Source organism: Dyella sp. OK004 (assembly GCF_900114495.1).
In the GTDB taxonomy this organism is placed as follows: domain Bacteria; phylum Pseudomonadota; class Gammaproteobacteria; order Xanthomonadales; family Rhodanobacteraceae; genus Dyella_D.
Genome location: NZ_FOZI01000001.1, coordinates 1,061,338 through 1,119,008, shown reverse-complemented (window position 1 = coordinate 1,119,008; position 57,671 = coordinate 1,061,338). Strand labels below are relative to the sequence as shown.

Genomic DNA, 57,671 nt, shown 5'->3' with positions numbered 1-57,671 from the left:
CGGCAGCATCACACCGGATTCGACCAGCGCACGCAGATGGATCGGCGTGGTCACCAGAACACGTGGACCGGGCATCTGGGCCAGCGCGGCCGCGATATCGGCGGGGAAGAACGGACGCCCCGCATGCACGCCCACGTCGCTGAGTAAGGGCAGCAGCACCGAGGTTTCCATGCCGTACATATGCTGCGGCGGCACCGTGGCCACCACATCAAAATGACCGCCGACCACAGCGCGCAAGGCGCGCAGGTTGCCGGCATTGCTGGCGTGGAAGCTGCGCCAGGTCTTCGGATACGACTTGGGCACACCGGTGGAGCCGGAGGTATAGCCAATCGCCACCACATGATCCGCGGAGATCAGAGGCACCACGAACAGATCGCCCTGTGTCGGCGCGGCATCCAGTGCAGGCATGCGGTGATAGCCGGGCGGCGCCGGATCCAGCACCTGCTCGCCTACCGCATAGCTGCCGTGATAGCCGGCCATCACGTCGTCCACCGCCTGCGGCGCGCGCGACGACGGCAGCAGGTTGGCCTGGCCGCGCAGCACGATGGCGCAAAAGGCGACCAGGAAGGCATAACGGTCTTCGCACAGATTCACCGCGGCCGAGCCGCTGGGCAGCACCGCCGCCACCTGCTGCACATGCGCCAGGAACTGCGCCGCGCTGACTGGCTGGCCGTCATGCCAGGCCACGGTGCGCGCGGGATTGCCGGCGGCAAGCAGCGGCAGGCCGGTCGCGGCAAGATCGTGGCGGTAGCTGTCGTAGACGATGGCCAAGCAATGTCTCCCTGTAGTCCGATGCGGCAAATCATGCCTCGTCGAGCCGGCCCCTACAGGCCGGCAACGCTGGGTACGAATGAAAACCCAGGCGAGGATTCCCCCATCCTCGCGATGACCGCTGAATCACTCCCCACTGGCGCCAGAGGCGTGCAGAGCGCGTTCATGGTGGCCGGCAAACCGGCACGGGTCAGGAGCGGATGATAGCGCCGGTCAGGGCGTCGCGTATCGCCGTGGGGCGTTCCAGGCCACCCAGTGGCGCGTCCAGCACACCGTCCAGGGCTTCGCCGAAGTAGGTCGTCACCGTTGCTGCCGAACGTGCCGGCGGCGACCCGTGCGGGTTGGCGCTGGTGGATACCAGGGCACAACCGAAGGCTTGGCATAGCGCCGCGGCCGGCGGATGCGCCGTCACACGCAGCGCGATGCCGGCGTGTGCACCAGCCACCCAAGCCGGCACGGCGGCCGAACGGGGAAAGATCCAGGTATTTGGGCCGGGCCAGCTGGCCTGCACTTGCGCCAGCACATCGGCCGGCACGGCGGCCAGATCGATGTAGCGCTCGACCTGGGCGAAATCGGCGGCGATCAGCAGTACGCCCTGCGTAGGTGGTCGCTGCTTCAGCGCAAACAGTCGCTCGAAGGCCTGCTGGTTATGCGGGTCGCAACCCAGGCCATAGACCGCTTCGGTGGGGTAGGCCAACACGCCGCCGCCGCGCAGGAGCGCGGCGGCGTCATCGAGCTGGGTGAGGGTGAACGACCGTGCCACCTCAGGCGTCGGCTTTCTTGGCCGTGGTCTTCTTGGCGGCGGCTTTCTTGGTAGCCGTTTTTTTCGCTGCCGTTTTCTTGGTGGCGGTCTTCTTCGCCGCGGCCTTCTTGGCAGGCGCTTTCTTCGCGGCCGCTGTCTTGGCCGCGGGCGCAGCCTTCTTGGCAGCGGCCTTTTTTGCTGCCGTCTTCTTGAACGCCCCGCGCCCCTTCTTGACCGGGGCAGCGGCGAGCAATTCGAGGCACTGTGCCTCGGTCAGCTCCTTCGGCTCCTGGTCCTTCGGAATACGCGCGTTCTTCTCGCCATCGGTGATGTACGGTCCGAAACGGCCGTTGAGTACCTGCACGCCGTTACCAAAGTCCTGGATGATGCGGTTGGCCAGCATCTCCAGCTTCTCCTGCACGATCTGCACGGCGCGCGGCAGCTCGATGGTGTAGGGATCGTCCTCGGGCTTGAGCGAGGCGTAGGTGCTGCCCTGCTTCACGAATGGGCCGAAGCGACCCACACCCACACTCACCTCATCGCCGTTCTCGGCCTGGCCGAGCTTGCGCGGCAGCTTGAACAGCTCCAGCGCATCTTCCAGCGTGATGGTGTGCATGCTCTGACCAGTGCGCAGCGAGGCGAATTGCAGCTTCTCGTCCTGATCCTTGTCGCCGATCTGCGCATACGGCCCATAGCGGCCCAGGCGCACGGAGACTGGCTTACCGGACTTCGGATCCGTACCCAGTTCGCGCGCACCGGTGGCTTCGCTCCGGTCGACGGTCTCAGTTTTCTCGTCCACCTGCTGCTTGAACGGCAACCAGAAGCGCTCCATCAGCGGCACCCAAGCTTCCTCGCCACGGCTCACGGCGTCCAGCTCGTCCTCGAGCTTGGCGGTGAAGTCGTAGTCGACGTAACGCGTGAAATGCTGGGCTAGAAACTTGCCCACCGCACGACCGATGTCCGTCGGCTTGAAGCGGCGGCTATCGAGCAGTACATATTCGCGGTTCAACAGCACCTGGATGATGCTGGCGTAGGTCGACGGACGGCCAATGCCGTGTTCTTCCAGCGCCTTCACCAAGCTGGCTTCGGAATAGCGCGGCGGCGGCTCGGTGAAGTGCTGGTCGGCGACGATGTCGTGCAACGCCACCTGCTCGCCCACTGCCAGTCGCGGCAGGCGACGGCCTTCGTCCTCGTCTTCGGCGCTCTTCTGGTCGCGGCCTTCCTCGTACACCGCCAGGAAACCGGGATCGACCACCGTCGTACCGGTCGAACGGAACGCCGCATGGCCGCCGGCCACCTGCTGGAGATCGAAATCCACCGACACCGTATTGAGCGTGGCGTGCATCATCTGGCAGGCCACCGTGCGCTTCCAGATCAACTCGTACAGCTTGCGCTGCTCCTCGTTGAGGAAGCCGGCAACTTCGCGCGGCGTGAGCATGGCCGAGGTCGGGCGTATGGCTTCATGCGCTTCCTGCGCGTTCTTGGACTTGGACTTGTAGACCTGCGCATGATCCGGCAGCGCCTTGGCACCATAGTCGCGTGCGATCAACTGGCGCATTTCCGCAACGGCATCTTCCGACAGCGCCACCGAGTCGGTACGCATATAGGTGATCAGACCGACATTGCCCTCGCTGCCGAGCGAGACGCCCTCGTACAGACCCTGCGCGATCTTCATCGTGCGGCTGGTGGAGAAGCCCAGCTTGCGCGCGGCTTCCTGCTGCAAGGTGGAGGTGGTGAACGGCGGCGCCGGACGGCGCTTGCGTTCCTTGCTACCCACTTCGCTGACGGTAAGGTGGCCGTGCGCGGCCTCCTTCAACGCTGCGCGGGCAGCTAGGGCATCGGCCTCGTTGGTGAGGTCGAACTGCTCGAATTTCTTGCCGTGGAGTTTGGTCAATCGGGCGCTGAAATCACCATCCGGGTGACGGAGAGCCGCCTCAATGGTCCAATACTCGCGCGCGGTGAAGGCTTCTATCTCTTCCTCGCGCTCGACGATCATGCGCAACGCCGGGCTCTGCACACGGCCGGCGGACAGGCCGCGCTGCACCTTGCGCCACAGCACCGGCGACAGGTTGAAACCCACCAGGTAGTCCAGGGCGCGGCGCGCCTGCTGGGCGTCGACCAGGTCGTGCGACAACTGCCGCGGCTGGGCCACAGCGGCCTTGATCGCTTTTGGGGTGATCTCGGAGAACACCACGCGATGCAGCTGCTTGCCGGCAGTCAGCCCGCGCTCCTTGAGGATCTCGCTGATGTGCCAGCTGATCGCCTCGCCCTCGCGATCCAAGTCGGTCGCGAGATAGATGTCGTCGGCCAACTTTGCCGCCTTGGCGATGGCGTCGACGTGTTTCTCGTTGCGGTCGATCACCTCGTAGGCCATGGCGAAACCATGCTCGGTGTCGACGGCGCCCTCCTTCGGCTTGAGGTCGCGCACGTGACCGTAGGAGGCCAGGACCTGAAAGTCCTTGCCGAGGTATTTGTTGATCGTCTTGGCCTTGGCCGGCGACTCAACGATAAGCAGGTTTTTTGCCATGAAGCAGGGTTTCCAGAAGCTAATGGCCCGCCACGTGGGGCGGGCCTTCCTATATCTAGTTAAAGGCATGCCCCGCCAGCGCCGTCAAGCTGGACCTCGTGAAAACGAGGTGCAGAGCGACTTTGCGGGGCCAGTCCAGCGGAGTCAGTCGGGGTGGGACAGCCGTTGATAGCGGCCGCCGGGAAGACCTTCGACCACGCCTTCCAGTTCAAGCATGAGCAACATCGATGACAAAGCCGGGGCTGGCAGACCGGTACGTTCAGCCAGCTCGTCCAGCGAAGCCGGATCATGACCCAGCGCCGCCAGCAGCTGCCGATACTCCGGATCACCGCTCCAACCAGGTGCCTGGCCTGGTGACCGGCCGGATGGCGCCTCTTCCATGTTCAGGCGGCTGGCTAGCTCGACACCCAGCGCCTGCGCTTGTGGCGCCAGTAGCTCGATCATCTCACTCGCGCTTTCCACCAGCCGCGCACCATCGCGGATCAACCGATGGCAGCCACGGGCGAGCGGATTATGAATGGAGCCGGGCAGGGCGAAAACCTCCCGCCCCTGTTCCCCGGCCAGCCGGGCGGTAATCAGCGACCCGGACTGCAGGCCGGCCTCCACCACCAGGGTGCCCAGCGACAGGCCCGCCAGCAGGCGATTGCGACGGGGAAAGTGGTCGGCGCGCGCCGGTGTACCAAGCGGAAACTCGCTGACCAGGGCGCCATGTTCGGCGATACGCCGCGCCAGCGCATGGTGTTTGCGTGGATAGACACGATCCGCACCGGTACCGATCACCGCGACCGTCGGTCGCCCCAGCTCCAGCGCTGCTTCGTGCGCGGCCCCGTCGACCCCGTCTGCCATGCCGCTGGTGATGGTGAAACCAGCAAGCGCCAGTTCGCGCGCGAAGGCCCGAGCATGGCCCAACCCGGCCGCCGTGGCGCTGCGCGCGCCGACGATCGCTACCTGCGGATGCAGCAGCAGGCTTGGATCGCCGGATACAAACAAGGCCGCCGGCGGCTGGGGGATGGCTTCCAGCAGCGACGGAAAATCCAGCTCGTTACAACGCAACAGCCGATGGCCCGGCTCGTTCAGCCAGGCCAGATCGGATTGCAGCAATGCTTCGTCCGGTTGTTCCAGCCAGGCACGCGCCTCGTTATCCATGGACCCGTGGTGGCGCTGCAGGTGGCTCAGCACCGCCTCGATTCGTCCGCCATGGGCGACCAGACCCTCGCGCAGGCGCCCTGGGCCAAGTCCCGGCACACGCAGCAGGATCAGCCAGGCGCGCAGTTCTTCCTGTTCACTCATTCGGGCAGTCTAAGCGGAGCCCGTAAACAAGAACGGCGCGGATCATCCGCGCCGTTCTGTCAGGCGATGCCGATACGTTATTCGGGCAAGGCCAGGCGATCGCCCTTGTGCACCGGACGCAGGCCATCCATCACCAGGCCGTAGCTGACGCGATCAAAGGTGCGGAACACCATTACGTGACCGATGAACTCATCCGGCAGCGTTACGCGCTTGCCGACGCCGCGGTTCCAGCTGTTGCTGGCGACGTCATCGTGGATGTTCTCGCCCGGCTGGAAGATCGAGTAAGTCTGACCGTTCTCCGCGCCGTCCTTCGCACCGATGGAGAGCGCCACGACCTGACGCGGACCGACCGCATCCATGGCATCGGCGAAGGCGATCACGCGAGCGTTATCCGCCACCGTCTTCGGCGCATGGGGGTAGTAGTAAGCGTCGTACGGCTTATCGTCGATCGGCATGACGCGATCGCCCTTGCGGATCTCCTGCGTGGAGTCGAGCAGCAGCAGGGTCGAAGGATCGCCGGTGCGCAGGGTCTCGGCCGTGCCGATCACCGCCACTTCCACACCAAGGTCGTTGCCGCGGCCGTAATGGCCGTCGTTGCGGAACTCTTCCTTCCACGGGCCGTTGACCATCGACACATCGCTATCGATATCGTGACCGACGATCCCATTGCTCGGATCGCTGTGGTCGTCTTCCTTGAAGCCGCGGAACACGTGGCTGGGGCGCACGATGGCCCAGCGCTGTCCCGGCTCGCCCTTGAGGTTGCGCACGTAGATGTTCTGGCCGACCGCACCGCGCAGACGCGCCTCCTCGAAGCCGACCACATACGGTGAGTCGTTGACCTCGTTGGAGTTCATCACGCGCAGATCCTTGAGGAACATGCGCAGCTCGGATAGCGGAATGGCGGGAATCGCCTCACCCTCGGCACGCACGCGCGGCTGCAAGCCGAGACGCGGACCGTTGATAAAGGAAAGATTGAGCACGTCACCCGGATAAATCAGATGCGGATTCTGCACCTGCGGGTTGGCCTGCCAAATCTCCGGCCACAGCCAGGGTTTGGACAGGAAGCGCGCGGAAATTCCCCACAAGGTATCGCCTTTGCGCACGGTATACGTGTCGGGATGATCCGCACGTAATTGGGCTCCAGCAGCGTACACGGCAACAGTGACCAGCATGCCGGCCAGCAGCCCGATGGACTTTCTGATCATAAACGGGATTCCCCCATCCCCCGATGCTCGGGCGAGTGTAACCGAAGGTTTCACGCCTGCAACCAGAGCCAGTTGGCAAATTCGCCTGCCAGACACGGGCTTGCCGACGTACAATAAGGCTCATTCTAGATCGCGCCCGGGCTTGGTTTTCACCGATTCGCCCGCAATTTCGGCGCCAAGGTAAAAGCTGATGTCGACCCTGACCATTATTGAGTTCCCCGATCCCCGCCTGCGTACCAAGGCCGAACCCGTGCGCGTGTTCGACGCCGAACTGAAGCAGTTCGTGGCCGACATGTTCGAGACCATGTACGCCGCCAACGGCGTCGGCCTCGCCGCCACCCAGGTCAACGTGCATCAGCGCGTGCTGGTGGCGGACATGAGCGACGAGCGCAACCAGCCGCTGGCTCTGATCAATGCCGAGATCCTCGAGAAGGACGGCGCCCAGGTGTATCAGGAAGGCTGCCTGTCCTTCCCCGGCATCTATGCCGACGTGACCCGCGCGTTGAAGGTGAAGGTCAAGGCGAATGACGTCGACGGCAATGAGATCGTGGTCGAAGCCGAAGGCCCGCTGGCCGTGTGTATCCAGCATGAGATGGATCACCTCGCCGGCAAGGTGTTCGTCGATTACCTGTCGCCGCTCAAGCGTTCTCTGCTGCTCAAGCGCATGGAGAAACAGCGCAAGCAGGCGGCCAGCGCTTGAGCGCCGCCGCCCTCCGGGTGGTCTTCGCCGGCACGCCTGAATTTTCCGTTCCCTGCCTCGAAGCTTGCCGTGCCAGCGGCGTCGAAGTGGTGGCCGTCTACACCCAGCCTGATCGCCCGGCCGGTCGCGGCCGCAAGCTCACGCCTAGCCCGGTGAAGCAGGCTGCCGCCGCGGCGGGAATCCCGGTCGAGCAACCCGAATCGTTGAAGAGCCAGGAAGCACGCGACACGCTCGCCGCGTACCGCGCTGACCTGATGGTGGTGGTGGCTTACGGCCTGATCCTGCCGCGCAAGGTGCTGGCGTTGCCGCGCCTGGGCTGCTGGAACGTGCATGCCAGCCTGTTGCCACGCTGGCGCGGCGCCGCGCCGATCCAGCGCGCCATTCTTGCCGGTGACGCCGAGAGTGGCGTCGACCTGATGCAGATGGAGGCGGGCCTCGATACCGGCCCGGTGCTGCTGGAGCGGCGCACGCCGATCGGCCGCGACGACACCGGCGGTTCGCTACACGACCGCCTGTCCGCACTCGGTGCCGACGTACTCGCTGAAGGCTTGCGCCGCGTCATGGCTGGCGAAACCCTCGCCGCTACGCCGCAACCCGAAGCCGGCGTCATCTACGCCCACAAGCTGGACAAAGCTGAGGCGAAGCTCGATTTCCATCGCCCCGCCATCGAACTGGAACGCCAGGTGCGCGCCTTCGATCCCTGGCCGGTCGCCGAAGGCGACATTGCCGGCGAGTCGCTGCGCATCTGGGCCGCGCAGGCCGTAGCGCGCGAACATCACGCGGCTCCCGGCAGCGTGCTTTCGACGGGTCGGGATGGTATCGAGATCGCCTGCGGTGAAGGCAGCCTGCGCGTGACCTCGCTGCAGCGGGCCGGTGGCAAGCGCATCGGCGCCACCGACTATCTCAACGCGCGGCCCGACCTGCGCACCGCACGATGACCGATACCCGCGCACTCGCCGCGCAGGCGCTGGCAGAAGTGGCTTTGCGTGGCGCCTCGCTGCGCGACGCGATGGAGCGCTACGCGCCCAAACTGCAGGACTCACGCGATCGCGCCCTGCTGATGGCCCTGCTCAGCGATGGCGCGCGCTGGTGGCTGCGCTTCGACGCTGCCCTCGACCGTCTGCTGGAAAAACCGCTGCGCCAAAAGGAGCCCGCCATCCACGCCTTGCTGGTACTGGGCCTGGTGCAGCTGGAGATCTTGCAGCTGCCTGAGTACGCCGCCGTCGCCGCCACCGTGCAAGCGACGCGCGCACTGCAACGCCCGCGCATGGCTGGACTGGTCAATGCAATCCTGCGTCGCTGGCAGCGCGAGCGCGCGGAACTGCTTGTCGCGCTCGACGCCAAACCCCAGACGCGCCACGCCCATCCCGCCTGGCTGGCAAAGACGATCGCCCGCGACTGGCCGGAACACGCCGACGCCATCATGGCCGCCGACAATCGCGAACCGCCCCTGATGTTGCGCGCCAACGCCCGCCGCACTCAACGCGATGCGCTGATCGAACGCCTGCAAGCGGATGGCTATAGCGCCGAGGCGCACCCCTGGCTCGCCGACGGCATCGTGCTGCCGCACAGTGCCGACGTTACCCGCATGCCGGGTTTCGCCGAGGGCCTGTTCGCCGTGCAGGATGGGGCCGCGCAGGTCGCCGCCGACCTGGCCGATGTACACGATGGCCAGCGCGTGCTGGATGCTTGCGCCGCACCCGGCGGCAAGGCCTGCCACCTGCTGGAGCGCGCCGATATCGCGCTCACTGCGCTGGAATTCGACGCTGGCCGCGCCACGCGCATACGGCAGAACCTGGAGCGCCTGGGCCTTCGCGCGGACGTAGTGATCGGCGATGCGGGCGAACCTGCCAACTGGTGGGACGGCCAAGCCTTCGATCGCATCCTGATCGACGCGCCATGTTCGGCCACCGGCGTACTGCGCCGCCGCCCGGACGTGCGCCTGCACCGCCGCGACAGCGACATCCCGGCAATGGCCGCGCAACAGCAACGCATCCTCGATGCGCTATGGCCCCTGCTGGCGCCGGGCGGGAAGCTGGTCTACATCACCTGCTCGCTGCTGCGGGCGGAGAACGAGGCCATCGTCGAGGCGTTTCTGGCCGGGCAGGCAGATGCCGAAGCCGTCGCATTCACCTTACTGGCCGGGCACCCCGCCAAGCCTGGTTGGCAGATTCTTCCCGGGGATGGCGATCTCGACGGCATGTACTATGCCGTGCTCGGCAAGCGCTGATCGCGCTGCTCAGCACCGGGTAAGCCCACCGGTTTAGAACATCGATCCTGCTGCCACGCGGCACTGCCGCCGGAAAATACGCATGTCCGTCGCCACCCCAGCCACCTCCCAGGAACGCCGCTATTTCTGGCTGCTGCTGATCTTCGCCATCGTGGTGATCGGCGCCGGAATCGGCCTGCGCGACCCGTGGCCCTCGGACGAACCACGCTTCACGCTGGCCGCCAAGCACATGGTGGAAAGCGGCGATTGGCTGTTCCCGCATCGCGGCAGCGAACTGTATTCGGACAAGCCGCCCATGCTGATGTGGACGGAAGCGGCCAGCTACGTCATCACCGGCAGCTGGCGCGTGGCTTTTCTGTTGCCCTCGCTGCTCGCCGCGCTTGGCACCTTACTGCTGGTGTACGACCTCGGCCGGCGCCTGTGGAACCGGCAAGCCGGCCTTTACGCCGCCGCGGCGCTGTTACTTAGTTTCCAGTTCGTCTACCAGGTGAAGCGGGCGCAGATCGATCCCTTGGTGCTGTTCTACATCACAGCGGCCAACTGGGGCCTCCTAGTGCATTTGCTGAAAGGACCGAACTGGCGCGCGTACTGGTTCGGCTGCTTCTGCGCCGGCCTGGGCGTGATCACCAAGGGCGTTGGCATCATCAGTCTGCTCATGCTGTTGCCTTACCTGGTGGCATGGCGCTGGCAATGGGAAGGCGTCTCGCGCATGGGTGCCGGTGCGTGGTGGCGCTGGCCGCTGGGACTGGTGGCGCTGCTCGCGGCCATCGCACTGTGGCTGCTGCCGATGCTGCTGGGCGTCAAGGCGCACGGCAACGATCCCGCCTATACCGCCTACCTCAACGACATCCTGTTTCGCCAGACCGCGCAGCGTTACAGCAATGCCTGGCACCATATTCATTCACCGCTGTACTACATCCCGATCATGATGTTCAGCTGGCTCCCGCTTTCGCTGATCTACCCGGGGGTGATACCGCGCTGGTGGCGGCAGCTGAAAGCGAAAGACGCACGGCAGCTCTTGCTGCTGGGCTGGCTGGTGCTGGTGCTGCTGTTCTTCAGCGCATCGCCCGGCAAGCGCGATGTGTACATCCTGCCGATGTTGCCGATGATGGCGCTGGCTGCCGCACCGTTCCTCGGCGAGCTTCTGCAAACCCGCTGGCTGCGCAGCCTGGGCTTGTTGTTCATCGGGGTGCTGGGCGCGGCGCTGCTGTCACTGGGCGCGTACGCACTGATCGCTCATCCGGCCTTCGCCGCCAATCTGGCCGCCACTCGCGGCTTTGACGAAGGGGAACATTCGCTGTGGTGGATGTGCATCACCATGGGCGCCGCGCAACTCGTCCTGATCGTCGTCATGCGCCTGCGCCATGCCGCATGGGCTGTGGCAGGTGGCATGGCAGCCATCTGGCTTGTCTGGAGCCTATGGGCCTATCCCTTGCTCAACGACTCCAGCTCCTCTGCAGGCTTGATGCGTGAAGTGCGCGCGCACGTTCCTGCGCATGACGAGCTCGGCATGATCGCCTGGAAAGAGCAAAACCTGCTGATGCTGGAACGCCCCGCCACCGACTTCGGCTTCAGCGTGCCCTCGCATGAGCAATACGCAGCGGCGATAAAGTGGCAGTCGCAATCACCGGCCACGCGCTGGCTATTCGCTGTGGATACAGCGATCGGTAATTGCGTGGATCATGCCAAGGCAGTCAGTCTTGGCAGCGCCAATCGTCGCGAATGGTGGCTGTTCAAGGCGGATGCCGTGGTGCCGGGTTGCGTGCCGAGTGAAGACGTGGAACCCGCCACTCCCGGCACGGTCGACTGAGCAGGCCAACCCTACCGATACTGTTTTCATCCACGCGTAACGACATGCATACACGTAGCATCAACCTGATCGTGCGCAGCAATGGCGCCGGCCTCACCCGCGACATGGAGCTGTTGGCCGGCATCCTGCGTGGTGCCGGCTACGACATCACCCTGACCCAGCTCGGCCATCGCGCCCGGCTCAGCAACCGCATGCGGCGATTGCATGCGCGCGTGCGCCGCCTGTGGCGTGGATGGATGCGCGGCGTGCTCAACGCGCGCTATGACATCAACATCATGATCGAACATGTGCGGCCGGAACTGTTTCGGCATGCGCATCACAACGTGCTTATCCCCAACCCCGAATGGTTTCATGCGGAGTGGCTGCCGGAGCTGCCACATTTCGATCGCGTCTTTGTCAAAACCCGTCATGCCGAACGGATTTTCGGCGAACTGCAGTGCAAGACCACCTACATCGGCTTTACCAGTGAGGACTGTCGCGTCACTGGCATAGCGCGCCAACCCGGCTTCTTTCATGGCCCGGGGCGCAGCGGAAACAAGGGTACGCTTCCGCTGATCGAACTTTGGTCCAAACATCCGGAATGGCCCACGCTCACTGTGGTGTGGCGGCGCAAGCGCGTACAGATTCCGGAATTGCCGTCCAATGTGCGGTTGATCCGTCACTACATGAAAGAGCAGGAACTGCGCCACCTGCAGAACGCGCACGCATTCCATCTCTGCCCATCGCAAACGGAAGGCTACGGCCATTCGCTGGTGGAGAGCCTGAGTCTTGGTGCGGTCACCGTTACGGTAAACGGCGAGCCGATGAACGAACTGATCACCGCCGAACGTGGCGTACTGGTTACGGCACATGTCGCGGGAAAGCAGGAACTGGCGACGCTGTACGACTTCGATACAGACGCCATGCAAGCCGCCGTAGAGCGCTGCCTGACCATGCCTGACAGTGAGCAGGCCAAACTGGGGCAGGCGGCGCGCGCCTGGTATGAAAATAACCAGCAAGCTTTCCCGCGTAGATTGCTGGATGCGATCAACGGCTTGAGCGGCATGGCAACCCATGAAAAGTCCTGACCGCCACAAGAAACTCAAGATCAACCTGGTCGCACGCGACAACGGCTTCGGCTTGTCGCGCGATATCACGCTATTGAAAAATGCACTCGAAGCGAACGATTGCGAGGTGCATGTCACTGCGCTCGGCGAGCCCGACGAGAGGCGCCGCTGGAAACTCGGCAAGACCTGGCCCGCCCTGCGCAGCCGGCTCGCGCTTGCCGCCTCTCGTCCGTTTCGACAACCCGCTTTCGATATCAGCATCATGTTCGAGCACCTCTGGCCCGAACACTTCCATCTTGCTCGTACCAATGTCGCCCTGCCCAACCCCGAGTGGTTCGATAAGCGCGACCTTCGTCACCTTGGCCGCATCGACCATGTCTGGGTCAAGACCCATCATGCGAAACAGATTTACGACGGCCTGGGCTGCGCCACATCACTGGTGGGTTTCGACAGCGATGACGCATGGCAGAGCGGCCTGCCCAAGCAGCAAAGTTTCTTTCACCTTGCTGGTGGCAGCCAGATCAAAGGTACTGACCGCCTGATCGCTTTATGGGGTCGTCACCCCGAGTGGCCGCTGCTGGTCGTACTGCAGCACCCGTCGCGTGCAGGAACGGCGCCTTCGGCGGCAAACATTCAACTTCGAGCGGAGCATCTGTCTCAATCCCATGCTGCCGATGCGCTGGAGTTGCGCCGTTTGCAGAATACGCATCGATTCCATATTTGCACCTCGGAAATCGATGCATGGGGCCATTACGCTATCGAGGCTCTCAGTGTCGGAGCCGTGGTGTTCGCCACAAACGCCCCGCCCATGAATGAATTGATCGATGCGTCGCGCGGGCTGCTAGTGGACGCTCATGTGGCGGGCGATATGGGCCTGACCAAGACCTGGCACTTCGACGAAGAAGCCATGGAGCGGATGGTCGCCAACGCATTGAGCATGGGCGATGCCGAATGCAGCGCCCTGGGTCACCGGGCGCGTGACTGGTTCCTCAAAAACAAGGCCGGTTTCGCCAGCCGCATTGGTAAAGCGCTGAGCGAAATCGGGCGCTGAGTCTCACCGGCAACCACACCGTGGTGCCAAAACTTGCATCCACTTAGGTAGATCCATGTCCCATCCGCCGCGTCGCTCTCTCGACATCCACAGCCTGCGCCGCCGCGTTGCGCGTCGGTTGATGCGCCTGCTATTCGGAAAACCGGTCCAGCAGAGCAATGAGCCGCTGCCCCTGACTGGCATTCATCGGATCCTGATCTGCCACATCAGCCACACGCTGGGTAACGCTTTGTTGCTGACGCCGCTGATCCAGGAGCTGGAGGCCACTTATCCCGGCGCGGAGATCGATATCGCCACGCGTAGCGGCGTGGGACAAGCCATCTATGGCAGCTACTTTGGCGTCAGCCGTATTTTTCGGCTGCCCGCCCATGGCGTCGGTCATCCGCTACAGCTCCTGCGCGAGCTACGCGGCTTGCGCAAGGCCCACTACGACCTGGTCATTGATCCCGATCCGCAGTCCCAGACCGGCCGCCTGTATCTGCTGATGGCCAAGGGCCGATGGAAACTCGGCTTTGACAGCCCAAAGAAAAGCGGCAATGTGACCCATGCCGTCCCGATCGATCTTGCACCGGAAAGCAAGGGCAAGCGCCCGGTGTTCCTGTTGCGCAGTGCGCTTGGCAAGACCGCCGACAACACCTGGCCGATTCCCGACATTCGCTTGAGTCCTAGCGAACGGGCGCAAGGACGCGAGGTGCTGCTTCGCTTGTTGGCACCCTATCAAGCGAAGCACGAGAAGAAAGGCGTTATAGGTGTCTTTGCCAACGCTACCGGCGACAAACTGCTTGGTACCGATTGGTGGTCCCCGTTCCTTGAAACACTGGAGTCGGTGGGCAGCGACTATCACATCGTGGAAATCGTGCCGATGTTCGGCCGCTCCATGCTCGGTTCGCGCTACCCGACCTATTTCTCGACCGATCTGCGCAAACTCGCCAGCGTGCTTTCCGCCTTGACCGCATATACCAGTGCAGACTGCGGCATCATGCATCTGGCCTGCGCTTCGGACGTGCCGACCATGGGCATCTTTACCCGAACGAGTGCCAACGAATGGGGCCCCTATGGCGCACGCAACCGCACTATCTATGCCTACGAGCGAGCCCCGTCGGATGTCGCCCTCGAAATCCTGAGCACCCTGACCAACGCAGAATCTTCTCGTCCGGCTTAAATCAGCGCCAGCTGCACCTGGTCACGACTTGACCAGGTGCAGCTCGGCCAGATGGCGGTCGATACCTTGCTCGCAACGTGTGATGCGCTCCACCACCGTGGCCCGGAAGAAGCGGTTGTTCGGCAGACTCATGTCGTCGACATCGGGCTGGGCACGCGAAGGATGATCGAGATGCGCGGCCAACGCAGCCCACTTGAGCTGACGGCGGCGCACGCCGGCATTGCCCAGACGGGCGGCGAGCTCGCGATCTTCCGCGCCATAGCCTTCCATCCGCTCGTCAAAGCCGTTGACGCGCACCAGGTCGTCGCGCCAGAAACTCATATTGCAGCTCATCACGCGGCCACCATTGCGTGCGCGCGATTTCCAGCGCGCCAGCAACAAAGAATGGAACGCATACAAGCGCTTGATCCCGTCGAACACATGGAAGTCGACATCGGCCCAGGGCGCGAACACCGGCTTCCCCCCGGCCAGCAAACGCTCGGTTTCTCGCGGGTGCGTCTTGAAACGCCCCCCCTGCAGGAAATAGCCACGCTCGGCCAACGCCAGGTGATCGGCCACGAATTCCGGATGCAACACCATGTCGCCATCGATCAGGATGATGTAATCGCCGCGGCTGGCTGCCATGCCGCGGTTGCGGCAGCGTGCGGCACGAAAGCCGAGATCTTCCTGCCAGACATGGCGCAGCGGCACGGGGAAGTCTTTTGCCGCGCGCTCGATCAAGGCGCGCGTGTCTTCCTTGGAGCCGTCGTCGGCCACGATGATCTCGTCGGGCAGGCGACGTTGCGCAGCGATGCTCGTCAGCACCCTGGCCAGCGCCTCGGGCCAGTTGAAGGTCAGCACCACCAGCGACACCATCCGAGGTGAGCCCGCGCCCGGCGCGACCGAATTGGGCCGATCACGGATACGCCACGCCAAGCCCATGCTCATCGCCAGCGGAAGCCAGCCGAGCAGCCATTCCACGTCCGGACGACGCAGCAACTGCGGCGCATCGAACTGCCAGGCGACGCTGGAGTAAACCCACAGTGCCAGCAGAGCGCGACCGATGGCCACGTGGCGATAGCGCCAGGCTCGCCAGCCCACCACCAGCCATAGCGCCGCCCACAGCAATAGGCCAGGCAGGCCCAGCAGGATCGCCAGGTGACTAAAGACGTTGTGACTGTGTTCCCACGTCTGGTCGCCTACCTGGATGGTGTAGTGGCTGCCCATGCCAAGACCGATCCAAGGATGTTGGCGGAATAGGTCGAACGCCTGCTCGAGAATCTGCGGCCGGTACGAAAGACCGCGCTCCTCCATGTACTGCCAGCCGCCGAGGACGATGATCACCACGGCGAGCGCCAGGATCACCCCGGCTCGCCGGCGAATATGCCGGTGGGTAGCCGCGAGCAGCATGAAGGCCTGGGTCACGATCAGCGCCAGCCACGTGGCGCGACTGAAAGTAAGCACCACAAACAGCAATAGCACGACGACAGCCAGCGTCTGCAAGATGCGCTGCCAGCGGATGCTCACCGTGAGCTGGGTCATCCACACCACGGCTGCGCCGAAAGCGAACGCGGCCAGGTTCGGGTTGTTCAAGGTACCGAAGGCCATCAGGCGATCCATGGACTGCCAGATCACCGAACGCAGCGGAAACACCGCCATGCTGACCAGGGCAGCGCCCCCCAGTCCGAGTCCTGCCCAGAACAGCAAGCGGCGGAACCGCCGCGGCTCGGCGGCCAGCAGACTCGCCCATACCCCCACGAACACCAGAACGTAGACCACGACGATGGCCGCGTCGCCAAGCTTGCCGTTGGTTGCCCATGCCACCGAGAGCGTCGACCAGGCCATAAAGGCAAGCAACAGCACACCTTCCCAGGTATGCAGAAAACCCCGCACCAATGCGCGCCCACACTTCCACACCAGGTAGAGCGAAGGCAGGGCAAACAGAACCAGCAGGCTGTCGTGATACGGCTTGCCCGGATTCCAGACCTTGTGTCCGGTGGGGCTGGCGGCCAGACCTACCAGCAGCCACCACATGCCAAGCAACAGCCAACCACGGAACCACGATGGCAGCGTCGCCCAAGCCTGGCGGAAATTCACCGCCCGTCCAGGTGCCAGCTCGCCCCGGCCCGCTGCCTCATTCAAACTTTCAATCCGCATAGTTGGTCGGGAACGTTCCAATACCGCCAAAGTGATACAACCCTGACCGCCTCGCCTTTGGGGATCGGTACAGCTGGCGCGGCAGAATACCTGTTACACGTAGTTCCGTGCGCGAAACGGACCGTGGTTTGTACGGATGGTTTTGCCACCCTTTAACCGGCCTGTACGGCACGGCTTCGGATCATGCCGCGGCGTTGGTGAATCCAGCGCCACGGCGCGGGCAAGCCCATGGCCATCGGCTAGAATCCCTTGCATGCAGACCCTACCGATCACCCTCGTCGTGATGACCTACAACGAGGCGAAAAGCATTGCCCGCTGCCTCGACAGCGCGCCCTTCGCTGCCGAGAAGCTGGTGATCGACAGCGGTAGCACCGACGACACCGTGGCGATCGCTCAGGCCCATGGCGCGCGGGTGGTGCACCAGGATTGGCTCGGCTTTGGGCCACAGCGGAATTTCGCCACCACCCAGGCCAGCCACCCATGGCTGCTTGCCCTGGATGCTGACGAATACCTGACTCCCGCCCTAGCTACCGAGCTGCAGCAAAAACTGCCGGCACTGATGACCAGCGACGTCTGCGCCGCCTACCTGCGCCGGGCCACCATTTATATGGGTGCGCCCATGCGCTGGTACCTGCCCTCCATGGGCGAGAAGATGGCCCGGTTGTACCACCGCGACCGCGCACGCTGGACCGATGCGCGGGTACACGAGTCACTGCGCTTCGACGGGCCATCGATCACGCTGGACGCCCGCTTCAACCACGAAAACAATCCCAGCCTGCCGGAGAAGCAGCTGAAGGTTCTGCGCTACGCCGAACTGAAATGCCGCGACTGGCTGGAAAAAGACAAACCGGTGCGCATGTGGCAGACGCCGTTTGTGTTCCCGTTGGCCTTTATCAAGGACTACGTGTTCCGGCTCGGCTTCCTGGATGGCTGGCGCGGCTATGCCATCGCGCAGACTGCCGCCTCGTACGCCGTCTACAAACGCATGCGCTACTACGAAATGCGCCACAACCCAGCCTCGCGCGAGAGCGCGGCCAACGCCCTGCACCGTCACGGACTCGATCGCTGACCCATGAGCAAAAAGCACTACCTCCTGTACGGCTCCGAACGCTATGCGTTGGCCATCCTGCGCCCGTTGCAGGAAGCGATCCGTGCGCGTGGCGATGAAGCCGCATGGTTCTTCGACGGCCCAGGCGCCGAAGATCTAGCGGAGGGCGAGCGCCTGCTCACCGTCGGAGAAGTGCGCAAATGGAAACCGCGCGCGGTGATCACCTCGAGCAACGCCTTACCGCATTTCTTCCCCGGTGTGAAAGTGGAAACCTTCCACGGTTTCGACGCCGGCAAGCCGCGGCATATCTATATCCGCGGCTTCTTCGACCTGTACTGCACCACCGGGCCACGCGACACCGCCAAGTTCCAGGCCATCTCCGACAAGCTGGGCCACTTCGCGGTGGCCGAAACCGGCTGGCCCAAGCTCGACCCTTTTATGAAGGAAATCGCCGGCCCGCTGCCGCCCGTGCGCGAAACACCAGTGATCCTTTACCACTCCACCTTCTCGCCCTCGTGGAGTGCAGCTGAAACGCTGTACGAGGAAGTGAAGCGGCTGTCGCGTGACGGCCGCTGGCGCTGGATCGTCACCTTCCATCCCAAGATGAGCCCGGAGACGACAGCCAAGTTCAAGGCGCTGCAGAACGAGCACCTGCGCTTCGCCGAGAACGACAACATCCTGGAGCTGTTCCCGCAGGTGGACATGATGTGTTCGGACACCTCGTCTGCGCTCAACGAGTTCCTGCTCACCGGCAAGCCGGTGGTCACCTTCAAGAACCGCCGTCCAGGACCGCAGCTGATCGATATCGACGACCCGGCCCAGTTCGAGCCGGCGATCCAGCGCGCCCTTTCGCGGCCACCTGAGCTGATGCAGGCGATCCGCGAGTACGCCGACACCATCCACCCGTACCGCGACGGCCATTCCAGCGAGCGCGTGCTGGATGCGGTAGAAACCTTTATCGCCGCCGGCGGACGCAACCGCCGCCGCAAGCCGCTCAACCTGTGGCGCAAGCTCAAATTGCGTCGCCGTATCGGCTACTGGGGTCCGGCCTGAACTTAGCTGGCAGCGGCCGCGGTCTCTCGCGCCGAGCCAGTAAGCGTTGAGCAAGGTCCGCCCGGATTAGAATCTCCCCCATCTTTGAGAAAGAAGCCCGCCAGTGCCCTCCAGCGCCTACAGCCGTTCCGAACATCTGCGATCCCTGTGGCCATGGCTCCCGCTGTGGACCGTAGTCGCTCTGCTGGCGATCTTTTCGCACGGCCCGATGCCGCTGTATTCCACCCGCACCCTCGCCGTGGCCTGGGAAATGTGGAACCACGGCCACTGGCTGGTGCCGCACATCAACGGGCAGCCCTATAGCGAGAAAGTGCCACTGCTGTTCTGGCTGATTCACGCCGGCTGGTTCGTGTTTGGCGTCAACGACGTCTGGCCGCGCGTGCTCGAAGTGATCCTCGGCGGCACCCAGCTGGTGCTGCTTGCCACGCTGGCGCGCCGGTTGTTCCCCAACCGCCCGTGGGTGGCCAAGGGCGCGCCCTGGATGCTGCTGGCGCTCGGCTACGCCTTCCTGTTTGGCACCCAGATCATGTACGAGGTGCTGCTGGCTGTATGGGTGCTGGCGGCGCTGCTGTGCCTCACGCCAAAAGCGGAGCGCGAGGAGCCGCGCTGGCTGTGGTTCGGCCTGTGCATCGGCGCCGGCCTGATGACCAAGGGTCCGGTGATGTTCCTGCACATCGCCTTCCCCTGGCTGCTCGGCCCGCTATGGAGCGACTGGGCGAATCGCAACCGCGCCCGCTGGTACGGTCGCGGCGTACTGGCCATGTTGTTGGGCGGGGCCGTTCTTCTGGCCTGGGCATTGCCGGCGGGTTTCAGTGGCGGTGAGGCATATCGCCAGCGCCTGTTCTTCACCCAGACCGCCGGCCGCGTAGTGGACGCGTTCGACCACGCCCGCCCGTTCTGGTGGTACCTACCGATGATCCCGGCGCTGCTGTTCCCGTTCAGCGGTTGGCCGCGCGCATGGGCCGCACTCATCACCCTGCGGCGCCCGCTCGAACCGGGCCTGCGCTTCTGCCTGTGCTGGCTGCTGCCGATCCTGGTGGCGTTCTCGCTGATCAGCGGCAAGCAGCTGTATTACCCGCTACCTGAGTTTGCTGGCGCCACGCTGCTGCTGGCCGGCGCCATCGCGGTGCTGCGCGAAAAACGCCCCGCGCTCGCGGACAACCCATGGCTGGGCACCTGGCCGCTGGGTATTGGCGGCATCTTGTTCGGTGTGCTGCTGTTCCTGCTGCCCGTGCTGGTCAGCCACGACATGATGCATGGCGAGTATGTGGACAACAGCTCGCATTACAGCCGCTTCTTCAGCGTGGTGTTTATCGTGCTCGGCGCCTTCCTGCTGCTGCGCGGTCGTGGCGAGATGCGCCGGCTGGCGATCGCCGGCCTGGTCGGCACGTTTACCCTCAATACGCTGTTCACCCTCACCATGTGGCAGAACTTCGACCTGCGCCCGTCTGCACACCTGCTGGGTGCCGCGGATGCAGAGGGCAGGGCGATCGGCTACCTGGGCAACTACGAAGGCCAGTTCCATTTCGAAGGCCGGCTGACCCGTCCGATCGAGCGTCTGTCTGAAGGCGACTCGCTGCAGGCTTTCGCGCGCGAGCATCCCGACGGCCTGATCGTCGCCCGCCCCGAAAAGCTTGAGGCGACCGACCTGCGCTACCCGCTGCTGGTACAACCGTTCCGTTCCAGCTGGGTGGTGATCTGGCCGGCCACATCCCTGGCCGAACTGCGCGCCGGCCATATTCCGCCGGAACCGCCGCACCCGACCCGCGTGCATCAGGTCGACGACTGGCGCTTCCGCTCGCTGCAATGAACGCGACGCTGATCGCCAGTCTACGTGCCCAATGTGGCGGGCCACGCGATGGCGCCCTGCTGCGCTTTTCCCTGGGCAATGCCTTGCTGGGCACCGGCGACGCGGCCGCCGCCGCCGAGGAGCTGCGCCGCGCCGTAGCTTTCGATCCCGGCTATTCCGCCGCGTGGAAGCTGCTGGGCAAAGCCTGCCTGGCGATGGATGACCGCGATGGCGCTACCGCAGCGTGGCGCCAGGGTATCGAGGCCGCCCAGCAGCGCGGCGACAAGCAGGCGGAAAAGGAAATGGCGGTCTTCCTGCGCCGTCTGGAGAAGCCGTAGGAGCGCTATCAGTCGTACGGGCTTGGCCGATCGCCCGCCGTATAGCGCTTGTAGTGCCACTGATACTGCGCCAACGCCTGCTCCACGCAGGCCTCCACGCCCTGATTCAACGCCGTGCACGCCACGCGCTGGTCGGCATCGGCGAGGCCTTCGGGCGCCGGCAGCAGATGGATGCGATAGCCCTCGCCTTGCGGCAAACGTTCGGCGAATGCGAACAGCACCGTCGCCCCCGTTCGCGCCGCCAGCCGCGGCAGCAGCACCATCGTCAGGGCATCGCGGCCAAAGAACGGCGCGAACTGGCCTTCGCCTTCGCGTGGCTTCTGGTCCGGCAGGATGCCCACCGTGCCACCCGCACCCAACCGCTTGAACAGCGTGCGCACGCCTGCGCCTTCGGCGCGCACCTGCTCCGGTGCCAGCGCACCGCGCGCCTTGCGCAACAAGCCTTCCACCGCAGCGATACGCGGCGGCCGATACAGGATCGCCATCGGCGTCTTGCGGCATAGCCAGTAGTTGAGCAATTCCCAGCAGCCCAGGTGCGGCGCAGCGATGATCACGCCCTTGCCAGCCGCCAGCGCCGCGTCGAACAGGGCCTCGCCACGCACCTCGCGCACCAGACCAAGCGCGCGCTCGGCGTCATTGCCCCAGATCTTGGCGATCTCGGTGATCGACTTGCCGCTCTCCATCATCACCTCGCGTAGCAGCGCCGCGCGTGCGGCCTCGTCCAGTCCGGGCCGGACGATGCCGAGGTTGGTGTCGGTATTGCGCACCATCTTGCCGCCGCGCCACAAAGAGAATCGCCCGATCACCGCACCGACTCCATGCAACACACGGAGGGGCAAGCGGCCGAGCAGGCGCAGCAGGAAGTACAGAAGATAGATATCGAATCGCATGAGCGGCGCAGTGTACCCGCCGCCGCAACCTCACTGTAGGAGCGCACAGAGTGCGCTCCTACACGGGCGGGCTTAAGCTAAGCCGCCGCCGCAAACCCGTCCTTCATGATCTCTCTGATCCAGCGCGTCCAGTCCGCCCGCGTCGATGTCGACAACGAAACCGTCGGGGCCATCGGCCCCGGTCTGCTCGCCCTTGTGGCCGTACAGCCGGAAGACGATGAGCCGCGCACCCGCCGCATGCTGGAGCGCCTGCTCGGCTACCGCGTATTCGGCGACGAGCAGGGGCGCATGAACCGTTCACTAACCGACACTGGCGGCGAGCTGCTGCTGGTCAGCCAGTTCACCCTGGCCGCCGACACCCGCTCCGGCATGCGCCCCAGCTTTACCAGCGCCGCTTCGCCCGAACACGGCCGGCGCTGGTTCGAGCGGCTGGTGCAATTGGCCCGCGCGGCGCACCCGAGGGTGGAAATCGGACGCTTCGGTGCCCATATGAAGGTCCATCTGGTCAATGACGGGCCGGTCACCTTCTGGCTCGAAGTGCCGTGACTGCGTCACTACGCAACACACCTGCAAAACCCTCGAAATATCCCGGATAGGTGCCTGTTTGGCGCGCTTTTTGCGTGTCCCTTTCTTTAGTTTTTTCACTTGAAAACTGGTCAAAAAAGCATCACATCGCTATACTGATCGGTTCCTGCATATGCGGCGGTAGGTATGAATAGCAAAGCTCCTGAGCAACAGTCTGAAATCAAGGCGCTCATCTCCAAAGGTCTGGAGCAGGGCTACCTGACCTACGCCGAGATCAACGACCACCTGCCCGACGACATCGTCGATCCGGAGCAGATCGAAGACATCATGGCCGTGCTGAAGGGCGTGGGCATCGAAGTACACGATGCCGCCCCGGATTCCGACCCGCTTTCCGACACTGCTTCCAGCGGCAGCACCGACGACGAGGCCGCGGCCGAAGAAGCCGTCGCCCTGCTCTCGGCCGTGGACGCCGAAGTCGGCCGCACCACCGACCCGGTGCGCATGTATATGCGCGAGATGGGCACCGTCGAGCTGCTCACCCGCGAGGGCGAGATCGCCATCGCCAAGCGTATCGAGGAAGGCCTCGGCCAGGTGCAGACCGCGCTTGCCAGCTTCCCGCTCACCATCGAGCTGTTGCTCGAGGAATACGACCAGCATCTGGACGGCAAGCGCCGCCTGAGCGAGATCCTGGCCGGCTTCGCCGACCTCGAGGAAGCCGCCGACGCCGCCCTGGCCGCCGCTGAAGAAAACGCCAGCGACAGCGACGCCGAAGCGGAAGAGGAAGACGACGACAACGCCGCCGAGGACGAGGAGGCTGGCCCGACCGGTCCCGACCCGGAAGAGGTCAAGCGTCGCATGGAGCTGCTGCGCGACTACTACGGCAAGTTCCAGAAGGCTGCCCCCAAGGCCGTCGGCATCACCGACAAGAAGGTGACCAAGCTGCGCGACCAGATGGCTGAGGAATTCCTCAAGCTCAAGCTGCCTTCCGCGCTGATTGACAGCTTCGTGCGCAAGCTGCGCGAAGTGGTGAACGACATCCGTCACCACGAGCGCTTGCTGATGGACATCTTCGTCAAGCAGGTGAAGATGCCCAAGGCCGAGTTCCTCAAGGCGTTCCCCAGCAACGAGGGCAACCTCGAGTGGGCCGCCGAGCTGGGCCGCAAGCGCCAGAAGTGGTCGCCGAACATCAAGAACTACAAGGAAGTGATCGATGCCGAGCAGGAAAAGCTCGCCTCCATCGAGCGCCAGCTGTTCCTGCCGCTGACCGACATCAAGGAAATCAACCGCACCATGTCGGTCGGTGAGGCCAAGGCCCGCCGCGCCAAGAAGGAAATGGTCGAGGCCAACCTGCGTCTCGTCATCTCCATCGCCAAGAAGTACACCAACCGCGGCCTGCAGTTCCTCGACCTCATCCAGGAAGGCAACATCGGCCTGATGAAGGCCGTGGACAAGTTCGAATACCGTCGCGGCTACAAGTTCTCCACCTACGCCACCTGGTGGATCCGCCAGGCCATCACCCGTTCGATCGCCGATCAGGCCCGCACCATCCGTATCCCGGTGCACATGATCGAAACGATCAACAAGCTCAACCGCATCTCCCGCCAGATGCTCCAGCAGTTCGGCCGCGAGCCGACGCCGGAAGAACTGGCCAAGGAAATGGAGATGCCGGAAGACAAGATCCGCAAGGTGCTGAAGATCGCGAAAGAGCCGATCTCGATGGAAACCCCCATCGGCGACGACGAAGATTCGCACTTGGGCGACTTCATCGAGGACACCAACGCCAGCTCGCCCATCGAGTCGGCCACGGAAACCGGCCTGATGGAAACCGTGCGCGACGTGCTCGCCGGCCTCACCCCGCGGGAAGCGAAGGTACTGCGCATGCGCTTCGGTATCGACATGAATACCGATCACACACTGGAAGAAGTCGGCAAGCAGTTCGACGTCACCCGTGAGCGCATCCGTCAGATCGAAGCCAAGGCACTGCGCAAGCTGCGTCACCCGAGCCGTTCGGAACAGCTGCGCTCGTTCCTCGACATCGACTGATTGCATCATCGAACGTTTCAACAAAAAGCCCCGCGAATGCGGGGCTTTTTGTTTGTGGCCAGGGCGCGAGTGATCAACCCACGTCGTAGAAGAACTGCTCTTTGTCGATCTTGCCGTCCTTGTTGACGTGATAGACGCAGACCTCGCTCATGTTCACGCGGCCGTACTGCTTCATCGTCACATCCAGCGTCATGATGCAGCTGAACCAATTACCCGCCACGATGGGATCGCTGATCTCGCCACCATGCACCTGCTCGATCGATTCCTGAAACTTCTTACCCTTTTCGAAAATCGCATCCAGCCCTTTCACGTTGCCCAGCGCGCCCGGCGGCAAACCGTCCGGCTCGATGCTCTCCGCATCCTTTGAATACAGCTCCTTCTGCGCCTCCTCGTACTTGCCCTCGCGACACAGCGCCACCAACCGCTTCGCTACCGTTTCTACGCTCATGACCTTGCTCCGCACGCCGAAAGGAATAATCAGCGTACGCCTAGCCATGTGACGGAAGAATGTGCCACTCCTACCAACCGACGCCCCTCGACGCTCCCATCCGGCGCCGCTACCATGACAGGCTTCACCTCGCCCGGGCGCGCAATACGCCCGGCGCCAGCAAGGGCCTATAGCTCAACGGTTAGAGCAGAGGACTCATAATCCTTTGGTTCCAGGTTCGAATCCTGGTGGGCCCACCATCTATTGCCCTCAGGCAATCTCACGACATCTCGTCACGACTGGTGCATTGGCATTTTTAGGCCATTTCTTGCTCTTTCTCGTCTCACGTCGTCGCAAATCACCTCACCACAGCGCACTACAGCTGGTGGTATTTTTGGTGGTACATATGCGTCAATGTCGCAAGAATTGGCGATATACCACCACTGAGCCGCTGGTGGTGTAGTTAGGAGATAGAGATGACGGAACTGACCGCGCTGGCAGCACGAAACGCGAAGCCACGTGATGCAATGTATCGACTAGCAGCAGGCAAAGGCCTGTACCTGCAGGTGATGCCGAACGGCGCCAAATACTGGCGGCTGAAATATCGGCACCTGAAGAAGCAACCGAAGATGATCAGCCTTGGCGTGTTCCCGCAGGTCGGCCTGGCTGAGGCTCGTGCCGAACGCGATCGCCTACGCCAACTCATCAACACCGGCATTGACCCCAGTACGCAGCGCCGCGCTGATCGCCTCGCACGCGAACTCGCCACTGAAAATAGCTTAGAAGCTATCGCCAGGGCCTGGTTCACCGAAAAGAGAAGTAGCTGGGTAGAAAGCTACGCACGCGGTGTAATCAGTCGGCTTGAAAACAATGTCTTTCCATGGCTTGGTGCATTGCCCATTACCGAGGTCATCGCGCCACAGATCCTCACCACAATGCAGAGAATCCACGAGCGAGGGGCCACCGAAACCGCACATCGCACTCGCAACTATCTCAGCGAGGTTTTCCGCTTCGCCATCCGCAATGGATTTGCGGAACGCGATCCGGCCGCCGATGTCGTAGGCGCCATTCCCGCGGCAGAAACCGTTCATTTCCCTACCCTCACTGAACCCTCGGATATTGGTGGATTGCTTCGTGCAATTGACGGATACCGTGGCACCCATATCACTCGGTATGCGCTGAAACTCTCACCGCTGGTATTCACCAGGCCCGGCGAATTGCGTTATGCCGAGTGGCGCGAGATAGATCTCGCGCATGGCGTTTGGACCGTGCCAGGCATGCGACTGAAGATGCGAAAGGCAAAGAAGGCAAAGGCTGAACCCCATGTCGTGCCTTTGAGCAAACAGGCCACTCAACTTCTGAAAGAGCTCCACGAACTGACAGGCGCAGGGCGCTACCTTTTCCCTGGCGAACGCTCTTCTGATCGACCCATGTCCGAGAACACTGTCAACGCCGCATTGCATGCGCTGGGATACAAGGGACAGATCGTGGCGCATGGATTCCGTCACATGGCCAGCACTGCACTCAATGAAGCTGGCTGGGACAAGGATGCAATTGAGCGGCAGCTAGCCCACAAAGACCGGAATCGCATCCGAGGCATCTACAACAAGGCTCAATACATCACCGAGCGACGGCAGATGATGCAGGCATGGTCTGACTACTTGGACAGGCTTCGCCTCGGCGATGGATCCGCCGAGATGCGACGTATGAGAGAGAGCAAGAAAGCCGACGCATGAAAGGGGTGCCGACGCATCACGACCGGCGACCGCGGTGGTCAGCTGGTCAGAGCCGCTTCGGGTCGAAAGCGGACTTTGTGGATTGAACAGCCAGCCCGGCATCACGATCTGCTGCCATGGTTTCCAATCAGGTAACCGACAAGAATGAGGACGCCCACCACCAACCAACCGAGCCACTCGCGTCCAGTAAAAAGGCACCCGTTACGTCTTTCTTTATCTGCGTCGAGGATGGCCGGCCAGAGCAAGGCAAATGACAACCAAGAGCGCCTTTGGGTGTCGTCCGGCTGACGGCGCGCCCAATAGATAACAAGGCCAAGAAGGCCGCAAGCACCTAGAGCTATTTCCGCGAAAAGCCAGATGTACCTAGTCATTGCCCAATCCCTATTCCCAGCAGATCTCCTGTCGGGGCATATGTGATGACTCATAACACATGTCCGACGGCCGATTCTTGCAATGTCCACTTTGGGTCGGAAGCGGACAGTTTAGGATCATCGACCTTCGCAGAATCTCAACCCGCGCCCCAACTCCGCGGTACCGTTAAAGATCCTCGGATCGGGATTTGCCGCGATGTAGCTAGCGGCTAGCTCTAGAGCTTTTCTGTCCTGATCGCGGCACTTCACAAACGGTACCGCTGACGAATAGCTATCTAGAGAAAAAAGCGCAACACGAAGATCCGTAGCTACTTTCCGCCTGACTAGATCCGAGTCGGCTGCTTCGAGTACCGACACAGACCTTCTCACATCACTAAGTGAATCGAACACTCGGTTCTGGCTGGCGAGAGTAGCCATGATGTTGGCGCCCTTGCCAAACCCGAAGTAGAAGCCGATCCCTCCACTCAGGAAGACAACCAGTGCGCCAAGAACGATAGTCTTTAGGCGTCCTCTGATGATCGGCATCCGCTAGTCCTTGATGTTAATGGAGTGTCCGCTCCGGGTCGGAAGCGGACAGTTCAATCATTGTCCGCCCGCGTGCTATGCCCATCGAGAGGGACATCGCAGTTCACGCACTTGGGAGAGAAACCGCTCCAGTACCACGAGCAATAGAACAGCTGCTTGCACCGTGGGCATGTACTAAACGACCAACCAGCAACAGGAACGATCATCAATCCCAAGGTTACAAGCGCAACGTACGGAAAGAGTTTGGGCAAAATCGCTGACGCCAGGACGAAGATCAGAGGGGCGCATAGCATGGCGCCGAAGGCGAACATTTTCCTTCGACGTATCCGCGAAAGCCCCTCAGCGATGACTGGAGGAATCGGGTCTCCATACATGTACTTTCCAGGCACTTGAGCCTCCTGTTTGAGATGTCCGCTTCGGGTCGGAAGCAGACACTCCGAACGAACTAAATCCGTACGTAGACGATGTCTTCATATTCACTTCGTCCATAGGCATCCGAGTTCGTGAGGTGGCCGTCATATGGACCGACTTTGGTTATCCAGCGCCCACCCCGGAGAACAATTAGAAGCCCATGCTCACGTTCCCAGTCGCAGTTGCACTCAATTGAGACATACACGCAGCGATCACCATTTCCCCTTCGACTCACAATGACTTCGCTGCCGAATTGAACATGGCTCCACACGTCAGCCGGCGTAGCAATGTTTAAATTCGCCAGGTCACTCGGGGATAGATATGGCCTCACATCTTCGTAGTACGCGAAAACAGAGGGGGAAGCCGCCGATAGGACTCTCTCATCAGCGGACAACAGGTTTGCTATCGCCTCATGGAAAGCGTCCTTGTCGTGATCGCCGGCGTAGCCCTCCACACAAACTCGACACGCCTGCCCACCGAAGGCCTCGATCCTGACCTCGTCGCTTATGTACCAGCCGAGGCCGTCATCCTTCGTTACCACCCCAAGTCCTGGGATCTGCATGCGTCCTTCCCCTTCATCCTCGTCCAGTTTGCAATGTCCGCTTCGGGTCGGAAGCGGACCTTTCTGACCGTCGACTACTGTCCTACTTTCTCTCCGATGTAACGCAAAAGCGGTGCTGCATGGATAAGCATCAGTGAGGGCCCGTTTTGCTTGATATCGTCACGTTGCATGTTCAACAGGAACTCCCAACTATCGCCGAGGCTTCCTACTAAATCGACGTTGGCCACCTGCTTCGTGACGTCGTACATGACCTCGCTACCCAAGTCCCAGTAGTAGTCCTGATCAAGTCGAAGCTCGGGCCCATTCACGGATTCAACGTGATCCAGTAGATCATTCACGATGCGACGCAAATCGCCAATATTTACAACGGGGTACTTGACCATTTGTCACCGGGGGCAAGATGAAACAGTTTGGCGAATCGCCTGGCGATGAAAGCCCTTTCAGGATGTCCGCTTCGGGTCGGAAGCGGGCATCTTAAGTCGCCTATCGGCGCGCGCTTAGCTCAGTGCTTCCTGAGCATACTGATGCCCAATAGCACGAAACCCACGACCATCATTACGAGGTAAAGAATCGAGCGAATCTGAGCAAGTCGACGCAGATTCTTAGATTGCAATGGAAACAAGTTCCCTCTCCCCTAAAAGGCAACAATCCCTAATTTAGACGATGTCTGCTTCGGGTCGGGAGCGGACATTGTCTACCGGTCGGCCAAACCGCCCGAAGGTCCAAACTTGTCGGCCTCTCCCAGGCGGCGGCGCCAGAATCGTTTTTCAATGTTGCGCACATTTGGATGCAGAGCCAACTGCTCCAAGTAGCGCCGTAAGTAAGGCAGCTCATCATCATCTAAGCTTCCATGATAGGGCGACACCGCCACCAAGTTTCCGTAACTGCGGGTGTACTTCTCAGGGTTGTCGTCCACTGCAAGGACTCGACGCAAATCAAAGCCGCGACGCTTCACTTTGTGAAGAGGCTTTGAGTCCCACCAAACGTCCCGTTCAAAGTCTCGGCGTGGCGTACACCTGTCCCTGGCCCATACAAATTCGAGCTTTGACAGGTCTTCAAATAAGAGGCTCGTGACAATCTCCGCATACTTCGGCGACGACGATGTCCACACGGCAACTTTGAACGTCGCCAAAGCCCAATCAAGGAACTCGCCAACCCCTGGCCGAAGATAGAGTGCGTAGGGAGGCACTTGAAAGTCTGGGGCGCGCGAAAGTGGTGCATTGGTTGCGTGAACCAATGTTTCGTCCAAATCCAGTATCAGTAGGTGCCGTTGGTCCACGCCGCCTCAACTGTCCGCTGCTCAAGTTCTTCGTTATGTCTGCTCTGGGTCGGAAGCGGACCTTCCGAGATCAACCGCTTGTATCGAGCACAGGCTGCCAGATCTTGAACGACGAAGGGGCGTCGGGGTCCCAAGGCCAAATGCCAGTCGTGGTCGGATATACAAGCTGGAGCACCCTAAAGTTGCTCCCCCCGTAAAACCAGAGAGCCCAGCCCAGATAGTTTCGATAGTGCGAGAGATCCATTGCTCGAAGTTCACAATCGAAACCTTCGATGAAATCGGAGACACGTTGGTGGGGACGATACTGCTCTCCGTCCCGAGCGCGCCGGTTGTATTCATTGACAATGAAATGGGATAGCGACTGCTCAAGGCCGACAACAATGATCTCCGGAGAGCCACTCGAGCGCTCGATGCCTATCGAGTAGCTAAAAGGAGGTGAATCGCCCTCCGCCATCACATGCCGGACTTGGCAACCATACTTTTCGACATCTGACAAACATTTATTCTCAGCTTCGTCCATAGGTGACACGGTTCTCAACAATGCGAATTGTGTACTCCTGAGATGTCCGCTACGGGTCGAGAGCGGACCTTTCGTGCTTACGTCCGTTGATCTAAATAGGCCACGCCACGAGCCGAAAGCACCAGAGGTGTAGGCCCACCACCTTCGACGAAATCCGTCAGGCGGCCTACCGGCCATTGGTCGCTTTCCCCAGTTACAAAATCTATACCGTGCTCGTCGCCTCGATAGTCATGCCAGTAGCGAGCTACCAGTTTTCCGTCCTTGTAGATCCGGAAGCGATAGTTGCCGAATTGATCGCGACCAGATTCTGATTCAATCCTGTAAGCCATATTCCCCCCGGTGAGACGAACCTCGGCAATGTCTGCTTTGGGTCGGAAGCGGACATTAGCCAATGCTATTTGCCACTACACCTGCGACTAGTACGGCGACCCACATGCCGATTAGGGTCTTGCAGAAGGCACTACGGAACCTGAGCCCTTCAAGGGTCAAGAGACGCTCGATAAAGAGCGCAGTCAAAGGATTCCCCCTGGTAAGGCTCGGGTAGTCAGGGTCCGACAATTCCTTGTATTTCGCCCCGCGTGCGATGAACACCGTGAAGAACACAGATATGCAAGCGAAGGTCGCGACAACTCCACCAAAGAGAATGTACGCAGCGATCATCTAAACCCCTGAATTCGTATATCGCATCACCATCTGCTTGGATTTACCGCAAGGTCCGCTTTGGGTCGGAAGCGGACGTTACGACGCCATGTTTACACGGACCGATCGCCATCCAATCACCAGTATCAATCCAACGGCGGCATAAAGTGCGTCGACGAGAAATGCCTGCCAAACAAAAGCATCGGCAACGGAATCGCCTAGCACCAGCCCGGCCATCGATTGAATTGCTTCCACGGCAAGGAAAACAATCACTACATGGGCCAGAAGCCTCTTAGTGATGGGCCAGAGAAGCCATACGTAAGTAAGGCCCGTCGCCGCACCGGTAGCGATGTGGTCGATCAATCGAAAGCTGACACCCATTTCATCCGGCGTATGACCAAAAAGCAGGGGTTTCCACCCCAGCATCATGGCAAGGATCAGCCCCGGAACAAGCAAGGCCAGAAGCACCAGCATCGAGAACGCCCCCATGCGTCGATAGTTCATAGCATCCCCAACGCTTTATTTGTTCTTCCCGTCTAGGTCCGCTTTGGGTTGCGGCTTCAGCCGGTCGATTGATCATCGGATCTAGTTTGCACTACCGACATCAGCCAACTGTAGCTTGGCGTACTCGGGCGCCAACGCCTTATAGCCTGCGGTCACGAATTCGACCCCGATGGAATGGCCGCCACGATGGAACGCAAAGAGCGCTACAACGGTTCCGGTGCCAAACATAGGGTGAACTACTCGGAGTCCCTTTTTGACTAGGCCAAGGCCATCGACGTCCAGCGATTCCAGTTCTGTTGCTTGGATACCCTTCTTCATCGCCATCTCCTTGGCCCAGTATTTGAAAGCGCCTGCTTTGGGTCGAAAGCGGACGTTCCAATGGCCACTTATTCCTCACGCTTAGATGGCACGACATCTTCGCCGAAGTGCATTTCTATAGCCGTGGGTATCCTTGGCGAAGTGCTGCAACGTAGGCCATACATTGAAGATGGCGTCCGGCCGCACTTTGCAATCCATTCAGACCATGCGGGGCGAGAAACGCCTGCGAACCAGTTTCGCCGCCCCGGCTTGTGCTCTGCCGATATCGGCGCTAAGGAGACGTACGGGCGTAGCCCAGCGGATTGCCTTGGTTTTCAACTGTTGTCCCTTCACACTTTGGGTCGGTAGACGCAAAGTGATCACCATTTACATTGTTGCAGCGATAGATAGCCACAGTATTCACGTCTTGTGGTGGCGCAAGATAAATCCACCCTGCCACGCCCAACGGCAGTTGACTCTCGCAGCCCTGGTCCATCGAAAGGAAGTGATGGATGCCATCGAGTAACTGACAGCTATAAATTGGGCGAGTACCTGGCATCTGCGTCATGTAGAGATAACCCAGCGTCGACTCGAGCGTATAGCCAGGATCTACATACCCCGTGCTGACCCAATGGCCGTACGGATATTGGACGTATCTGTTGAGCGCAAAAGTATTAGGACTGGGTACCCAGCCGACGGTGGACAGATTCCAGGTGCTGGGATCGTTCGTGCCACCCGCAAAGTAGACCGACACCAGAGGCAGCCAGGCGGTTGAATTGCCAAAGCCATCGCGCCTCAGGCCGGGACTGTGGTTGACGGAAAAACCCGTCATCGCCGAGTTGATGTAACCAAGGGGCTCCCATGCTCCCTGGCCTTTCAGTAAATCAGCCCCTGTGATTCTGTATAAGCCAAACTGGTAGTGCACGCTTTCCCCAGCACGCTGAAAGTCGCAACTTTCAATGGCTCCGTAGAAGTAACCCGTTTTCCAGTCGTAGGCGAAGTCATCATTGGGGCATAGAGCGATGTCGTCGCTGCTGGTATTGCTTATAAGCGTTGGCGAGCCGAAATGGATTCCGTCAGTCGTGCTGCGTAGCCAAACCCTCCTTCCATTACTAGTTGTGTCGTCAGTGTAGAAGAGATAGAGACCCGACTTGCCATCGTAGTTGTATGTGGCAGCTTGACCGGCTCCATAGACGTCCACTTTCGACGGATCCTGCTGCGTAATAACAGGGTTTTTGCTGTATTTGACCCAGCTGATACCGTCGTTTGAGAATGCCACGCCGATGCTGTTGGCCGTTCCAGCGCCAGCCGTCGTATTCGTGGCCGTGTAGTACATGGCATAGGAATACGAAACGCCATCGTCAGGGTTAACAAAAGTCCCCTGTATCACTGACGGATCACAAGTGAATGCCCACTCCCACGTACTTCCTTGTTGTGAAGATTGATTCCATCTCCCTCCGTCCGGAGCAAGTACTTGAACAATGGGGCCCCACTTCCCAGCCGACCATGAGTAGGTGGTGTAGTAGATGACATCAGTTTTCCGGCCATTCTCGTTCGTTGCTGTCCCATACCCACACCACCAAAACTTCTCAGTGACTCCATCGTCAATGACGGACGGAACGTAGTTGTAGCCTGGCTGGGTAAACAGGTAAGCACGGTCCGGTAGATATTCGTCTGCAACCACGGCGGTCGTGGCAACAACCAAGAGAACTGCGAAAAGAATTTTTTCTAGAACGCGGATGTAATTGGAATTCATTGGACTACACCATCTCCATTTCCATAAAAAATAGCTAGCGGCTCCGGCCTCACTCAAGTCGGAGTGCCTGGGCGGCCAAGTGCATCCCTTGGGGTCATGCCCATGCTCGCGACTCACTTTGTCTCTTGCCACCGGTCAACAGGGTCTGCTTTGGGTAGGAAGCGGACCTATCTAAACAGCATTGCCAGTAACTTCGGAGGTAGGCGAATCCCACTCCGCCTCGAACAGCGTTTTGATTCGAGCGAGAACTGCGTGTTTATCCATACCGCGTTCTTCGGCGTAGAAGGTCGCCACATGTTTCGCCAGATCTACGAGCATGACTCCCCAGGTCGCCGGATCGTCCCAGACATCTGGTGAGATGGAAACGTGCTGATTGCCGTCAGCGGCCCACACCCGAATGAGCTCGATGGCTCTTGGGTCATTCTTGGCAGCAGGTGGCACGAGTAGTTCCTTCGTCTTCCGTCCGAACATAATTTCCTCCCCAGGAATCCCCACGCGTAATGTCCCCTGCGGGTCGGTAGCGGACATTTACGTCCGAATAGAAATAAACTCACGATCTCGCTTGGTAGCAAGAGCGGCAGCAATTGCTTCGAGCCCCATACCTTCAAGACGGATACCAGCGGCATGGCCGTTCGGGATCACTTCCAAGGAGCGTCGGAACCATTGAACTTCGGTGAGTCGAAGCTCGATAGTCGCGACATCCCCTAGATCCACAGTAGACAGTTCCGGCGATTTTCCATCCACACGGCACTTAGTTACCGCAACGAACACCGTTCCCAGCGGAATGTCCGCATAGCCATTACGTCCAACGATAAGTCCACTCGGCTCGAATCGGTCTATCTGAAAGTCCAAGCTCTTTCCTCCCACTGAGTGAACTGTCCGCTATGGGTCGAAAGCGGACACCATCGAACGACCTAGATCACGCTCGATTTCGGGCGCTTCGCCACAGGCAGAGACATCTCCAAGTGATAAACCAAATGAATGTTGCCGCTACTAGCGAATTAAGTACCAATGACGCAAGGAACAAGGACTGAAAGTGTCCGTCCAATCCAAGTAGATGAGTAACGGTAAAGAATGGGAAGCTCAGGGTTGCCTCTATCACCTTACTGGTCGGGGTCACGCACATTGTTTCGGGACCCACGTTGCATGAAGCACGTGAGAGTCGGTCCGCAATCAAGGTGAACATGCAGAGCAGATGACCAAGTCCGACGACAAGAATGAACAAAGCTGTCTTCAACTTAGACATGAACAGTCGGTCCCTCTAGCCTTCTGAAATTGGTCCGCGCACGGACTGAAAATGCTGCACAAATGACCATGTCCGCTGTGGGTCGGGAGCGGACCTAAGTTACCGCTCCACACCATCAAAGTGCTCGCCGATGTCAAGGTTATCCGGACAGTTCACTGCCTGGCTGTGCCTGCCTAGCCCAATCGTCAAACCATTCAGTAGGCAACCTGACATCATTGAGATTGAGTGTTCGAAGCTGCTCGAACGTGTAGGTATTGGCGAGAAAGAGATCCCACTGGACGTCAACATCAGCAAGTACGGGCAGGAGACGCTCGATTTCAGCGGGCGCGTCGACATCCATGAAATGGCACCAGAATTGGTCGCACCATTCGGCGATCTCCCTGTGCGTATGCGGGGAGCTTTCGGGAATGGAGCCCCAACGCAGCGCTGTTAACACCGATTCCGGGATGTAAGGCAAGTTCAACATGTTCCTCCGGGCTGAGCGTTGAATGTCCGCTATGGGTCGAAAGCAGACATCCCATTGAACCCCTAGCACTCAGTATGGCAACTCTCTAAACCGCCGGGGAGTATCGCCATGTGCATGCAGCCAACTGGCCGTCCGCCCGTCCCATGGAATCGGGGAAGAATCGTCGGCCAGAAGCTGCCACTAAAGCTTAGGGACATCTTTGGGATAAGGGTCCGGCTCCAGTTGCAGCGACGTACTCGCGACCTGGCGCTCTTCAACTTGGCGATCGACAGCAAGCTTCGCGGGTGTGACCTGATCGCCATCAAGGTATGCGATCTGGCGCGCGAGGGCGGCCTGGGCGCCAGAGCTCAGATCATCCAGCGCAAGACGGGGAAAGCGGTCCAGTTCGAGCTAACCGAGCAAACCAGGCAGGCGGTCATGGAATGGATCAACAAGAAGGGCCTTACCCGAGAGGACTATCTCTTTCCCAGCAGGCAGCGATCAGGATTTCATCTATCAACCCGTCAGTACGCGCGGGTCGTGAAGCGTTGGGCAGCCAGCGCAGGGCTTCAACCCGCCGACTACGGCACCCATTCGATGCGGCGCACCAAGCCGACCCTGATCTATCGTCGCACCCACAACCTGCGAGCGGTCCAGCTACTGCTTGGCCACACAAAGCTCGAGAGCACGGTGCGGTACCTGGGCATCGAAGTCGAGGACGCTCTTGCGCTGTCCGAGGAGACTGAGGTCTGATGAGCAGGGTAACGTCGAGCGCTGAGTCCGCTTCCGACCCAAAGCGGGCATCCTTCTCGGACGTTCTGTCACGAGCTTGACCACCTGGCGCGACGACACAAAGTGCACAGGATATTCGCGGTTCGCGCTGGCGTTGCATTACCCCTCACGTCGCCTTATTGGACGATGTGATAACCACTGACTCAACCATAGCCGAATGCGCTCGGGTACTGCGGAGTGCTGGGGCAGAAGGGATGGATGCCTAAGTGGTAGCACGGGCGTCGCAACGGGGATTGCCACACGTGCTTGATGTCGGCCCGTATTTCATCCGACTGAATCAAGGACATTGGAACCACCGGCGCAAATTGCCGCTGCCTCCCCCGATATTGTGACTAAACGCAAGTTTTTGTCCGCTTCTGCCCTTGCATCTCCCTGACCTTCCTGCCTAGATTGCCCCCATGCCGTAAGAACTTGCAGGGGTGCAGGTTGGCGCGCGGCATCTGCAAGGGGACAGAAAGATGCCGTTTCGTAGTGCACGCGCATTCATGCGCGCGTCGTTGATCGTGCTCGTCTTCGGTTTACATGTGGCTGGCGTGGGGGCGCAGTCCATCGAGATTCCAGAGGATTACTTCAAGCAGCTGCGCCGCGCCGAGGACGCTATCGTGCTGGGCGGAGCAGACCTGGGTGATCGGGCCGATTTCTCCACTGGCAGCACGTATTTCGAGCGCACCATCGTCAGCCTGCCAGGAAACAACGCGCTGCCGGTCAGTGTGGCGTTCCGCTACAGCCCTCAGCCCATCTACAAGAACATCTCTTTCCAGTTGGATCTGGTGCGGCCGTACATCAGCGGTACCTTCAGCACGAGGACCGGCTGGGTGGCGACGGCGTCCGGCGGCGGTGCCACCAAGGATCGCTGCTCGGTAGTGCCCGTTCTTGGCCAGCCGCCGGAAACGGCCAACACAAGCGGCAAGGCGAGCACGTTCTTCTCCGAGGAATACTGGCACGGCAACAGCATCACGCTGGCGGATGGCTCCTCAGAGCTGATGTACCAGATATTGCCGTCGGCACCCCAGCCCACCGACGGCAAGGCCTACCACTGGACGACGCGCAACAACTGGTATTTTTCGTGCCTGAGTGCGGTGGAAGCCGGGTTCACCGAGGGTGAAGCCTTTGTGGGTCACGCGCCAGACGGCACACGCTATTACTTCACCGATGTCGCCAACACATTCGCGCCCGCCATCACCAAAGTGGCCGAACTCGGCGGCAATACGGTGCTGTCGCGCGCGGAAGTGCGCTACTACGTCAGCCGCATCGAGGACCGCTTCGGCAACTGGGTGAAGTACGACCACGTGGGCGACTCCCTGGTCATCAGCTCGAACGACGGCCGGCAAGTTACTGTCACCACCACCAGCACTGGCTACACCGTGGCCGATGGCACGCGCACCTGGACGCTCACCAACGGCACCACCGGCTCAGGTGGGCTGTATGGGTTCACCGTGACCGACCCCATCGGCGGCGTGTGGGCGTTGTCACGCACCGGCGACATTACGGACAACGGCGCATTACCAAGCTGTGATGTCCTGAGCCCCACCTACAAAGGCCAGGCCAACATCCATGTCACCACGCCAAGCGGTCTGGTGGGCGATTTCGTCCTGGCGCCGATGCGCTTCGGGCAGTCGTTCGTCACCTTCCAGTGCAATTACCCATCCACGCACGGCGCCTACAGCATCATCTCAACGCCCGCGTTCTACGACAGCGTGGCGTTGACGCAGAAAGTGGTCACCGGTGCAGGCCTGTCAGCGCAGAACTGGACTTACGACTACGGTTCCTCCAACGGGTGCTATAGCGGTGCACAGACACCGGCATCGGTGCAGTGCAATGCCGGGTCGCCCACGTGGCGCAGCGTCGTGGTCACTGCGCCCGATGGTTCGGTTACGCGCTATACCATGGACAACCAGTACAGCTCGGCGACACAAGGTTTGGTACTGAAGACCGAAACCGGCTCCTCGCTGTCGAGCATCGCGCGTGTGGAAAACAAGGGTTGGTACACGCACCTGGTGCCGTACTCCGTGGGCGCGGCGTCCGGCATGAGTTCTGGCGATAACTACTATCGCTGGCCCTCGTCCCGCTCCATCGTCCAGGAAGGCGACACTTACACTTGGGAAGCCCCTGACTTTGACGACTACGGCAATCCGCTCCACGTGTCCCGCCACAGCAGCGCCGGTCAGGCTACCTATGCCGAAGCACTGACCTACCACCACGACACCACGCTATGGGTGTTGGGCCAACCGGATCAGCGGATGAATACCTCGGTCAACCCGAACGAGGTCACCGAGAAATACGTTTACAACAACTTGGCACAGGTCACCGAATACTGGCGCTTCGGGCAGAAGCAGTTCACCTATGGATGGGGTGCGGATGGCAACCTCGCCTCGGTGACGGATGGCAACATCCACACCACCGCGTTCTCCGACTACTACATGGGCATTCCCCGCCGCGTCGATTACGCGGACACCACGTTTGAAACCGTCACAGTCAGCCCGATCGGCCAGATCCTCACCGCGACGGATCGCGCGGGCGCCACCACGACTTATCACTACGATCTTGGTGGGCGTGTCACTGGTGTCGACTATCCGAGCGGCGACGAGCAGCCGTGGTACTCAAAGGGTTTCCGGTACGACTACGTGGGCGCTGACGAGCGCGGTATCAGCGCCAACCACTGGCGACGCACGGCAAGCAAGGGCGCCTCGCGCGTGGTGACCTACTTCGACGCCATGCTGCGCCCGGTGTTGTCGGAAACGTACATCGATAATGTCGCCGGATCGCTCAGCACGAGCGCGACGCGCTTCGACTGGAAAGGTCGCACAACCTTCCAGTCCTATCCGCGGGATACGGCGACCAACGTTGATGACTTCGCCGCTGGCGTCACCACGCAATATGACGTGCTCGACCGCCCTACGGCCACCATCCAGACGTCCGAACTAGGTGACCTGACTACCACCATCGAATACCTGTCCGGCGCACGAAAAAAAGTGACCGCCCCGCAGGGTACGGCCACTCCGGCCGATCCCAACGACTACGTCACCATCACCAGCTACCAGGTCTTCGATGTGCCGTCGATGGACGCGGTGATCGGCGTGCAGGCGCCGGAAAGCGTCAACCAGGCGGTGACGCGCGACATCTACGGCAACCCCCAGGCCATCCGCCAATGGAGCACGTCCGGCACGGTGGTCGATACTACGAAGTTCCTCTACTACGACGGCTTCCATCGCCTGTGCCGGACTTACGAGCCGGAGTCGGGTAGCGAAGTCATCGCCTATGACAATGCCAACAACGCGGCATGGACGGCTTCTGGCCTGGACATCGCCGGCACCGCGTGCAGCCAGGATCAGGTGCCGGCGGCGGCCCGCACCACGCGCAGCTACGACGCGATGAACCGGGTGCTTTCGCTCGTTCCGCCTGCGGGCACGCCGAGCACGGTTTACACCTATGACGCGGTGGGTAATGTCCACACGGCCGACTCGGGCATCACCAGCTGGATTGGCACGCGCAACAAGCTCGGGGTGCTGACGAAGGAACAGTTGGGCGTCACCGGCAACGGCATCAACGTGATCAACTACAGCCATGACGCCTATGGCAGCCTCAAGACCATCACTTACCCGGACGCGACCGTCATCGACTACGCGCCCGACGCGCTTGGGCGCCCGAGCCAGGCGGGCGACTTCGCTACGGGGGTGAGCTACTTCGCCGATGGCGACGTGAAGAGTTTCAACTTCGGCAACGGCACCAGCTACGTGGCGGATAAGAACGCGCGCCAACTGCTGCAGAACTTCATCTATGGCCGTAGCGGTACGGTGCTCAACCTCAGCCTGGACTATGCCTACGATCGCAACGGCAACATCACCGGTATGACCGATGTGGTGACCGGCCAGCGCAGCAAGAGCATGACCTACGACCAGCTCAACCGTCTGAGCTCCGCCAGTGCTAGCCAGCTTTGGGGCACGGAAAGCTACACCTACGACGCGCTCAACAACATCCGCAGCCGCATCAGCGACGGTAGCACGTTCACGTATAACTACGATGGGGCGAATCGCCTTACGAGCATCTCGCAAGGTGCCGCCGACGTCATGACGCTGGGTTATGACACCCGAGGCAACGTCACTAACAAGAATGGCAATACGCTAGTTTTCAACGACAAGAACCAGCTCACCAACATTCCGAACTTCGGCAGCTACAGCTATGACGCCAGTGGCCGCCGCGTGCTGAAGGCTAGGCCCAACGGCAGTCAAACGTACTACTTCTACAGCCAGGGCGGGCAGTTGATGTACACGGTGGACACGGCCACCGCCAAAGCCACCGGCTACATCTACCTCGGTAAGCGCATGATCGCGCGCAACGAAACGCTGCAATTGGCAGCGCCCAGCGGCATCAGTTTCGACGCGAACCCGAACAATGGCAGCTACACCGTGAGCTGGACGGCCTCGACGGGCGCCACCAGCTACCAGCTCGACGAAAGCGGCGATGGCGGTGCGAGCTGGAGCACTGCCGGCGCAAGCATCACGGGAACCAGTTTCGCTATCGCCAACAAGCCCGGCGGAAGTTACCTCTATCGTGTGAAGGGTTGCGTCGGCATGCAATGCACTGGCTGGGCCTTCTCGGCCACGTTGGGTGTGACGCCGGAACTGCCGGGCATCTCGGTCCCCACCGGCGCCCGCAGCGGCGCTTACGACATCACGTGGACTGCGCCGATCTCTGCGACCAGCTATGACGTGCAGGAACAAGTCAATGGTGGTGCATGGACCACCATTGTCAGCGACACCACCGCCAATGCGATCAGTCGTCCCGGCACCACCAGCGGCAGCTACAAGTACCAAGTGCAAGCGAAGAGCGCGTACGGCATGCGCGGCTGGGCAGTATCTGCGACCGTCATCGTCGATACCACGCTAGGCCAGCCGCCTGCCGCGCCGGCCGCGCTCACGGTGCCGGCGACCAGCTATGACGGCAACGCCACCATCGCCTGGAGCAGCACGGCGCGCGCGAGCAGTTACGTGCTGAAGCAAAGCTTCAACGGCGGCGCACCGACGCAGGCTTATGCCGGCGCGGCCACCGGCACCGTGCTTGGCAATCTCGCGGCAGGCACCTATGCCTTCCAGATCCAGGCGTGCAACGACAACGGCTGCAGCCTCGCCACCAGCGGCACGAACCTGGTGGTGACGCGCGCTCCCACTGCCGTGCCCACCATTACCGCGCCGGCTAACAGCACCAACGGCGCCTACACCATCAGCTGGACCACGGTAGCCACGGCCACCAGCTATACCGTGCAGGAGAGCGCCAACGGCGGCGCGTGGACACAGGTGCAGGCAAACGGCAACACCAGTTGGGCAGCCAGCGGCAAGGGTAACGGTAACTATGCCTACCGCGTGCAGGCATGCAACGTCGCCGGTTGCGGCGCATGGAGCAGCATGGGCACGACCAGCGTGTTGCTGCCGCCTCCGACACCCACTGGCGTCACTGCGCCGGGCACGGCCTACGGGCCGTTCACCGTCACGTGGAACGTCAGCCCCACTACTACCAGCTACGACGTCTACCAGAGCTTCAACGGCGGCGGGTGGGTGCGCATTGCTAGCGTTGTCGCCAATGCCGTGGGCGTCACACCATCCGCTAGCGGCAGCTACCAGTTCTTCATCACGGCCAACAATGCCAGCGGATGGAGCGGCCAAACCGGCGCGAGCAACGCCGTGTCCGTAACGCTCGCACCCACCGCCGCCCCTTCGCTTTCGGTGCCCGCCAACGACACCACGGGCAGCTACTGGGTGAGCTGGACCGGCGTAGGCGATGCGGCCTCCTACCAGCTGCAGGAGCAGGTCAACGGCGGCGGCTGGTACACGGTGCAGAACAACGCCAGCGGCAGCTGGCTGGCGAGCGGCAAGGGGGGCGCCACGTACAGCTATCGTGTGCAGGCATGCAACGCCGCCGGTTGTGGCCCATGGAGCAATACCGGCTCCATTACCGTCACGCCCATTCCGGCTATGCCGTCCGGCTTGCGGGGAACCGTCTGGGTCTTCTCCGGAGGAGCCCTGGCCGCGGCACGCAATACTGGCAGTGCTGACGCCAAGGGCTTCTCGACGGTGATTCCCAACCGCCCGCCGGATACCTATCAGCTCGATGCCTTGTGGAACGCCTCAGCGGGCGCGGCCAGCTACGACCTTCAGTACTGCCGAACGGGTGTCTGCCTGATCAAGAACACCGCCGCCACCTCGATACTTTCCATTCCGGTGAACGGCACGAACTACACGATCAGCGTGCGCGCGTGCAATGCGGCGGGGTGCTCCGCTTGGAGTGCTGCCGTCACGCCTACGATCTCCAACGGGTGAGGGCCATGGGTATATCAAAGGGCATTTGCATGCACCTTGGTTTTCGGGAGAGCATGCGGCGTCACCCACCAGGAGGTGAGATGGGAGGACGTCTTGGCTGGTTTGTCTTCCCGCTATTCCTGGTGCTGGGCGTCGCCCATGCGCAGCCAGGCACCGTCACGTACGTGTACGTCGATCCTCTGGGCACGCCTCTCGCAGAGGCTGATGCCAATGGGAATATCACTGCTACCTTCGATTACAGGCCTTACGGAAGCCAGGCACTAGGTAGTCCGCCAGCCGGCCCCGGATATGCGGGCCATGTGAATGACCCCGATACCGAGCTCGTCTACATGCAGGCACGCTACTACGACCCTGCTGCAGGGCGCTTTTTAAGCCGTGACCCAGTGTCGCCAAGGTCAGGAGACCTCTTCAACTTCGGCCGATACACATATGTTAATAACAACCCCGCAAGATTCATTGATCCGGACGGCCGGGTGTGCAAGACGACGGATGGAAAGGTGGAGTGCACATTCGATTCGTTCAAAGACAAGGGCGGGAACACAATCTCGAGGGAGCAAGCCCTATCGAGCGGGAGCGGATTTGCCAAGTTTTTCCATGCAGACATGGGAAGTCGCATACTTCGCGCGGAAGCCGTGATGACAGCCAAATATTCGGCTGCCAAGGATCTGGCGGCCAAAGGAGGGCAAGTCACGATCAAAGGGAGCGAGAAGCTGGCAATTCCTGATCAACAAATATCCGGAACCAGTATCGTCAGTCATATGGAGACCATGCAGACCATTGCGACTGCTCAAACAAGTCCCATCGTGATCGCCTCTACGCCTCCTGGGCCAGACGGTGCGCCCTCAGACGGTCCAATTACGTTCTTCAACGGTGGCGGCAAGTCGCAGAATCTAGGCCAGATTTTTGGGCACGAAATTCTCCATACACTCTATTCCGGCGTCGATCTGCCAAATCACGGTTGGGCCAATCCTCAATTCAACCTCGATCATCAAACACCTTTCAATGATGCCTCCGATGCGATTCAGTAGACACTCTCACTCTGGTGATTCTTCCGTATGCTTCGGATTCATCGCGGCCATCACCGTCGCTTTCGCGATTGCCGGCTGCGCTTCTGCGCCGACAGCAGTAAAGATGGAGCCAAGATCGATTGCCAAACAGCTGGGCTTTCCGAGTTGCCTGGTATCGGTTCCGCTGAGTCAGTCGGAAGTCATCGAAGACGCAAAGAGAATGGGTAATCCAAAGCCGGAACACTATCCGGAGTGGATCGAGATGAGCGCGAGCATCCAGCCAGGAGATCAATTGCGTCTGGTGGATTGTTTAAGGGCGAATCGATCCACGAATGTTGGTGATCCGTATTATTACGCATTGATCCGCGACGGCAAGATTGTCTCCGAATTCCACTTCATACTTATCAATTAGGGACGCTCTGATCCATCCCCCGACTGAGGCATCGTCGCGGCGATGCCCCCCGAAAAGCGCATCCCCGATGAAGCGACGTTCGTTGGCCTCCTTAGATTTCGAGGCCAAGAAGAAGCCAGCACGGCGCGAGCGATTCCTTGAAGAGATTGACGAGGTGGTGCTGCGGGCCGAGCTACTAGCGCTGAGCGAGCCGGGTACCGCCGGTTCCAGGTGGAGCATCTCAATCGCATCAAGGGTATCCAGAGCGTTAAGACGGAAATCCTCATGCAGAAGATCGAGCAAACGTCCGAGCTTCCGTTGTGAGGTGTCGCTCCTATGGGTTCTGGTGCGGATAGACTGAATGTTTGCTTCCGACCCGGAACGAACATTCACGCATCGCTATATCACGCCAAACAGCATATTGATGACTGTGAGCCCTTCACTAGTGAGGAGTCGTGAGTGATTCAAGCTTCGTGATGGCTATATCCAGCTGGCCAGCCACTGCCTGCAGTAGATGGTAGACGCCGCTTTCGTCGGCAGAGCCTGTGTGCAGGCTGGACGCGATGCCGGTGGCGGCCATCTGCAGGGCCTGATACGGCGCACGCAAATCTTCGACGGCGCGCGACAGGGTGCGGGGATCGGGGGCGAAAGTACGAGAGGTGACTGCCATGTACGGATTTCCTATGAAGCTCTAGAGGAACCCGACGCATCGGTTCTAAACGATGGCGACGGGTGACGCGCGGTTAGAACTCCGGCCAATAGGAAACCGGCGAGCCCAAAGGCTCCCGCGCGCCACCCGCCATAAAACTGGCAGGCAAGGGTCGACAAGATATGCCGCCCCTTTGCGCCGCACCGCAGGCACAAAAAAAGCGCCCATGACATGCCGGCGCTGGTGCGCCTATTAGATTTCGGGGTTCTAAGCCCGGCGGCCGAATTGGCGGCCACAACATCAAGATACTTCGATCGGAGCGGAATTTGCAAAGGACCGTTGCAACATGTCTTTCGTGTACGCGTGTTGCCACCCCTCTGCAAAGACAAGAAAACCGGTGGCGACTTCAAAGAGATCGACTTGCTCGGTCGCCAGATTGAGCGACTGGCACGCGTGCGGTGCTATCAAGAACCCGGAGGCAACGAAGCCGACATGAACTCCAACGTTGACGCGCGCAACGCCGGCTCCAAGGATGAGTTTTTCAGCATCAAGAACGTCACGCGGGACGATGCGCTCGCTGCGCATCGCGTACCACCACAGTTGCTTGGCTTGGTGCCCACGGGCACCACCGGATTCGGATCGGTGGTGCCGGCAGCTCAGGTGTTCGCGATCAATGAGCTGCTGCCGCTGATGACGCGCTTTCAGCAGCTCAATGATTGGCTTGGCGAAGAGGTGGTGGAGTTCGGTGACTACGCCGTTACCAACGTGGATGGCAATGGTGCAAAGGCGGCCGATTGAAACTATGAAGGCGACCAATTGGTCGCCTTCATGTTTACTGCTTGCCAGGACTCGCTTGCTCCGCTGAGGAGCGAATCTCACTAACCCTCTCTCTTATCCGACCGCATAGCGCTGTCGCTTCAGTCGGGCATGATTTTCCTGCTTGAGAATCGATTGATTCCAACTGTGAAGGAGTCATCAGCCAATCAATATGTTTAATAACAAAATCACCAAACTTTTTATCCTTGGTGACCATTCTGTTAAGCGAGACAACGTCACTCCAATCGGCCAAAAGAGTGGCGACGGAGTTACTGTACCCCTCAGCTATGGCGCCATCATCACAGGCAGCATACCGTTTGAAGGACTGATGGAGCGCACTCCATGTTTTTAGTGTGGACGCCTGCTCTTCAGCTTTCTTGGCCATCTGGGAATTACAGGCAGCAATTGCTGGTGAAAGGCAACAAAAAAAATAGAGCGCGAAAGCAAGGCATGCAAGCCTATTCATTGTGAACACTCCTTAATGTGACACCGTCATTCTTCGTACCGGATCGCCATCGCGATCCAGCTGCCCAATCAAATCAGTGGCCGCATCCGTGGTTCTGATACATCCACTTGTTGCATGTTGTGGTCCTGTGCGGCCCAGTTGATCGGGTGTGCTCTGCCGCCCGGAATGCACGCCACATCCCGAGCAACCAGGGACGCGGAATACGTAGTTTCCATTCGACCCATAAGCGCTGTCAGCAGCGTCGTCGTTATGACGGGTGTGGTAGTCATAGTCATATGTGCCGTCCGCCCATTGTCCTCTGCTCCCTCGCTGCGCATTGTTGTATGCAGGAAAGGACCCACGCACATTTCCGGAGCCGTCCACAACCTCAATCGTATGGGTGGTTTTATTCACTCTTAAGTCGGTAAGCCCAAGCGCATCCGTGCTATCTAGTGGCCCGCCACTTGCGTACAGGTAAGTACTGATGCCTCCATCCAACCCAAGTGGATCGCTTTGGATATAACGCCCTGTCGCTGGGTCATAGTCTCGATTTACATTGTATGCCGTACCAAGTTCGGCATCGAAGTACTGTCCTGCGAACCGAGGATTGAAGACAAAGCCGTTGCTCGACGTCGGTTGCTGCTCGCCGAAAGGGTTGCCCTGGTAAGTCCATTGCCAGATCGCGGCACCCGCGCTGTCGGTGATTACACGTGGTGTATTAAGCCCATCCGCATGGATGTAGCTCACGGTGCTTGTCGTTCCCGTCGTATCCACCACCGCCACCGGCAGATCCCCCAACCAAATGTAGTCGCGGTTGGTGGTCCCGTACTCACCAATCAGCTGGCTCCCTTCGTCATAGGTGAAGCGCTGACTGACGCTCTGCGGGAACGTACTGCTCTTGGCGACGCGCTGCCCCATCGCGTTGTAGGTGTACTGCCCCACCGTCTGGTTGTTGAGCTGCACCACGGTCAGCCGGTTGCGACCGTTGTAGCCATAGCCGTAGGTGTTGCCGGCGGTGGCATTCCCGGTGGTGTTGCCGTTGGCATCGTAGGTGCGCGCACTGGTGCCAATGCTGGTCAGCCTATGCGTGCCACTCTGGTAGCCGTAGGTGCCGGTGGCGAGACCATTGGCGGTCTTGCTCAACCGATCGCCGGTCTTGCTGTAGGTGTAGCTCTCGATGGCGTTACCGCTGGCGTCTTTCAGTCCGGTGAGCCGGTACAGCGGGTCGTAAGCATAGGTTTCGCTGGCCGGGTTGGTGCCGGCGGCGTTGCCCAGTGTCGTGATGTTGCCCATCGCATCGCGGGCGAAGTGCAGGTTGAGCGCGGGGCTGGTGACGTCGGTCAGCGCGTAGTTGGCGTCGTAGCTGCGGGTAATCGTCTGGCCGTTGCCCAGGGTGTAGCTGGTGATGGGGCCGAACGGTAGGTACGTGATACCGGTGACAACATTGCCTGCGCCAGCGCCCGTCACTCCTGGTGGCAACACCGTCACACCACTGATTCGACCGATGGCGTCACGGCTATACTGAATAGACGTGCCGCTGGGGGTCAGGATGCTGGCGAGGCGACCGGCTCGCGAGTAGCTATAAATGGTCGCGTCCGTATGGGTGCCCTGCGTCTGACGCTTTTGCACCACGTTACCGAGGGCGTCATAGCAATAAGTGGTCGTGACCGCGTTCTCCACGACTCTGGTCAGCTTGCCGATCGGATAGGACGCGGTGCAACCCGTGGCGCTATTGGGCTCGTCATAAGAGTACGCCACATTGAGCGAGCTATCGCCATAGGTCGTGGTCGTCCGGCGATTTAGCGCGTCGTAGGTGCTCGTGCTTATACCGCCTTTGGCGTCGGTGCGCTGGGTGGCATTGCCCGCAGCGTCATAGGCGTAGATTGTCGTGCCGGTATCCGGACTCTGTACCGACTTGAGATCGTCGAGACCGTTATAGCTATAGATCGTATTCAGGCCGTCGGGATCGCTCACGCCTTCCAGATGGTCGCTGGCGTCGTAGGACGACACGCTCTGCGTGTCCTTGGTCGCTGCGTCTGTGCCATTGTAGTTGTCGATGGTGCTGACCAGGCGGTGCAGCGCGTCGTAACCGCGCTTCCGCTGGACGCCTGTTGCGTCAGAACTGTGGGCTGGATTACCCGCTGCATCATAGCCATCAGGGTAGTTGTAGTTGAGGATGGTCCGATTGAAAGCGTCGACCACCGTCAGAAGTTGGCTGAGGCTGTTGTACGTGTGCGAGATGGTCCGCTTCAACGTGTTGGGGCTATCGAACGTCTCCTCCTTGAGGCGATTTCCGGCAGCGTCCAAGGTGTAGTGGATGCGGTTGCCGAAAGCGTCCGTGATGTCCGTCAGGCGACGGGCATCGTCATAGGTGTAGCTCACCACCACGCCATCAGCATCTGTGGTCTGAATCACATCCCCGACCGCGTTGTAACTCATGGTTGTGGTTGCAGGCGTCCCTGTACTGTCCCGTGTGGTGGACTGAAGCCAACCTTCCGGGGTGTAGGTCATGGTCGTCACGACCCCGTTAGGGTCAGTCGAGCGTCCCGGATGGCCGTATGTGTCATACGTGTCAAACGATGTCACGTGGCCCTGGGCATCGGTGACGGTCGCCAGACGGCCCGACGCATCGTAGGTGTAGCCGGTGACGTCATTGACGTCCGTTCGTGGACCATCAACGCTCGCGACCAAACCTTGAGCGTTATAGGCCCTCGTAGAGATTCGGTCTGGGGTTGTGGCATGCACTGCCGACGCCGACAAACTCAGCGCGACGAGACTGCAAAGAATCCTTTTCTTCATGTCTGTCATTCCTTGATAGCGTGAACGTTGCTCGAAAGCGGACGCCCCTGGTCGTCATAGGTATACGTCGTCACACGGTCTGGCGTAGTGACCGTCAACGGAAGGAAGCGCGTGGCGTCCCAGGTCGTCGTCGTCGTGCGCTCCTGCGGTGTTCCCTTTGCTTCCACTCGCTTGGTCTCACGGCCCATCGTGTCGTACTCGTAGGCAGTCACCGTACCCAAGGCGTCGGTTTTGGTTTCAACCTGTCCTCGCGCTGTGTACGTGTACGTGCTGTTGCTAGCCGGACACCCGGCTGCGGGCTCGCCTTCAATGGCGGTGACGCGCTTTATGCCCTGAATAACCTGATATCGGTACGTGACGTTGTGACCTAGCGCGTTGGTCACCACCACCGAGCCATCATCCTGATAGGCCAAGGAAACCTTTTCCGCTCCATTGGCATGCTCGCTCGATATGGCCCTGCCTTGGCTGTCGTAGTGCCAGGTGGCGAAGCGAACACCGCGCTCATCGATGATGCCGGTCAGAAGATCGGGATTGTTCGCGTCTTCGTAGACATAGCTTCGAGTGATGGTGTGGTCACCCCATGACTTCACGGCCTTGGTGATGAGGTACGTTGCACCGGCGGTCGTATAGGTGATGGTCATGCCACCCGTCGTCAGGCTTTCGAGCGGGCCGCGGTACCAACTCGTGACGTACCGAAGCGTCCGTCCACCCGAGTCGGTGACGGTGAATGACATCTTGCTGGGCGCCTGAAACGTGTAGGTGATGGTTTGCGCGCGCCCGTCGGCGAGCTGTTTGCGCACGAGAAAACCCATCGCATCGAACGTATAGATCGTGTTATCTGCGGCGGTGTAGATCCACTGTTGGTTGCCCTGCCGAAGACTTCCTTGCTCTGTTGGTTCGCCGACTGGCACGCCGTTGGTCAAAGTGAAAATGGAAGAGCGACCGTCGTCAGACGTGAGAAGCAGCGTATTGCCGTTGATAGCCAGCGTCATGCCATAGCTGTGCGTCCAAGCTCGGCTGTAGCCGTTGTAATAGCGCTCGAATGCTAGCTCGCCATTGGCATCGCGAAAGTCTTCCTCGTTCTGGAACTTATTTCCCGATGCAATGCTGACAGGATTGCCAGCGCAGGTAATGACGCCTCCGAGCGGCAAGTCCGAAGGATCGCCGACCTCCTTGCGGTCCTGATCCTCATTGGGGTTCTCGCACTTCCCAGTAAATTCATTTTTGATCTGACCGTCAGGACAGGGAGTATCCTTCTGTACACCCTTAATGAGATGGCTAAACTGCAAATCCTCAACGTGACCATTCGCCGTATAAATGAGCTGATATGAGGTGGTGCAGGCGTAGTACATCAGTTTCGGCGGATTTGAGGACGCCGCATTGAAGATCGGCGATTGGTAAGGAAGGATGTTTACCGTGTAAGCGCTGCTTCCTGGCGTGTTCTGATGAATTAACGCGACGTCGTCCGAATAAGCGGCCTGACATGCGTCGTCTGCATGCGCGTATACCGTTCCATCGCCACCCGCGATGGTGTACGTGTAGGGATCAGGGTCGTCTTGCGCATGGGCCAAAGAAACCCCTAACACAAGAAAAATACACGCAATGAACGTCGTCGCTCGCTCCATCAAAGTGAGGCCGCGCGGCGACATGCGGCCATCAAGCAACAGAATTGGTTTCGCTTTCCTTGCCATGAAGTTCTCCATTGGACACGGGTGAATCGATGCCACGAGATGAACGTGTCATGGAAGGCATCGAAAGATGAGCTGGCGGTAATCGGGGAGAGCCGTTCGCCGGATATCCACCCCCGCCATGCGGAAGGGGGGAGTAGCGAAGAAGGCTTTGTTTGGGGAGGCGTAACCGCCCAGTGGGCAGGTAGGCGCACCATTCCTTGGTGATCATCCTTGTTCCTTAAGTTGGCGAGTCTCATCCCTGAGTACTCATAGCGCTCCTGCGCCATGGTGCCGTCCATATCATCACCGATATGTTACCGCCGGTGTGTTCTTAGCCACGGTCATTTCTAACCATGTGCTCCTATTAAGGTTCTCCAGAAACCATGTCAAGGAGATGTGAAGTATCCCGAGGTGTTCATGCTCGGGCGAAGCGCCTCTTTGTGATGGGAGGCGCTCCTCTCCGCTGCGCACGCGGCTACCCATGCCGCACCCGCTTGGGTGGCGGTTTCGAGGCGATCACGCACAGTCAAACTAATGGGTAGAGCGCGCATCACTAGAATGCAATGCACCAAAGAATGGCCCCTTGTGGGGGCCAATGGGCAATCAGGGGGACTGATTTTCCCAGTGGGGGCGCCCGGGTCACCGGTCCGTGGGCCTGACTCGCCGTGCGGGGTACAGATTGGCGAATCAGCGACGTGAAAGAAGTCGGTAGTGGCCGCGTAGCCATGTAGGCCGCGGCCGACCGCCGCCGTGCGGTTACCCCCGCCGCACCCGCGCAGCCTTTCTGTGGCGATTTCGACGCATTGATCCACAAGCCTCAGTGGTCGCTCGCGGTCGACCGCATGGCCGACGGGTAAGCCGGAGAAGGACATCGATGGCGACGCAAAGTGACGCGCGCATACCCCCCTTGGGGCGCCAGTACGGCGAGGGTTTCCAGGCAATGGGAGGGTGGGGCTAGGAAAAAGGTAATCCAGGTAATCGACGCCATTTTCGCGCATAAGGCGTTGTTTATATTTAGAATAAAGATTACCTATCAAAGGTAATCTGCGGTAACCCAAAAGGTAATCTATGCGTAAGTCATTGATTTTATTAGATCGACTTATTGCTCAGGATTACCTTTTAGAGAGGTAATTAGTTACCTATTGATTACCCAATAATTACCTTTTGCCATGTCGCATAAATGCATGTTTACATTGGTGAAATAGGCGATCTTCAGAGCATGGTTACCTAAATTACCTTTTTCCGAATGCCCCTCACATTTTGGGCTGCCGAATAGGTGCTCCTGGATCTTGCCCATAGCTTCAAGTACATCCTGTGAGTACAAAAGTGAGTACCTGTCACGGCGATATCAATCAAAAACTATCTGTATCAATAGATTGTGTGGAGTCTTCGGTGGCGCCTCTAGCCACCATTCTCTTTTCATATCGTCTCTCGCCATCCCGTTGAATCCGCGCGGCGCATGGCGATACCAGACAGACGAGCCAGCGATTCAATGACCCATCGGGACCAGACGCAATTGGTAGCCGAGCGCATTGGCGACCTTCATGGCAGTGGCCAGGCTGGGATTTCCGTCGGCCGATAGCGCTTTATAGAGTCCTTCGCGCGTAAGGCCGGTATCGCGGGCCAGCTGACTCATGTTTCGTGCGCGCGCCACGGCACCGAGTGCGGCCGCCATCAGGGCTGGATCATTCTCTTCGGAGCACGCCTCGAGATAGGCCTTGATGTCTTCCTCAGTATTGAGGTAGTCGGTTGTGTCGTAACGGCTGAATTTCTCTTTCTTCGCTGCCATTTCAATGCTCCAGAGCCTCGGCGATGTGTACGGCGTTGGCGATATCTGCTTGCTGAGAACGCTGGTCATCGCCGCACAGCAGGATCACCAGCCAGTTGCCGCGCATCGTGTAGTACACCCGATAGCCAGTGCCATGATCGATCTTCATCTCGTTGATGCCGCAAGCCAGGTAGCGATGCTGGCCCGGGTTGCCAAGGCTCAGGCGATCAATCCGCATCTGGATGCGTGCCTTGGCGCGGCGATCCTTGGGGGCACGCATCCATGCGTCGAAGGTTTCGCTTTTGACCAGCTCCAGCACGAGCGTGACTCACTGTGAATTTTGACTATCACAGTGTCAACCATGGTTGACAGGCATTTCAGTCAGCCAAGAACTCCGCATTCGGGCAAAAGGTGCGATCACCCACGTCGGGATAACCCTAGCCTAGGGATCGACCTAGCTGGCCGGCAGCGACCGGCTGCGGATACTCCACGCCACGGCCCGAAAGCTACGGCAGTGCGTGGAGACGGATTTCCCACTGCGCGGGGCGAGGCCACCAAAGCATCCCGGGATGCGGCGGTTGGGCCATCCACCACTCATCCCATCGATTGCAGAGGTATCGCCATGTCGCACGGAATCAACTTTGACTCGATCATGAGCCTGGCCGTCAACGCGGTCTCCACCTATTTCACCGGCGGCGCGTCGCTGCTCGCTTCGTCCGCGTTCTCGCAGGTGGTCGGCGACGCCTTCTCCTCGGCCGCCACCTCGGTGCTCGGCGATAACGCCGGCAGCATGGCCTCGAGCGCTTTCAACGGCGCCATGAACGAAGGCTTTTCCCAGTTGGAAGGTTGGGGCAGCAATGAACTCGGCAATGCCACCAGTCAGGTACTGAACCTCGCCAACCATCAGGGCCAGAACGGCGCCTATACCGGTGACCTCGATCGCGCCAAGGCCGATCTGCAGGACACCTTCGCCAACCTGATCGTCAACAGCGCCAAGGACAACGCTGTGGATCTGGACGGCCCGGTGCAGGCCAAGGGCGGCAAGAACAGCTGGTTGATGGCGATGGCCATCGCGCTGGGCAAGCAGGCCAACTCGCTGGCCAATCAGATGACCAACGCGGCCAACCATCTCGACGGCAAGGATCCGAAAGCCTCGGCCGAATTCCAGACCCTGTCGCAGCAGTTCGGCATGATGATGAATACCATCTCCACCGCCATCAAGAGCATCGGCGATGGCCTGTCGACGGTCGCGCGCAAGCAGTGATCGTGGTGCAGGAACGGCGCAGCCTTCACGCTGCGTCAGGCAAGGATATGCACGATGGGCGGGCCGCGTTGTGGCCCGCCCAAAGTCGTTTCCGGAGAAAGGCAATGATCTGGCTCAAGAGAACCTTGCTGCTTTCGCTCGCGCTCAGCGCTCCGCTGGCCGCGCAGGATTTTTCAGGCATGGACATGCCGATCTCGCCGGTACAGAACGTCGGCCTCACCAATATCGGCACTATCTCCGTGCTCAAGGCGGCGGAGAACCGCTCGCGCGGGCGTGTATCGAGTGGGCTGCCCGGCTTCTCCAGCCATGCGTCGATGCGGGCGCAGGCAGCGGATATGCCGGCACCGCCGCCAAGCGCCGTCGCCAAGCTGAGTTTCCAGCCTGACCGCGCGGTGAGCGAAAAGGTGTTGCAGGACGTGTCTCGCTCGTTTTCAGGCGGCGACGCGGCGAAAGCCCAGACGTTCCAGCGCTCGCTCGCGGGCGACAACGTGATCGGCAAGTTCCGCAGCCTGCTCGGCAAATACGGCTATTCCAGCGACAACGTGGCCGATGTGCTGACCGCGTATCTCGTGCTCTCGTGGGAAGTTGTGAATAACGGCGATGCCATGCGCTATCCCTCCGGCGTAGAAGCGCTGCATCGGCGCATCCAGGCTGGCCTGGCCGGCAACCCGCGCTTGCTCGCGATGACGGATGCGCAAAAGCAATCGATGTCCGAAACCTTTGGTTATCTCGCGATGATCGCCTCGGCGACCCGCAACGAGCTGGAGCGCAAGGGCGACCAGATGGCGCTGGCCAAGCTGCAGGATGGCGTCAACAGCACCACGCGCAAACTAGGCATTGATCTGCGCACGGTGAAGATGACCGAGCAGGGTTTCGTGTCGCTGCAATGAGGTTTTCCTAAACCACAGGTGCAAAGCTAGGGAAATCCCCAGCTAGCCAATGGCGCGAACGCCGGGCCAGAGTGTCACAAGCGACTCGGGACTGCGGCCATGGGCGAAACCGCGCAACGTCAACCACAGGCAGCGCGGCCCCGGGCCGCCGCCGGCACTCACGCATCGGGCGAAGAAGTCGCGCGCAGCCGGCGTATCCGTCTGCGCCAGCTGTCCTACGGCGACATTCCCTGGCTTAGCCGTCTATACGCTCACGCCGAAGTGCAGCAACTGTTGCTGGACGACAGCCCCACCCGCTTTATCGAGGTGGCCGCGCTGGTGGCGTGGGTCAATCAGATCTACGAGAAGCATCGCGGGCTGGGTATCTGGCGCGCCGATTCGATCGATGGCGAATTCCTCGGCACCTTCTCGTTGATGCCGATAGAAACCTCCGGCGAAGTGGAGATCGGCGTGCGCCTCACGCCCGAAGCCTGGGGCCGCTGGTATGCCATCGAGGGTGGTCGTCTGTTATGCCGGCATGCCTTCGCTGTGCTGGGTTTGCCCAAGCTGGTCGGTTATTTCCATCCCGACAACGAAGTAGTCGCGCGTATTCTCGCGCGCATCGGTTTTCGCGAAACCGGCCTGCGCGACTACGGCGGCAATCAGGCGCGACGTTTCGAGCTGGAAGCGGCGCACTGGGGCGCAGCCGAAGCCATCGTCGAACACGCTTAGAGCCGGTGCACGATCCAGCCCGGCGGCACCGGGCCACTGGGCAGATCGCCGCGCAAGGCCGCGCGCACCACGTCGTCCGGCGTGCTGTCTTCGCGCTGCCAACGTTGTGCGAGCCGGCTCAGGATGTCGCGGGTATCACGCGTATACGTGCCTTCCAGTTCACCGCCCGCATCGGAGCCGAGCTTGCTGGCATATAGCGCGCGCAACTGCGGATTGAGGTCAAACAGGGTGAGCAGCTTGCGCATGGCGTCGGCGTAAAGCGCTTCTTCCAGCATCGGGCGCTGCGTCTGCTGGCAATGCCATACCGTGAGGTATTCGAGCGGCCCAAGCAGGCGCCGCCGGTTCATCGGGCTGAAGGCGGGCGCGTCCTCGCTCTCTGTGCGCGCCGAGCTGCCCCACGCGCTCAGTTGGCCGCTGGGCAGATCCATGCGTTGCGCAGCGGCCGCGAGCAGGTCGGCCACCAGTTGCTTGGCCGGCAGATCCTCGCTCTCGGCAACGATCAACAGGATCTTCAGGAATACCGGATAGGCCTCGTCGCCCAGCTGGCGCACCAGCCGCTTTGCCAGCACCAGCCGCAAATCGGTGGAAGGCTCCTGCTGCAGCGCGCCGATCAGTCGCCGGGTGGTCTCCAGCAGCGGTTCGGCCAGCGGTTGCAGTTGGGCGCTCATGACATGAGCTTAGCGGCAGCGCGCCGGCTCAGCCGAGCGGCGCGAGGATGTGGCTGATCACCTGTTCGAGTTGCGCGCCGGCCGGGCCGGTGGCCGCACCGGGGCGGCTGAGCAGGCGTTCGGCCGCGCTGGTGCCGGCCCATACGTCCAGACCCAGCAACTGATTGCCGTGCGCCGCCTGCAGTCGGGCCGAGCCGCCCTGGCCCGCGAGGGCGTGCGCGGCACCGATCCCTGCAAGGGAGGGCGTCAGCGATGTCGACGGTAGCTCGGAAAGGTTCATGGCACCTGGTGGCGGATCGATGCGTGGCATCAGTCTAGGTCTCGCGTAAGCATCGGAGCAGCTGGGGAATTCCCTAGGTGGTGGCATGCCCGGCGCTTGATCACACTGGCATCCGGGTCACGGTGAACGGCGAATGCATGGCCGTAGCATGAGTTGACCGCGTACACAGGCGAACGACTCATGGCCGGGCAGAACAAGGACAGCGGGGACCGCACTGAAAAACCCACCCCCAAGCGCCTGCGCGACGCCCGCAAGGAAGGCGATGTTCCCAAAAGCCGCGAGCTGACCAGCACGGTATTAGTGCTGGCCTGGCTGCTGATGCTGATGATGGGCATGCCGCTGGTCCGCGCTCGATTGAACGGATTGTTCGACACTGCCCTACTCGGGCTCAATCAGCCATTTGGCCAGGCACTGCATACGGTAGGCCTGGCCACGCTGGAAGGCTTCCTGTGGCTCACCCTGCCCTTCCTGCTCGGTGCCGTCGCCATCGGCGTATTGGTGGAATTTCTGCAGGTGGGGCCGGTATTTGCACCCAAGAAGCTCAAGCCCGATGCCAGCCGCATGAATCCGGCCGAAGGCATCAAGCGGCTGTTCTCGCAAGAGAACCTGGTGGAGGTGATCAAGGCCATCGCCAAGAGCGGCCTGCTGATCGGCCTGTTCGTGTGGGTGCTGTTCGCGCTGATCGGCCAGTTCGTCCTGCTGCCGTATGCCGCGCCGGAAGCGCTGGGCGAAGCGCACTGGGTCGCAGTGAAGCGCCTGGCGGCGGGCGTGATCTTCGTGTTCTTTTTCGTCTCGGTGCTCGACGCGTTCTATCAGCGCTTCGCCTTCACCAAGAAAATGAAGATGAGCCGGCGCGACATCAAGCAAGAGCTGAAGGACAACGAAGGCGACCCAATGATCAAGGGCCGTCGCCGCCAGCTGCATCAGGAGTGGTCGCAACAAAACACGCTGGCCGGTGTGCGCAGTGCCAGTGTGGTGGTAACCAATCCCACACATCTGGCGATTGCCATCCGCTATCAGCAAGGCGAGGACGATCTGCCGGTGATCGTCGCCAAGGGTGAGGACCACGAGGCCGCGCTGATCCGCCAGGCCGCCGAAGAGGCTGGCGTGCCGATCATGCGCAACGTCACCCTGGCACGCAGCTTGTACGAGAAAGTAGATGTGGACGACTACCTGCCGTCCGATTTCTTCGAGGCCGTGGCCGAACTGCTGCGTTGGGCGGAGTCGATCCGCGAATCGCGCGACGGTCTCTGACTCAGAGAATGTGCTGCAAAGCCCGCAGCAAACCACGATTCTCAAACAGCTTGCGCATCACCACTTCCACCATCGCGCCCAGCGCCAGCAGCAAGACCCAGCTCGACAGCCACGCTTTGATCGGCATCGCCAGCGCAAACACGTTGAGCTGTTGCGCGTAACGGTTGACCAGCCCCAGCGCGATATCCACCAGCGACATCACCACCAGCGCCGGCGCCGACAGCACCAGCACCGCCGTCATGAAATAGCTGAACTGGCCGACAAAGAAGTTCATGCCGCCCGCTTTCAACGGCGGCAGCATGCTCGCCACCGGCCAGATCGCATAGCTCGACATCAACAGATCAAGAAACACGGTGAACGCACCGCTCACCATGAACAGCCAGGTCGCCAGCTGCATCAGGAACACGCTGGTCAGCGTGCTCTGCTGGCCGGCGATCGGATCCATGTCCATCGCCATCGAGGCGCCAGCCTTGGTGTCCATCACGGCGCCGGCTGCGCCCAGTGCCCAGAACACCATGCCGAAGCAGAAGCCGATCAGCAGGCCAAGGAAAAATTCCTTGCCAAGCACCATGATCCAGGTGCTGCCAGTCATCACGGTCAGACTGGGGCTGGCCGCGGCGGCCAGTGGATAAACCAGGATCGCCAGGCTCACGTAGAAGCTGTTGCGCACCAGCGAAGGTACCGTGTCCGACGTCATCAACGGCAGCACCAGAAAGGCCGCGACGATCCGCGGCAGCGTCAGCGCGATACCGGTGAGTTGATTGCCGAGGGCCTCGATCGAAAAAACCATCATCGCGGCGCAGCGCTCAATGCAGCATGCCGGGGAACCCGCTGAACAAGCGGTCGGCGAACTTATACAGCGTGCCGCCGAGCATGGCC

52 protein-coding genes, 1 tRNA gene and 1 pseudogene (2 of these 54 only partly in view) are annotated in these 57,671 nt (G+C 60.7%); 25 read left to right on the top strand and 29 right to left on the bottom strand.

From position 1 onward, the window contains the following. The 5 genes from BM338_RS04975 to BM338_RS04955 all read right to left on the bottom strand — a co-directional run. Positions 1 to 771 carry the 5' portion of an AMP-binding protein gene (locus tag BM338_RS04975; protein ID WP_090449694.1) on the bottom strand. 603 nt of this gene lie to the left of the window's left edge, so the window shows 771 of its 1,374 coding nt (coding positions 1-771); the start codon lies at positions 769 to 771; the stop codon falls past the left edge of the window. A gap of 190 nt (positions 772 to 961) precedes the next feature. Further along, positions 962 to 1,534: an L-threonylcarbamoyladenylate synthase type 1 TsaC gene (locus BM338_RS04970; protein ID WP_090449693.1), complete on the bottom strand. Its 573-nt coding sequence runs from the start codon at positions 1,532 to 1,534 to the stop codon at positions 962 to 964. Between the two features lies 1 nt (position 1,535). Continuing rightward, entirely contained in the window at positions 1,536 to 4,040 is a 2,505-nt protein-coding gene (locus tag BM338_RS04965; protein WP_090449692.1) for a DNA topoisomerase I, read from the bottom strand. 144 nt (positions 4,041 to 4,184) lie between these two features. After that, positions 4,185 to 5,330, bottom strand: coding sequence for a DNA-processing protein DprA (gene dprA / locus BM338_RS04960; RefSeq protein WP_090449691.1), 1,146 nt, complete (start codon positions 5,328 to 5,330; stop codon positions 4,185 to 4,187). Between the two features lie 77 nt (positions 5,331 to 5,407). Beyond that, on the bottom strand, positions 5,408 to 6,535 hold the full coding sequence (locus BM338_RS04955) for a LysM peptidoglycan-binding domain-containing protein (RefSeq protein ID WP_090449690.1): 1,128 nt from the start codon (positions 6,533 to 6,535) through the stop codon (positions 5,408 to 5,410). Positions 6,536 to 6,725: 190 nt separating this feature from the next. On the opposite strand from BM338_RS04955, the gene def reads away from it, so the two are divergent. The 7 genes from def (at position 6,726) to BM338_RS04920 (ending at position 14,534) form a co-directional block, all read left to right on the top strand. Then, positions 6,726 to 7,235: a peptide deformylase gene (gene def, locus BM338_RS04950; RefSeq protein WP_090449689.1), complete on the top strand. Its 510-nt coding sequence runs from the start codon at positions 6,726 to 6,728 to the stop codon at positions 7,233 to 7,235. Next, entirely contained in the window at positions 7,232 to 8,173 is a 942-nt protein-coding gene (gene fmt, locus BM338_RS04945; RefSeq protein ID WP_090449688.1) for a methionyl-tRNA formyltransferase, read from the top strand. The genes def and fmt overlap by 4 nt, the downstream gene beginning before the upstream one ends. Then, complete coding sequence (gene rsmB / locus BM338_RS04940; protein ID WP_090449687.1) at positions 8,170 to 9,465, top strand: 16S rRNA (cytosine(967)-C(5))-methyltransferase RsmB; 1,296 nt, start codon at positions 8,170 to 8,172, stop codon at positions 9,463 to 9,465. Before fmt ends, rsmB begins: the two co-directional genes overlap by 4 nt. An 82-nt stretch (positions 9,466 to 9,547) precedes the next feature. Next, complete coding sequence (locus tag BM338_RS04935; protein ID WP_090449686.1) at positions 9,548 to 11,275, top strand: ArnT family glycosyltransferase; 1,728 nt, start codon at positions 9,548 to 9,550, stop codon at positions 11,273 to 11,275. Between the two features lie 44 nt (positions 11,276 to 11,319). Continuing rightward, positions 11,320 to 12,342: a glycosyltransferase gene (locus tag BM338_RS04930; protein ID WP_090449685.1), complete on the top strand. Its 1,023-nt coding sequence runs from the start codon at positions 11,320 to 11,322 to the stop codon at positions 12,340 to 12,342. A 52-nt stretch (positions 12,343 to 12,394) separates the two neighbouring features. Continuing rightward, positions 12,395 to 13,372 (top strand): glycosyltransferase family protein, encoded by a 978-nt coding sequence (locus BM338_RS04925; RefSeq protein WP_143109247.1) that lies wholly within the window; start codon positions 12,395 to 12,397, stop codon positions 13,370 to 13,372. 55 nt (positions 13,373 to 13,427) lie between these two features. Continuing rightward, positions 13,428 to 14,534, top strand: a complete 1,107-nt coding sequence (locus BM338_RS04920; protein ID WP_090449683.1) for a glycosyltransferase family 9 protein — start codon at positions 13,428 to 13,430, stop codon at positions 14,532 to 14,534. A gap of 21 nt (positions 14,535 to 14,555) precedes the next feature. Here BM338_RS04920 and BM338_RS21880 read toward each other — a convergent pair whose 3' ends face one another. Beyond that, a complete protein-coding gene (locus tag BM338_RS21880; protein ID WP_177229226.1) occupies positions 14,556 to 16,655 on the bottom strand; it encodes a glycosyltransferase in 2,100 nt (699 codons plus the stop codon). 268 nt (positions 16,656 to 16,923) lie between these two features. Here BM338_RS21880 and BM338_RS04910 point away from each other — a divergent pair, with 268 nt between their 5' ends. The 4 genes from BM338_RS04910 to BM338_RS04895 all read left to right on the top strand — a co-directional run bounded on the left by BM338_RS04910 (position 16,924) and on the right by BM338_RS04895 (position 20,898). Continuing rightward, entirely contained in the window at positions 16,924 to 17,739 is an 816-nt protein-coding gene (locus BM338_RS04910) for a glycosyltransferase family 2 protein (RefSeq protein ID WP_090449681.1), read from the top strand. 3 nt (positions 17,740 to 17,742) lie between these two features. Then, entirely contained in the window at positions 17,743 to 18,771 is a 1,029-nt protein-coding gene (locus BM338_RS04905; protein WP_090449680.1) for a CDP-glycerol glycerophosphotransferase family protein, read from the top strand. Between the two features lie 103 nt (positions 18,772 to 18,874). Continuing rightward, the gene (locus tag BM338_RS04900) at positions 18,875 to 20,581 is read left to right on the top strand and encodes an ArnT family glycosyltransferase (RefSeq protein ID WP_090449679.1); all 1,707 of its coding nucleotides are present in this window, start codon (positions 18,875 to 18,877) and stop codon (positions 20,579 to 20,581) included. Next, positions 20,578 to 20,898, top strand: a complete 321-nt coding sequence (locus BM338_RS04895; RefSeq protein ID WP_090449678.1) for a tetratricopeptide repeat protein — start codon at positions 20,578 to 20,580, stop codon at positions 20,896 to 20,898. The genes BM338_RS04900 and BM338_RS04895 overlap by 4 nt, the downstream gene beginning before the upstream one ends. 8 nt (positions 20,899 to 20,906) lie before the next feature. Here BM338_RS04895 and BM338_RS04890 read toward each other — a convergent pair whose 3' ends face one another. Further along, complete coding sequence (locus BM338_RS04890) at positions 20,907 to 21,788, bottom strand: LpxL/LpxP family acyltransferase (RefSeq protein ID WP_090449677.1); 882 nt, start codon at positions 21,786 to 21,788, stop codon at positions 20,907 to 20,909. A 105-nt stretch (positions 21,789 to 21,893) separates the two neighbouring features. Between BM338_RS04890 and dtd the strand changes: the two genes are divergently transcribed. Together dtd and rpoD are read left to right on the top strand one after the other, a co-directional pair. Next, entirely contained in the window at positions 21,894 to 22,334 is a 441-nt protein-coding gene (gene dtd / locus BM338_RS04885; protein WP_090449676.1) for a D-aminoacyl-tRNA deacylase, read from the top strand. Between the two features lie 165 nt (positions 22,335 to 22,499). Beyond that, entirely contained in the window at positions 22,500 to 24,356 is a 1,857-nt protein-coding gene (rpoD, locus tag BM338_RS04880) for an RNA polymerase sigma factor RpoD (protein WP_090449675.1), read from the top strand. A 73-nt stretch (positions 24,357 to 24,429) separates the two neighbouring features. Here rpoD and BM338_RS04875 read toward each other — a convergent pair whose 3' ends face one another. Continuing rightward, positions 24,430 to 24,804, bottom strand: coding sequence for a SnoaL-like domain-containing protein (locus BM338_RS04875; RefSeq protein ID WP_090449674.1), 375 nt, complete (start codon positions 24,802 to 24,804; stop codon positions 24,430 to 24,432). A gap of 163 nt (positions 24,805 to 24,967) precedes the next feature. On the opposite strand from BM338_RS04875, the gene BM338_RS04870 reads away from it, so the two are divergent. Next, positions 24,968 to 25,043, top strand: a tRNA-Ile gene (locus BM338_RS04870). A gap of 216 nt (positions 25,044 to 25,259) precedes the next feature. Further along, the gene (locus BM338_RS04865) at positions 25,260 to 26,519 is read left to right on the top strand and encodes a tyrosine-type recombinase/integrase (protein ID WP_090449673.1); all 1,260 of its coding nucleotides are present in this window, start codon (positions 25,260 to 25,262) and stop codon (positions 26,517 to 26,519) included. Positions 26,520 to 27,860: 1,341 nt separating this feature from the next. On the opposite strand, the gene BM338_RS21685 is transcribed toward BM338_RS04865, so the two are convergent. The 11 genes from BM338_RS21685 to BM338_RS04795 form a co-directional block, all read right to left on the bottom strand. Then, on the bottom strand, positions 27,861 to 28,388 hold the full coding sequence (locus BM338_RS21685; RefSeq protein WP_090449670.1) for a DUF6985 domain-containing protein: 528 nt from the start codon (positions 28,386 to 28,388) through the stop codon (positions 27,861 to 27,863). Between the two features lie 74 nt (positions 28,389 to 28,462). Then, positions 28,463 to 28,771, bottom strand: coding sequence for a hypothetical protein (locus tag BM338_RS04845; protein WP_090449669.1), 309 nt, complete (start codon positions 28,769 to 28,771; stop codon positions 28,463 to 28,465). 311 nt (positions 28,772 to 29,082) lie between these two features. Next, a complete protein-coding gene (locus BM338_RS04840) occupies positions 29,083 to 29,667 on the bottom strand; it encodes an HAD family hydrolase (RefSeq protein ID WP_090449668.1) in 585 nt (194 codons plus the stop codon). A 70-nt stretch (positions 29,668 to 29,737) separates the two neighbouring features. Beyond that, complete coding sequence (locus BM338_RS04835; RefSeq protein WP_090449667.1) at positions 29,738 to 30,187, bottom strand: DUF4262 domain-containing protein; 450 nt, start codon at positions 30,185 to 30,187, stop codon at positions 29,738 to 29,740. Positions 30,188 to 30,264: 77 nt separating this feature from the next. Next, the gene (locus tag BM338_RS04830) at positions 30,265 to 30,516 is read right to left on the bottom strand and encodes a hypothetical protein (RefSeq protein WP_090449666.1); all 252 of its coding nucleotides are present in this window, start codon (positions 30,514 to 30,516) and stop codon (positions 30,265 to 30,267) included. A gap of 409 nt (positions 30,517 to 30,925) precedes the next feature. After that, entirely contained in the window at positions 30,926 to 31,330 is a 405-nt protein-coding gene (locus BM338_RS04820) for a hypothetical protein (RefSeq protein ID WP_090449664.1), read from the bottom strand. 81 nt (positions 31,331 to 31,411) lie between these two features. After that, positions 31,412 to 31,648, bottom strand: a complete 237-nt coding sequence (locus tag BM338_RS04815) for a hypothetical protein (RefSeq protein WP_090449663.1) — start codon at positions 31,646 to 31,648, stop codon at positions 31,412 to 31,414. Between the two features lie 271 nt (positions 31,649 to 31,919). Then, positions 31,920 to 33,383 carry a glycoside hydrolase family protein gene (locus BM338_RS04810; RefSeq protein WP_090449662.1) on the bottom strand — a complete coding sequence of 488 codons (1,464 nt, stop codon included), beginning with the start codon at positions 33,381 to 33,383 and terminating at the stop codon, positions 31,920 to 31,922. Positions 33,384 to 33,554: 171 nt separating this feature from the next. Next, positions 33,555 to 33,911 carry a DUF5076 domain-containing protein gene (locus tag BM338_RS04805; RefSeq protein ID WP_090449661.1) on the bottom strand — a complete coding sequence of 119 codons (357 nt, stop codon included), beginning with the start codon at positions 33,909 to 33,911 and terminating at the stop codon, positions 33,555 to 33,557. Further along, entirely contained in the window at positions 33,912 to 34,235 is a 324-nt protein-coding gene (locus BM338_RS04800) for a hypothetical protein (RefSeq protein ID WP_090449660.1), read from the bottom strand. It lies immediately after the preceding gene. A gap of 533 nt (positions 34,236 to 34,768) precedes the next feature. After that, entirely contained in the window at positions 34,769 to 35,095 is a 327-nt protein-coding gene (locus BM338_RS04795; RefSeq protein WP_218156294.1) for a hypothetical protein, read from the bottom strand. A gap of 108 nt (positions 35,096 to 35,203) precedes the next feature. Between BM338_RS04795 and BM338_RS04790 the strand changes: the two genes are divergently transcribed. The 5 genes and pseudogenes from BM338_RS04790 to BM338_RS21730 all read left to right on the top strand — a co-directional run. Continuing rightward, positions 35,204 to 35,827, top strand: coding sequence for a tyrosine-type recombinase/integrase (locus BM338_RS04790; protein WP_218156293.1), 624 nt, complete (start codon positions 35,204 to 35,206; stop codon positions 35,825 to 35,827). 497 nt (positions 35,828 to 36,324) lie between these two features. Continuing rightward, entirely contained in the window at positions 36,325 to 42,180 is a 5,856-nt protein-coding gene (locus tag BM338_RS04785) for a hypothetical protein (RefSeq protein WP_090449659.1), read from the top strand. Between the two features lie 80 nt (positions 42,181 to 42,260). After that, positions 42,261 to 43,208, top strand: a complete 948-nt coding sequence (locus BM338_RS04780; protein ID WP_177229225.1) for an RHS repeat domain-containing protein — start codon at positions 42,261 to 42,263, stop codon at positions 43,206 to 43,208. Continuing rightward, positions 43,195 to 43,599, top strand: coding sequence for a hypothetical protein (locus BM338_RS04775; protein WP_090449657.1), 405 nt, complete (start codon positions 43,195 to 43,197; stop codon positions 43,597 to 43,599). Before BM338_RS04780 ends, BM338_RS04775 begins: the two co-directional genes overlap by 14 nt. Positions 43,600 to 43,666: 67 nt before the next feature. Continuing rightward, a pseudogene (locus BM338_RS21730) lies at positions 43,667 to 43,810 on the top strand (IS5/IS1182 family transposase); the annotation flags it as partial. Between the two features lie 210 nt (positions 43,811 to 44,020). Here BM338_RS21730 and BM338_RS04765 read toward each other — a convergent pair. Continuing rightward, positions 44,021 to 44,248 carry a hypothetical protein gene (locus BM338_RS04765; RefSeq protein WP_090449656.1) on the bottom strand — a complete coding sequence of 76 codons (228 nt, stop codon included), beginning with the start codon at positions 44,246 to 44,248 and terminating at the stop codon, positions 44,021 to 44,023. Positions 44,249 to 44,458: 210 nt separating this feature from the next. Between BM338_RS04765 and BM338_RS21575 the strand changes: the two genes are divergently transcribed. After that, a complete protein-coding gene (locus BM338_RS21575; protein ID WP_177229224.1) occupies positions 44,459 to 45,025 on the top strand; it encodes a hypothetical protein in 567 nt (188 codons plus the stop codon). A gap of 34 nt (positions 45,026 to 45,059) precedes the next feature. On the opposite strand, the gene BM338_RS21315 is transcribed toward BM338_RS21575, so the two are convergent. The 5 genes from BM338_RS21315 to BM338_RS04740 form a co-directional block, all read right to left on the bottom strand. Further along, a complete protein-coding gene (locus BM338_RS21315) occupies positions 45,060 to 45,509 on the bottom strand; it encodes a hypothetical protein (protein ID WP_143109243.1) in 450 nt (149 codons plus the stop codon). Positions 45,510 to 45,521: 12 nt separating this feature from the next. After that, a complete protein-coding gene (locus BM338_RS04755) occupies positions 45,522 to 47,927 on the bottom strand; it encodes an RHS repeat domain-containing protein (protein ID WP_255367216.1) in 2,406 nt (801 codons plus the stop codon). Between the two features lie 365 nt (positions 47,928 to 48,292). After that, positions 48,293 to 49,978 carry a DUF6531 domain-containing protein gene (locus tag BM338_RS04750; RefSeq protein ID WP_177229222.1) on the bottom strand — a complete coding sequence of 562 codons (1,686 nt, stop codon included), beginning with the start codon at positions 49,976 to 49,978 and terminating at the stop codon, positions 48,293 to 48,295. Positions 49,979 to 51,446: 1,468 nt separating this feature from the next. Continuing rightward, positions 51,447 to 51,746, bottom strand: a complete 300-nt coding sequence (locus tag BM338_RS04745) for an addiction module antidote protein (RefSeq protein WP_090449653.1) — start codon at positions 51,744 to 51,746, stop codon at positions 51,447 to 51,449. 1 nt (position 51,747) lies between these two features. Then, on the bottom strand, positions 51,748 to 52,044 hold the full coding sequence (locus BM338_RS04740) for a type II toxin-antitoxin system RelE/ParE family toxin (protein ID WP_090449652.1): 297 nt from the start codon (positions 52,042 to 52,044) through the stop codon (positions 51,748 to 51,750). A 303-nt stretch (positions 52,045 to 52,347) separates the two neighbouring features. On the opposite strand from BM338_RS04740, the gene BM338_RS04735 reads away from it, so the two are divergent. The 3 genes from BM338_RS04735 to BM338_RS04725 all read left to right on the top strand — a co-directional run bounded on the left by BM338_RS04735 (position 52,348) and on the right by BM338_RS04725 (position 54,590). Beyond that, entirely contained in the window at positions 52,348 to 52,989 is a 642-nt protein-coding gene (locus BM338_RS04735; RefSeq protein ID WP_177229221.1) for an EscF/YscF/HrpA family type III secretion system needle major subunit, read from the top strand. A 104-nt stretch (positions 52,990 to 53,093) separates the two neighbouring features. After that, positions 53,094 to 53,879, top strand: coding sequence for a DUF6683 family protein (locus BM338_RS04730; protein ID WP_090449650.1), 786 nt, complete (start codon positions 53,094 to 53,096; stop codon positions 53,877 to 53,879). 99 nt (positions 53,880 to 53,978) lie between these two features. Further along, positions 53,979 to 54,590 (top strand): GNAT family N-acetyltransferase, encoded by a 612-nt coding sequence (locus tag BM338_RS04725; RefSeq protein ID WP_090449649.1) that lies wholly within the window; start codon positions 53,979 to 53,981, stop codon positions 54,588 to 54,590. On the opposite strand, the gene BM338_RS04720 is transcribed toward BM338_RS04725, so the two are convergent. Together BM338_RS04720 and BM338_RS04715 are read right to left on the bottom strand one after the other, a co-directional pair. Then, entirely contained in the window at positions 54,587 to 55,258 is a 672-nt protein-coding gene (locus BM338_RS04720; protein ID WP_090449648.1) for a hypothetical protein, read from the bottom strand. The genes BM338_RS04725 and BM338_RS04720 overlap by 4 nt on opposite strands. 28 nt (positions 55,259 to 55,286) lie before the next feature. Further along, positions 55,287 to 55,568, bottom strand: coding sequence for a hypothetical protein (locus BM338_RS04715; RefSeq protein WP_090449647.1), 282 nt, complete (start codon positions 55,566 to 55,568; stop codon positions 55,287 to 55,289). 150 nt (positions 55,569 to 55,718) lie between these two features. Between BM338_RS04715 and sctU the strand changes: the two genes are divergently transcribed. Next, positions 55,719 to 56,792 carry a type III secretion system export apparatus subunit SctU gene (gene sctU / locus BM338_RS04710; RefSeq protein ID WP_090449646.1) on the top strand — a complete coding sequence of 358 codons (1,074 nt, stop codon included), beginning with the start codon at positions 55,719 to 55,721 and terminating at the stop codon, positions 56,790 to 56,792. A gap of 1 nt (position 56,793) precedes the next feature. On the opposite strand, the gene sctT is transcribed toward sctU, so the two are convergent. After that, a complete protein-coding gene (gene sctT, locus BM338_RS04705; protein WP_090449645.1) occupies positions 56,794 to 57,585 on the bottom strand; it encodes a type III secretion system export apparatus subunit SctT in 792 nt (263 codons plus the stop codon). Between the two features lie 13 nt (positions 57,586 to 57,598). Beyond that, positions 57,599 to 57,671 carry the final stretch of a type III secretion system export apparatus subunit SctS gene (gene sctS, locus BM338_RS04700; RefSeq protein ID WP_090449644.1) on the bottom strand. 194 nt of this gene lie beyond the right edge of the window, so the window shows 73 of its 267 coding nt (coding positions 195-267); its start codon lies off the right edge, out of view; its stop codon occupies positions 57,599 to 57,601.

Bases quoted from the DNA above. Each gene is read 5' to 3' on its own strand.
- BM338_RS04765 (WP_090449656.1), bottom strand. From the start codon at position 44,248: ATGGCAGTCACCTCTCGTACTTTCGCCCCCGATCCCCGCACCCTGTCG.
- BM338_RS04795 (WP_218156294.1), bottom strand. From the start codon at position 35,095: ATGTTGAACTTGCCTTACATCCCGGAATCGGTGTTAACAGCGCTGCGT.
- sctT (WP_090449645.1), bottom strand. From the start codon at position 57,585: ATGATGGTTTTTTCGATCGAGGCCCTCGGCAATCAACTCACCGGTATC.
- BM338_RS04920 (WP_090449683.1), top strand. From the start codon at position 13,428: ATGTCCCATCCGCCGCGTCGCTCTCTCGACATCCACAGCCTGCGCCGC.
- BM338_RS04750 (WP_177229222.1), bottom strand. From the start codon at position 49,978: ATGGCAAGGAAAGCGAAACCAATTCTGTTGCTTGATGGCCGCATGTCG.
- BM338_RS04775 (WP_090449657.1), top strand. From the start codon at position 43,195: ATGCGATTCAGTAGACACTCTCACTCTGGTGATTCTTCCGTATGCTTC.
- dtd (WP_090449676.1), top strand. From the start codon at position 21,894: ATGATCTCTCTGATCCAGCGCGTCCAGTCCGCCCGCGTCGATGTCGAC.
- BM338_RS04735 (WP_177229221.1), top strand. From the start codon at position 52,348: ATGTCGCACGGAATCAACTTTGACTCGATCATGAGCCTGGCCGTCAAC.
- BM338_RS04875 (WP_090449674.1), bottom strand. From the start codon at position 24,804: ATGAGCGTAGAAACGGTAGCGAAGCGGTTGGTGGCGCTGTGTCGCGAG.
- sctU (WP_090449646.1), top strand. From the start codon at position 55,719: ATGGCCGGGCAGAACAAGGACAGCGGGGACCGCACTGAAAAACCCACC.
- BM338_RS04790 (WP_218156293.1), top strand. From the start codon at position 35,204: ATGTGCATGCAGCCAACTGGCCGTCCGCCCGTCCCATGGAATCGGGGA.
- BM338_RS04780 (WP_177229225.1), top strand. From the start codon at position 42,261: ATGGGAGGACGTCTTGGCTGGTTTGTCTTCCCGCTATTCCTGGTGCTG.
- BM338_RS04725 (WP_090449649.1), top strand. From the start codon at position 53,979: ATGGGCGAAACCGCGCAACGTCAACCACAGGCAGCGCGGCCCCGGGCC.
- BM338_RS21575 (WP_177229224.1), top strand. From the start codon at position 44,459: ATGCCGGCGCTGGTGCGCCTATTAGATTTCGGGGTTCTAAGCCCGGCG.
- BM338_RS04910 (WP_090449681.1), top strand. From the start codon at position 16,924: ATGCAGACCCTACCGATCACCCTCGTCGTGATGACCTACAACGAGGCG.
- BM338_RS04815 (WP_090449663.1), bottom strand. From the start codon at position 31,648: ATGAAGAAGGGTATCCAAGCAACAGAACTGGAATCGCTGGACGTCGAT.
- BM338_RS04820 (WP_090449664.1), bottom strand. From the start codon at position 31,330: ATGAACTATCGACGCATGGGGGCGTTCTCGATGCTGGTGCTTCTGGCC.
- BM338_RS04965 (WP_090449692.1), bottom strand. From the start codon at position 4,040: ATGGCAAAAAACCTGCTTATCGTTGAGTCGCCGGCCAAGGCCAAGACG.
- BM338_RS04745 (WP_090449653.1), bottom strand. From the start codon at position 51,746: ATGGCAGCGAAGAAAGAGAAATTCAGCCGTTACGACACAACCGACTAC.
- BM338_RS04835 (WP_090449667.1), bottom strand. From the start codon at position 30,187: ATGGACGAAGCTGAGAATAAATGTTTGTCAGATGTCGAAAAGTATGGT.
- BM338_RS04805 (WP_090449661.1), bottom strand. From the start codon at position 33,911: ATGTCCGCTACCGACCCGCAGGGGACATTACGCGTGGGGATTCCTGGG.
- BM338_RS04810 (WP_090449662.1), bottom strand. From the start codon at position 33,383: ATGAATTCCAATTACATCCGCGTTCTAGAAAAAATTCTTTTCGCAGTT.
- BM338_RS04715 (WP_090449647.1), bottom strand. From the start codon at position 55,568: ATGCCACGCATCGATCCGCCACCAGGTGCCATGAACCTTTCCGAGCTA.
- BM338_RS04865 (WP_090449673.1), top strand. From the start codon at position 25,260: ATGACGGAACTGACCGCGCTGGCAGCACGAAACGCGAAGCCACGTGAT.
- BM338_RS04905 (WP_090449680.1), top strand. From the start codon at position 17,743: ATGAGCAAAAAGCACTACCTCCTGTACGGCTCCGAACGCTATGCGTTG.
- BM338_RS04755 (WP_255367216.1), bottom strand. From the start codon at position 47,927: ATGAGTTACAACGCGGTCGGGGATGTGATTCAGACCACAGATGCTGAT.
- BM338_RS04935 (WP_090449686.1), top strand. From the start codon at position 9,548: ATGTCCGTCGCCACCCCAGCCACCTCCCAGGAACGCCGCTATTTCTGG.
- BM338_RS04955 (WP_090449690.1), bottom strand. From the start codon at position 6,535: ATGATCAGAAAGTCCATCGGGCTGCTGGCCGGCATGCTGGTCACTGTT.
- BM338_RS04720 (WP_090449648.1), bottom strand. From the start codon at position 55,258: ATGAGCGCCCAACTGCAACCGCTGGCCGAACCGCTGCTGGAGACCACC.
- BM338_RS04890 (WP_090449677.1), bottom strand. From the start codon at position 21,788: ATGCGATTCGATATCTATCTTCTGTACTTCCTGCTGCGCCTGCTCGGC.
- BM338_RS04845 (WP_090449669.1), bottom strand. From the start codon at position 28,771: ATGGTCAAGTACCCCGTTGTAAATATTGGCGATTTGCGTCGCATCGTG.
- BM338_RS04730 (WP_090449650.1), top strand. From the start codon at position 53,094: ATGATCTGGCTCAAGAGAACCTTGCTGCTTTCGCTCGCGCTCAGCGCT.
- rsmB (WP_090449687.1), top strand. From the start codon at position 8,170: ATGACCGATACCCGCGCACTCGCCGCGCAGGCGCTGGCAGAAGTGGCT.
- BM338_RS21685 (WP_090449670.1), bottom strand. From the start codon at position 28,388: ATGCAGATCCCAGGACTTGGGGTGGTAACGAAGGATGACGGCCTCGGC.
- BM338_RS04830 (WP_090449666.1), bottom strand. From the start codon at position 30,516: ATGGCTTACAGGATTGAATCAGAATCTGGTCGCGATCAATTCGGCAAC.
- BM338_RS04785 (WP_090449659.1), top strand. From the start codon at position 36,325: ATGCCGTTTCGTAGTGCACGCGCATTCATGCGCGCGTCGTTGATCGTG.
- BM338_RS21315 (WP_143109243.1), bottom strand. From the start codon at position 45,509: ATGAATAGGCTTGCATGCCTTGCTTTCGCGCTCTATTTTTTTTGTTGC.
- BM338_RS04930 (WP_090449685.1), top strand. From the start codon at position 11,320: ATGCATACACGTAGCATCAACCTGATCGTGCGCAGCAATGGCGCCGGC.
- dprA (WP_090449691.1), bottom strand. From the start codon at position 5,330: ATGAGTGAACAGGAAGAACTGCGCGCCTGGCTGATCCTGCTGCGTGTG.
- BM338_RS04895 (WP_090449678.1), top strand. From the start codon at position 20,578: ATGAACGCGACGCTGATCGCCAGTCTACGTGCCCAATGTGGCGGGCCA.
- def (WP_090449689.1), top strand. From the start codon at position 6,726: ATGTCGACCCTGACCATTATTGAGTTCCCCGATCCCCGCCTGCGTACC.
- rpoD (WP_090449675.1), top strand. From the start codon at position 22,500: ATGAATAGCAAAGCTCCTGAGCAACAGTCTGAAATCAAGGCGCTCATC.